Origin of the sequence: Tychonema sp. LEGE 07196 (genome assembly GCF_963890365.1) — a bacterium.
In the GTDB taxonomy this organism is placed as follows: Bacteria; Cyanobacteriota; Cyanobacteriia; order Cyanobacteriales; family Microcoleaceae; genus Microcoleus.
Genome location: NZ_CAWPRX010000055.1, coordinates 1 through 57,671 on the forward strand (window position 1 = coordinate 1; position 57,671 = coordinate 57,671).

Consider the following 57,671-nt stretch of genomic DNA (forward strand, 5'->3'; position numbering starts at 1 on the left):
CTCTCCCCCTCTCCCCTCTCCTCCTCTCCCCCTCCCGCCTTAACTGCGGGATTTGGCGACGATCGGAATCTCGATCGCAAACTCAGTCCCTTCTCCCACTGCAGATATGCAATCCAACCTCCCGCCGTGTTTGTCCACCACAATTTGATAACTAATTGACAGCCCCAAACCAGTCCCGTGCCCCACTGGCTTAGTTGTAAAAAACGGATCGAAGATTTTCCCTTTTACAGCTTCATCCATTCCCATACCATTATCCTTGATGCTAATTTTAGCCCAATCTTCTGCAAGACTAGAAGTAGTAATTTCAATTTGGCTGGGGTTGGCTTCCATCTCTTCTGGCGATCGGTTTTTTTCTCGATCCCGCAGCGCATCAATAGCATTATTAATGATATTCATAAATACCTGATTTAATTGTCCTGGATAACATTCTACTTTAGGCAAATGTCCATAATTTTTAACAATTTTAATAGCTTTACAATCCGGCTTTTCCTTAGTTGAGTTCTGCAAAATCAACAAAGTGCTGTCAATTCCTTCGTGAATATTAACAGGTTTCTTTTCAGCTTCGTCAACCCGCGCAAAATTGCGTAAAGTCAGCACAATTTCGCGAATGCGTTCGGAGCCAACTTTCATTGACGAAAGAGTTTTTAACAAATCTTCCCGCAGAAAGTTCAGGTCAATCTCTTCAATAAAATCCTCAATCTCCGCATCAGTTTCTGGATACCTACTCTGGTACATTTCGAGTAATTTTAAAATGTCGCCAGTGTAGTCATTGACATAGGTAATATTGCCATAGATAAAGTTGACTGGATTGTTGATTTCGTGGGCTATACCAGCTACCAAAATCCCCAAAGCCGACATTTTTTCAGCTTCGATCAATTTGAGCTGCATTGCTTGCTGATTTTCCAGAGCTTTTTCTAGTTGAGACATTCTTGCTTTTAATTTATTTTCTGAATCGAGAAATTCTTGAGTTACTGTTTTTAGCAAAAAATCTTTTTCTTGATTCTGGAGTTCTAGTAGGCTGCGTTTGGTTTCCGAAATTTCTAACTTTTGTCGCAGGCTTAAATTTTCATCTTCAAGATTTTTAATTGCATTTTCCCAGTCTGTTGGTTCCATTTGCTATTACTTTAAACCTAAAAATAATCTCACAAAAGTTAGATTGTGAATTTGAGTTGCACCCTTAACTTACTTATGATTTAGTCGCAGCTCGCTCCGGCATTTTTGTTGATGAAATTAATAACTCCTTTATTTTGCTCCATCTAAAAATCTTATCTAATATTCATTGAAAATGTCAAGAGATTAACAACAAAGCAAGTTAAAACCGATCGCAGTTTTTCATCCCCGCACTCGCCATCGTTCCCGTTGCGATCGACAAGTCGATCGCACAGCACTCCGCAACGGTTGCTTGGATTCGAGATCGCCCATTTGTCGGAGGGCCAGGGCGCGAAAAATCGCCAGATGAGTGACAAGATTTGTACAAAAGCCGCCCCGGGCGATCGCCCACAAGCAATCTCAACTACCCAGCAAAGCGCCCTATCTCCCAGAAGGCAATCACACTATACCATTGCTGAAAAATATTCACTCCCCTGTGGCGATCGCACTCACACACCCGCACCATTTTGTGCTAAGAAATACTACTTGTGACAACATCGAAACAGCATTCTATATTTGGAGAGTAATTGATGTCAGGTAGCGAAGTTCGTGCAGACTTTTGGATGAGCGAGTACATTACCCCCTGGGATATTTACGTTCACGGCATCATCAGCGTCCTCGCTTACAAGAAAACTGCCTATCAAGAAATGTACGTAGTTCAGACCGGTACCTACGGCAAAGGCTTAGTTTTGGACGGAAAATGGCAATCTTGTACCGGCGACGAGTTTCTCTACCACGAACCCCTCGTGCACCCAGCCATGATTGCTCACGGTTCGCCCAAAAAAGTGCTCGTGCTCGGCGGCGGAGAAGGAGCTACAATTAGAGAAGTGCTGCGCTGGAAAACAGTTGAAAAAGTCGTGATGATCGACATTGACGGCGAAGTAGTAGAAGCCTGCCGCGAACACCTGCCAGAAATGCACCAAAATGCCTTTGACGACCCGCGCTGCGAAGTAGTAATCGGCGATGCTTTAGATTATTTAGACAAAACAGACAAAGATTGGGATATAGTCATTTCCGACTTATCCGATCCCATTGAAGAAGGCCCATCTTTTCAGTTATTTACCAAGGAGTATTTTGAGAAAGTCCGCAAAATACTGTCGCCTGACGGATATTTTGTAGTGCAAGCAGGCCCCGTTTCTCCAGCAGAAATGAAAATGCACGCCCGCATTGTCAACACCCTAAAATCGGTATTTCCCAACGTTCAATCCTGCACCAGCTTTATTTCTACCTACGGAGCTCCTTGGGGTTTTGCCATAGCTTCAAGCCAGGAAATAAACACGCGGCCAGAACCCGAAGTTACCGACAAAATACTCGCCGAAAAAACAACCGGCGGGTTGCGGATGTTGGACGGTATTACACTGTTGGGGTTGATGCAAGTTCCGGGTCACTTGCGGCGGGTAATCGCCGAGGAAACCGAAGTTTACACTATGGCAGCACCGCCTAAGTTTTTCGGGAAAGGTTCTGTCAGTCAGTGAAGCTAAATTGAAAGAGAAAAGTCGTTTGGAGTAACTGAGATGAGCAATTTAATTCGCATAGTCGCTGCCATTTTTCTTCCCCCGTTGGGCGTATTTTTGACGGTCGGCATCGGTACTGATTTTTGGATAAACCTCGTGCTCACGTTTTTTGGCTTTATTCCTGGCATTGTCCACGCCATTTGGGTAATTTCCAAGCACGATCGAGGTTAAGCTATTTTTGTAAGGTGCGTCGCTGCCAAATTTTCGAGTTTATTTGGAGATGCTTGATAGCGACGCACCCTACAATATTTACAAGGTTAAGCTATTTTTGTAAGGTGCGTCGCTGCCAAATTTTCGAGTTTATTTGGAGATGCTTGATAGATCCGCACCCTACGATATTTACAAGGTTTTATTGATTATTGCACCTCAATTTCTTGACAAACCAGTTCAGCAATTTTTTGCGCGGCACCGGATTCTCCTCGAACTGCACGCAAACGATCGCCCATTCGTGCTAATTTATCGGGATGGCTCAAATAGTCGATCGCCAAATCCGCCACAGCATCCGCTTCCAGCCGCCCAATTAACTCCGGTACAATCTCCTCCCCAGCCCAAATATTCGGCCAAGCATAAAGTTTTCCCTTCCCCAACTGCAAGATTGCCCAATTAATCGCCGTCGCAAAAACAGAACCGACTAACGGCAAATTTGCCAGCAATCCCGGCAAACCATCCCAAGCCTTCATCGCATCCAACTGCTGCGTCGGAATCAACACAATCATCGGTACAGCCAACGAACCCAATTCCGCAGTATTCGCCCCCACAGTAGTCAAACACAAACTGCATTCTGATAGTAAATCATAAGCTGGAGTCTCAGTCCAAAGTTCTATTTTTAAGTTATTTGCTGTCTGCAAAAACGGCGATTCTGTTAAATGCAGTTGGGCGCTGCAGTTGTCAAATAAATGTAGGCAAGGATTTTGTTTTGGGTCGGCAAAACCTGCTATAGTTTGCACATCTATGGTAGGCGCAACCGGAATTACAAAGCGTGTTTGAGGCCGGATGCGGTGGATGGATTGGGCGATCGCCAAACATAAAGGTACACCTAAAGCTAATTTCGCCGCCTTAGAACCCGGTAACAATCCAATTAATTCCATTCCCCGTAGGGGCGGTGGATGGTGCGGGCCCGCCCCGCCAGATTTCCGATTCCCCACTTCGGCAATCAAATCTCCCACAACTGCAAATTTACGAGCATATTTTTGGGGAACTTTAGCAAAAACTTCCGGTTTCATCGCCCCAAACTTATCAATCCAGCGATACCACCGCGCGTCCCATTCCGCATAAGTAACAGTGCGATATTTTAGCCTTTTGCCAATAACAACCGTAAAAAATTGGTCGCCGCCTAAAAATAAAACAACTCCGGTTTCGTGCCAGTCCCAATTTTGGGCAGTTTTGCCCGATAATAGGAATGAAAAAAAATGCTCCGGTGCTTGCACTCTGTCAACTTCTGCATAGGAAGACGCGATTTCTGCTTCTTTCCCCGTGGCGTGCGGACAGGGGGACAGCACTACCGAAATTCGGGCTTCTGTGCCCCTGTTTGCCAATTGCTGGCGCAATGCTTGCACGGCGGGACGCACCCAAGTTGCTAATTCTCCGGGGCCGTTGGAGAGGATTAAAATATCGACTGTCATAGGATTTAAGATTTAAAAGGATGCAAAGGAGATTTTATGACAGATTTAATTGATGCCGTCAAGATGGGTGATGTTGCGGCTGTAGAATGTGCGATCGAACAACGCGCAGATATCAATGCCAAAGATGGCGAAGGCGCGACGGCTTTGACCGCTGCGGCTGAGGCTGGCAATGCTGAAATTGTCAAAAAAATCCTCGCAGCAAGCGCGGATGCTAACAGTCAGGATAATGACGGGTGGACGCCGTTAATGAGCGCCGCTGCTGCGGGACATACCGAGATTGTACAGCTTTTGCTGGATGCGGGGGCGGATGTGAATGCTAAAACTAATTTTGGTTTGACGGCTTTGATGAGTGCGGCGGGTAGCGGGCGCGCTGATGTTGTGCAGGTTTTGCTGGAGGCGGGTGCTGATATCAAAGCTAAGGATAATAATACTTGGACTGCTTTAATTTGGGCATCTTCGGAACACCATCAAGATGTCGTTGAGGTTTTGAAGCTGGCGCGCGATCGGCATTAGAACTTTTGCAAAAATACAGTTCACCCCACCCCAACCTTTCCCGAACTCGCGGGGAGGGGGCAAGATTATTTCTTGTTTCCCCCCGCGGGAGGGGGGACTTGCGGGGGGTGAATTTGACTTTTCCAAGATATAGATTAAAGACTTAGAAGCCGGGTTAATTGGAGAAACCCGGTTTCTAGATGATACAATTAATTAATAAATTGGCCATTTTTCTATCATGGTACTATTCGATCGAGAAATGCGTTTCCCAACGGGCTCCGAGCTTCCTTCTTCGGATAATACTCCTGTGGATAACGAAAATCAAAACTCGCTCGACCGTTTGAAGTTTGCCAAACGATAAACAGCGAGTACGAACAACAAATTGGCAAACCTTTTTGGATGCCGGAAGTGGGTTGAGGAATTGGTCGAGGTCGATATAGGGAGGAAGGCAGTTAGAAGTTTTGTATTGGTTTGATGAAAGAGGTAGCAGGTATTTGACGGCTGAAGAATTGGTAGTTAGATATCGCGATCGCTTTGGCGAGTTGCCGGAATAGCAAAGTGCGATCGGGCTTAATTATTGAGAAACCCGGATGCTTTGAGCGATCGGGTTCCTCGTTGGTATTAATTGCTTTCTAACCTAGCAGGAAAGGACTAGGCCCAAATTCGGTTCTAGGAAATGTCTGTTGTTTCAAATTTAATCCAGCACCTCCCTCAAGAATTGCAATTCTATCTCCTGCTTTTGAGATAACTAAATCTCCACCCGCTGAAGATATTTGATAGTCGCTGAGTGTGCCTGATAGCTGAAGTGCATCCCCCTGACTGGAGTTGAAGCCGCGAATCCGAGCCTCCCCCGGGCCTGTGTACAATTCTTGAGTCGTGTTGCTGAAGCCGCTACCAGGAGAACCCGAATTATTGTCATAAGCCAAAATAAAAGTATCAGCACCTTCGCTACCAATCAAGGTATCAAATTCGTTGCTACCGTCGCTCGAATAACTGCCATCAAAATCAACTCCAATAATTGTGGTTTTTCCCTTACCAAAAGCAGTCACAACATCATTCCCCGAAGTCCCGACAAAAGTTGCCGACCGATTAGTTTCAAATTGCCCAACTTTTGTATACTGGTCGAGACCTGAAGCAAAAGTTCCTGCTTTAACCGCCTCAGCAACATCGGGATTGCTTGCTAAATATCCAGCTTCCCAAAAGTTATCTAATACAGAAACTTTATTAAAAATCAAGAGATCGCGCCCCCGATTTACCAGAAACGGCATATTTGCACCGCCCTCGACTATAGCTACCGGTGCAACAGCCCTAATCGGCCCCACGCTAATCCTAAAATCTCCATTAGGAGTATTGTTAAACTGATAGTAGCCTCGCTCTCCCGCTAGGTCGATATTATCGGCTTGCGGGTTAAAGTTTTTAATCGTAGCGTAGTTGCTATTGAGTAACCCGCCGTAAAAACGCCCCCCATTCACATCGGCAAAATCCCCAACACCGAGCACGAAAGTATCAGTACCTTGACCGCCAATTAGGGTGTCATTTACAGGGGGAGAGGGAAGCTGGGAAGGTTTTTCATAAACTCGATCGCCCGCTGCATTCAAAGATACTTGAATGCCAATGATTTCAACTTGTCCTACACCAAATCCCGTCACAATGTCAGCTTCTTTAGTACCGACAAATGTAGCCGATCGCGTTTGCTCAAATTGTCCAAATTTTCGGTAGTGTTCTCCGCCTGTTTTAAAAACTCCCTCCTTGACTGCTGCTGCTATATCGGGGTTTTTTAGTAAGTATTCTGGTTCAAAAAAGGTGTTCGCGTAAAGGTCTTGTTTTGCTCCGAATTGGACAAAATGATCTAATCCTGATTTGAAAGTGCCGTTCTGTACAAACGGCACAAGTACGGGGTATCGTTTTAAATAAATCGCTTCGTCGTAGTCAGGCGATACTTGGGTGCGACCTTCTTCGTAACCAAACTGAATAAAGTGGTCTAAACCAGAGGCAAAAGGCGCGTTTGGATTGTTTGCGGTACGGACAAGGGGAGCAATATCTGGATTTTGAGCTAGATAGGTTTCTTCATCAAAGTAACGCGATACTGCGGTGAACCCGCCGGCTTGACCGAATTTTTCAAAGTGTTCTTTCCCAGATTTGATGATTCCTGCATCAATGGCTGATTTCAGCCACGGATACTGTGAAAGGTAGTATTGTTCGTCAAAAATTGCGTAGTTAGCCATGTTTTTATTCGGCGGATTTAAATAACTGTTGATGCAATTTATAAATCATCTGGAATTGAGACAATCACCCGATAGGGTGATTTTTTTCAGTGTCTAATATCATTTAAGCTCAATTAGCGATCGCACTCCCCAGCAGCAATCAGCCAAATCCCCAATAGCTTGGAGATTTCTAGCCAAGTAAAGGTAGATTAGCTCTAGATTCTGGTAATAGATTCAACTTGAGATTTCCGCCGCCTTCAATAACAGCGATCGTGTCAAATCTACTAATTTCCGAACTTCCATCTGGACGGGAGACGAACAAGCCATTCGTTTGGATAGCTAAATCTCGATTGTTGTTGATGGGAACTATCAAGAAGTTATCTAAGGAAGGTTGGATATCGCCTGTTGCTAACTGAATGCTATCCTGACCTTGGGTAAAGTTCCGAATTGTAGCAAAACCAGGCCCGATATATAACTTTGTTGGGGAACTGTATCCCTTACCACCAGTACCTTGGATAACGTCTCCGAGTACGAACTTATCGCGGCCGCTACCCCCAGTGAGAGTATCAAATTCATTACTGCCGTCACTTTCATAATTTCGACCGGGAATGGAAAAACCTAAACCTACTTCAACTCCAATTAATTCGGTATTTCCCACCCCAGCACCGGCAATCATGTCATTCCCGGAACTTCCGATAAAAGTCGCAGAGCGGCTTGGATCGCTTTTGCCGAAATTGAAGTAGTGTTCCCGACCAGTTTTCAACGCTCCCGATTCGACAAAAGGCCGAACATCGGGGTTTTTTCCTAAGTATTCTGTTTCAAAAAAAGAAGTCCCAAACTGACCGTCTTTGATGCCGAATTGAATGAAATGCTGGTAGCCGTTTTTAAAAGTTCCATTCTGAATAAACGGCTGCAACTGTCGGTTATTTGCGATATAAAACGCTTCGTCATACTCAGGCGATACGCGAGTGCGACCTTCTTCGTAACCGTATTGGATAAAGTGGTCTAGCCCGGTCGCAAAAGGAGCGTTTGGGTTGTTGGGGGTGCGGACTAAGGCGGCGATGTCTGGGTTGCCAGCTAGGTAGGTAGCTTCGTCAAAATACCGCGATACTTTAGTTAAGCCGCCGGCTAGACCGTATTTTTCAAAGTGTTCTTGTCCAGATTTGACAACTCCTGTGTCGATCGCTGGTTTGACCCAAGGATACTGCGAAAGGTAGTATTTTTCGTCAAAAATTGCGTAGTTAGCCATGTTTTTATTCTGCGGCTTTAATTGGCTGTTTGTGCAATTTATCAATCATCTGGAATTGAGACAATCACCCGATCGGGTGATTTTTTTCAGTGTCTAATATCATTTAAGCTCAATTAGCGATCGCACTCCCCAGCAACAATCGGGCAAATCCCCAATAGCTTCGAGATTTCTACCCAAGTAGAAGTAGAGAACCATTAAGTTGTGGTAATACATTCAACTTGAGATTTTCGCCGCTTTCAATAACAGCGATCGTGTCAAAGCGACTGGTTGTATTGTTCGTCAAAGATATCGTAATTCATTTTTGCTTTTTTAAGTAAGAATGTAAAGTGCGATCGATCTGACAGAAGAGCACCGTTCGTGTGGAAACTCTTAAAAACCACCGGGTTTATGAACGAAAGATATAGGTTGTGATGCGGTTTTTGCGGTCAGAAACCCGGTTTTTGCCACAGGTGCAATATATCAGATCGAACTGTTTTACGGCACAATTGCCCAAAAAATCAAAAGTCATCAGTCATCAGTCACTAGCTAGTGACTGATGACTGATGACTGATGACTAATCACTAATCACTACTAAGACTGCCCGCAGGGGGAACTGCCCCTACTGACTAATGACTAATGACTAATGACTACTGACCAATGACTAATGACTAATGACTATCCGATCGAGAAAGTACCGTTACCGTTAGATTGTTGGAAAGTCAAACTCAAAGTTGCACCTCCTTCAATCACGCCGAGCACATCTCCAAAACGCTGGATTGACAAATTGTTGCCAACGGGATTCAGGCTGTAGCCGTCGCTCAAAGAATTGCCTGCCAGTTGGATCAAATCGTTTTCTATGTCGAAGTTCCGAATTGTAGCTTGACCGTTACCCGTATACAGCGGTGTCGCGGAGGGATTCTGGGCTGCTGCTGGAACTCCGAGGACGAATGTATCAATGCCCGGACTGCCGGTCAGCACATCGAATTCATTGGTGCCAAAGCTTTCATACTGCCGGTTCCCGTTGCGATCGATGCCTACTTCTACTCCGATAAGTTCCGCATTTCCCCCACCCGCACCAGTGATGACATCGTTGCTGCGGCTGCCGACAAAAGTTGCAGAGCGGCTGGGCTCGTTTTTCCCGAAATTGAAGAAGTGTTCGCGACCAGTTCTCAAATTTCCAGAGTTGACAAATGGCACAATATCAGGATTTTTCTTTAAGTATTCCGGTTCAAAAAATGAAGTTCCAAAACGACCTTCTTTGGCTCCGAATTTAATGAAATGGTCGTACCCAGATTTGAAAGTTCCGTTCTGAATAAACGGTTGCAGTTCTGAGTTGTTTGCTAAATAAAAGCTTTCGTTGTATTCAGGGGATACGGAGGCCCGGCGCTGTCCTTCATCGTAGCCGAACTGAATAAAGTGATCGAGACCTGTTGCAAAAGGTGCGTTGGGATTGACAGTTTTGACAAATGGTTGAAGGTCTGGGTTGGCGGCGAGGTAAGTATCTTCGTCAAAATACCGCGATATTTTAGTTAAGCCGCCGGCTTGACCGTATTTTTCAAAGTGTTCTTTGCCGGATTTGATGATTCCTGCATCAATGGCGGGTTTGACCCAAGGATATTGAGCTAGGTAGTATTGTTCGTCGAAAATTGCGTAGTTAGCCATGTTTTCCCCCTAGGGTTTTGATGAGCCTGACAATCAAAAGCAATTAATTTGGCCGGCGATCGATCGCGGATCGGGAACTTATATAATACTGAATTTCTGAAACTGTTTTAAGTTCCCGACCAATATATAAATTTTCTCATGCGGCACTCATCAGAACGGAAAATTGCAGATTCGGAACTGATTTTTTTCTGCAGTTGATTAATTGCTCGATCGCCAGTTTAATTAGTTCTACAAACTTTGGAACCTTGGTCAGGAGCGTTTTTATCAAAGATTGGTCGATCGTTTATTTTGTTATCGTATTTTATGAATACATATATAGATTCTTTTGTCAAGTAAAGATTTACAAATAAAATTTGGAGTGTTTGCTCAAGGAATTTGTCAAATAATGTAACGAAAAATCGTAATAAATTTGTCGAATTGTGTCATATGCAGGCTCAAATCGCCCAATGGCAAGCGTTTTCTGGTAAAAATGCTTATGGGATAAAAAAATTCCCGATTGCCGAAAACAGCATCTTAAAGGAGCCTAACCGGATGTTCACTCACGTCAAGCCCACCATTCGCCACGTCGTGCCGGAAAACTTGCAGGGGCGATCGCTCATGAAGGTGGTCTATGTCGTACTAGAACCGCAGTATCAAAGCGCCCTGTCCGCAGCGGTTCGAGCGATAAATAACAAAAATCCGAATCTGGCAATAGAAATCAGCGGCTACCTGATCGAAGAACTCCGCAGCCCGGAAAATTACGAGGCCTTCAAGCGGGACGTGGCCGATGCCAACGTATTTATTGCTTCTCTAATTTTTATCGAAGATTTGGCCGAAAAAGTGGTAGCGGCTGTAGAACCGCTGCGCGACAGCTTGGATGTCGCCGTTGTCTTCCCGTCGATGCCGGGGGTGATGCGCCTGAATAAAATGGGCAGTTTCTCGATGGCGCAGTTGGGACAAAGCAAAAGCGCGATCGGCGAATTCATGAAAAAACGGAAGGAAAAATCCGGGAGTTCCTTCCAAGACGGAATGCTGAAACTGCTGCAAACTTTGCCGAAAGTGCTGAAATATTTGCCGATCGACAAAGCCCAAGATGCCCGCAACTTCATGCTGAGTTTCCAGTATTGGCTGGGCGGTTCCCAAGAAAACTTGGAAAACTTCCTGCTGATGCTGTCCCATAAATATGTCTTCAAAGGCCAGGAACAGCTAAGTTTTCAAGAACCAGTTGTCTACCCGGATATGGGGATTTGGCATCCCTTGGCACCAGGAATGTTTGAGGATGTCAAAGGATATCTGAACTGGTACAATGCCCGCACAGATATTTCCGCAGACCTCAAAGACCCCCTGGCACTCTGCATCGGTTTAGTGTTGCAGCGCACTCACTTAGTTACCGGAGATGACGCGCACTACGTCGCAATCGTGCAGGAATTTGAGGCAATGGGGGCGCGGGTTTTGCCGATTTTTGCCGGTGGTTTGGACTTCTCGAAACCGGTGGAAACCTTTTTCTTGGAAGTTGGGGCCAAAGGTGTGGCACCGCTGCCGATCGTGGATGCGGTAGTTTCTCTGACTGGTTTTGCGTTGGTTGGCGGCCCGGCGAAACAAGATCACCCAAAGGCGATCGATACTTTGAAAAAGCTCAATTGCCCTTACATGGTGGCTTTGCCGCTGGTTTTCCAAACGACCCAAGAGTGGGAAAATAGCGATTTAGGTTTGCACCCGATTCAAGTTGCTTTGCAGGTTGCGATTCCTGAGTTGGATGGTGCGATCGAACCGATTATTTTGTCGGGAAGAGATGGCGCAACTGGCAAGGCGATCGCCCTGCAAGACCGAATCGAAGCAATTTCCCAGCGCGCCATGAAATGGGCAATGCTGCGCCGCAAACCTAAATTAGACAAGAAAGTTGCCATCACAGTTTTCAGTTTCCCTCCCGATAAAGGCAACGTTGGAACAGCCGCTTACCTCGACGTTTTCGGCTCGATTTACGAAGTATTGAAAGCCCTAAAAGGTAACGGTTACGACTTGCCAGAACTGCCGGAATCTGCCGAAAAGCTGATGCAAGAAGTCATCCACGACGCCACAGCCCAATACCAAAGTCCTGAGTTAAATATTGCTCACCGGATGTCCGTAGCTGAGTATGAAGAATTCACTCCTTACTCGGAACGCTTGCAAGAAAACTGGGGCCCGCCTCCCGGACATTTGAACAGCGACGGACAAAATTTGCTGATTTACGGCAAACATTTCGGCAACGTATTTATCGGAGTGCAACCTACTTTTGGATACGAAGGCGATCCGATGCGGTTGTTATTCTCTCGTTCCGCCAGCCCGCACCACGGTTTTGCTGCTTACTACACTTATTTGGAGCGCATTTGGGGTGCGGATGCGGTGCTGCACTTCGGCACTCACGGTTCCCTAGAATTTATGCCCGGTAAGCAGATGGGAATGTCGATCGATTGTTATCCTGACAGTTTGATTGGCAAAATTCCTAATCTCTATTATTACGCCGCCAACAATCCCAGCGAGGCAACTATTGCCAAGCGCCGCAGTTATGCTGAAACAATTTCTTACTTGACTCCTCCGGCGGAAAATGCTGGTTTGTACAAAGGTTTGCAGGAACTCAGCGAGTTGATTGCTTCCTATCAAACTTTGAAGGATACGGGCCGGGGCGTGCCGATTGTGGATGCGATCGTCGAAAAATGCCGTTTGGTCAATTTAGACAAAGATATTGACCTACCCCCCCAACCCCCCCTTACTAAGGGGGGGCTAACCACATCTTCCGAACCCCCCCTTACTAAGGGGGGGTCAGGGGGGGTAGCGGCCCAAATGACTGCCCAGGAACGGGACAATTTAGTTGGCTTGGTTTACCGCAAGTTGATGGAGATTGAATCGCGGTTGTTACCTTGCGGTTTGCATATTATCGGTAAGCCGCCAACTGCCGAAGAGGCGATCGCAACTTTAGTAAATATCGCCAATTTAGACCGCGAAGAAGACAACTTGATCGGCTTACCGCGAATTATCGCCAACAGTCTGGGACGCGATATCGAAGAAGTTTACACCAACAGCGACAAAGGCATTTTAGTTGATGTCGAATTGCTGCAAAACATCACCTTAGCCTGTCGGGATGCAGTCAGCGCTTTGGTGAAGGAACAAACCGACGCTGAAGGCCGAGTTTCCCTAGTTTCCAAGTTGAATTTCTTCAACATGGGCAAGAAAACACCTTGGATTGATGCCTTGCACGCAGCCGGTTACAAAAAAGTCGATCCAGAACCGATTAAACCGCTGTTTGAGTATCTGGAATTCTGCTTGCAGCAAGTTTGTGCCGACAACGAATTAGGCGCTTTGTTGCGCGCGTTAGAAGGCGAATACATTATCCCCGGGCCCGGCGGCGATCCGATTCGCAACCCGGATGTTTTGCCGACTGGCAAGAATATGCACGCTTTAGATCCGCAGTCAATCCCGACGACGGGTGCGGTGAAGTCTGCTAAGGTTGTCGTTGACCGACTATTAGAAAGACAGCGCACCGATAACGGCGGAAACTATCCCGAAACCATCGCCGTTGTGCTCTGGGGAACCGACAACATCAAGACTTACGGCGAATCCCTCGCCCAAGTAATGTGGATGGTGGGAGTGAAGCCAGTACCCGATGCTTTGGGCCGGGTAAACAAACTCGAATTGCTTTCTTTAGAAGAGTTGGGACGACCTCGGATCGACGTAGTAATTAACTGTTCCGGCGTATTCCGCGACTTGTTCATCAACCAAATGAATTTGTTAGATAAAGCTGTGAAAATGGCAGCGGAAGCCGACGAACCTTTAGAAATGAACTTCGTCCGCAAACACGCCTTGAAGCAAGCGGAAGAAATGGGAATCAACCTGCGGCAAGCAGCAACCCGCGTGTTTTCCAATGCTTCAGGTTCCTACTCATCTAACGTCAACTTGGCGGTAGAAAACAGCACTTGGGAAAGCGAAGCCGAGTTGCAGGAAATGTATTTAACCCGCAAATCCTTCGCCTTTTCTTCCGACAACCCAGGAACAATGGAACAAGACAGGCAGATTTTTGAGTCATCCTTAAAAACTGCTGATGTCACCTTCCAAAACTTAGATTCTGCGGAGATTTCGCTAACTGACGTGTCGCACTATTTCGACTCGGATCCGACTAAATTGATCGGCAGTTTGCGCGCCGACGGAAAGCAACCAACATCCTTTGTTGCTGATACGACGACAGCCAACGCGCAGGTGCGGACGCTATCAGAAACCGTGCGTTTAGATTCGCGGACTAAGCTGCTGAATCCGAAGTGGTACGAGGGGATGTTGTCGCACGGTTATGAGGGCGTGCGGGAGATTTCTAAGCGTCTGGTGAATACGACTGGATGGAGTGCGACTGCGGGCGCTGTGGATAATTGGGTGTATGAGGATGTGAACGGTACGTTTATCCAAGATGAGGAGATGCAGAAGCGTTTGCTTAACTTAAATCCTCATTCTTTCCGCAAGATTGTCAGCACTTTGCTTGAGGTGAATGGCCGGGGTTATTGGGAGACTTCGGAGAGTAATTTGGACAGGTTGCGTGAACTTTATCAGGAGGTGGAAGACCGGATTGAAGGGGTAGAGTAGGATAGTTTGGGGCAGGCTTTTGGGCCTGCCCATCTTCCCAATTATAAAAGACACACTATGATAGCGCTAATCTAACGATCCTAAAAGTCTCATTAAGTAAAGCTTGTTGGTCTCAGACAATTAAAGAGCAGAACTTGGGTTATAATATAGGTAGGTATCTTGCCTAACTCGTAATTCTCAATTATGGCGTTAACTACATATGGCTAGAAAAAAAGCAGATAATGATAATAACGGTTACAAACAATTAGAGCTAGATTTAGTTTATGATCTTGAAAAATTAAACTTGGTTGAAGTAGTACAATCTACAGATAAAACAGATGCCGAATCTTACATTAAGTCTGTAGATGAATATATAAATGATACTAATACATCAGTTGTCTCGAATGAAACCGATCAAAATAAAATTTTAGAATCTGCTAATACAACAGAAACTGCTTTCAATAAATTGTCTGATGAAATTTTGGAATTAATTATACCTGAAACTTATGAGGAAACCCTACAACAAGAAGTCAATCAACAAAAAATAGCACAAAATTTAGCTCTAATGGCACGGTTTATTACGCCTGTAATTGAATTTGAAGAAAAGATTATTCAAGTAGTTAGTCAAATTAAACTATCTGGTTATCTATTATTTTTATACGGGATTTCAGGAGTAGGAAAATCAACTTTCATAAGTTCATTGGAATGGAGGAAACATATTCGTATCAAAGAAATAGTGTCTATTGATGCTAGTGATTTAACTAATGACCCAACTTTGAAGTTGCAAAATTTACTCAGTCGTCTCAAGCAGGAATCTAGTAAGTTTTTGAAGGAAAATGATAATAGAGACAAGTTGTGCATTGTTATTGATTATTTAGAAAACTTACGGGGTGAAGATAATGAGCAAGTAATAGCTTTCTTTAGAGATTTAAATGGATTACTACGTAAATACCCTATTCTGATTATTTGGCCAGTAACAGATAGGCAAGATTTAACAACTATGCAAAATTTCGCCAAAACTTTTTCTAGTACAATGTTTTATCAAAAAATACCTACTATAGAGTTTACTGGACCACCAATAGGAGAATATCCAACTATCGCTAAAAACACAATTTCATTTTTTAATGAAGGAAGAAGTTGTTACGAATTTCAATTAAATGATGAGGATTTTGATGACCTTATTAAGAATAAATATGAACAGAAACCAAAAGATAGGCTTATTATCAGAGACTATTTAAGAGAGATAAGAGATATTTCGCAAGATAGAACAAAATTTATACAAAAGTTGATGCAGGCTGTCCCTAAACCGACAGAAGTTTGGTTTATATTTTCTTACCCTGAAGCAGAAAGTGTTGTAGCTCAGTTTGCTAAACAGTCTGATAACATTAACGAAATGTGGAATGCAACTCATAGTGCGCTTAACACTTATATTAAGGAAAATAATCAGAGAAAAGCTGATTGGCCCCCTAGCCGTCTTAGCCTGGCACTTAGTGGCGTATTAACAACAAAAATTATGTACTTGCCAACAAATGCTTTAGTGAGTTGCATCGCTGCTTATTCTAAAGAGGCAAAAATTCCTATTTCTAGAGAAGATTTTATTCAAAACTACGGTGTTAACCAATTTTGGTTTACGAAACAGAATGCTCAACGGACTTTATCTACTACTCCTTTATATTTGCAGTTATCAGAACGTCATATCACTGCTGGGAAACGTAAAAGTGGTACTGTAGAAAAGGGTTTAGCAAATGCTAAAAAACCTTTTGAAAAAATAAATCAAGATATAGTTGACAACAAAATCACTGATCGTCTGTTAAATGAAAGCCTATATTTAGCTCTAAAAGAACTATCATCAAATCAAGGATTAAATTTATTATTTAGTTGTGAGAAACTACATCCACACCTACCGAATATTAGACCTGATATATTAGTAAATGTTAAAAATGAGAAATATATAGCCTTAGAGTTTTGTTATACTAAAAATAAGACTCCTGGTAATTTAGCTGGCTACGTTTTAAACAAGTTGAATACCTACATGAAGCAACTACAACAAACTTTTGGCTTTGAGAGTAATTTTAGATGAATTTTTCGACTACAGAGAAATGTGGCTTAGATAACATATGACAGCGATCGCCCTTATTTCCTAAAGTACGATCGCCCTTATGCTATTGTTGAACATCACGTAAAGAACAGTCAATAAATATGCGATCGCCCCTCCGCTATTGAAAGAGGAAGAAGGAGTACAGCCATGATGACTTACAAAGGTTACAGTGCTAGCATTGAAGTAGATTTAGAAGCGGAAATTCTTTTCGGGCGAGTCCTCGATATTAATGACGTAGTGACTTTTAAGGCACAAACTATTGAAGAAGCTCGCCAAAAATTCCAAAACTCTATCGATGATTATCTAGACTTTTGCAAAGAATTAGGACAGGAACCTGATAAACCATTTTCAGGTAAACTTCCCTTCCGCACTACTCCCGAACATCACCGGAAAATCTTTATGGCGGCAAAGAAGGCTGGCAAAAGTATTAATAACTGGATGGATGAGGTTTTAATTAGAGCAGCAGAGCAAGCAATTAACACTTAATGGGCTTAGGATAATGAAGTATGAAATCATCATATACTGGAGTGAGGAAGACCAGAGTTTTATTGCCGAAGTACCTGAATTGCCGGGATGTGCGGCTGATGGGCAAACTTATCAAGAAGCATTGCAAAATCTAGAGATTATTATGCAGGAGTGGATAGAAACGGCTAACGCGCTGGGTCGTCCTATTCCTCAACCGAAAGGTCGCTTGATGTTTGCATAGTTGAAATAGACTCACAGCCGATCGCCCTTATCTTCCCAAAGTGCGATCGCCCTTTTCTTCCTCAAGTGCGATCGCCCGTCTTTATTAAGCCTCAAACGGGTTAATCAGTGTGAGTTCCGCAATCCACCGAAAATCCCCTACATTTCTTGTCACCAAAGTTCTGCCATATACCAAAGCTGTTGCCGCAATAATAGCATCCCCAAGTGTCATTCTCCTCATCTGTCGCAACAGCACTGCGCGATCGAGTACAGCGTTAGAAATTGGTAAAACCTCCACCACACCAAAGAATTCTTCAAAGTACAATCTATTTTCTTCAGTCAGCCGATGATAACCCAAGACTTCAATATAACTTATTGCTGATACAACTATCTCATGTTCGCCAATAAACTGCCTAATCTGCGTGTTTTCTGGCTGGGAAGCGTAGATAATAATATTACTGTCTAGCAGCATTCATTATTCATCCCTACCTGGAAGTGGACGGTCTTGACGCAAATCTTGCTGCCATTCCACTGGATCGCTAATATCAGCAAAGACATTATTTGCTGCAATTTTTTCCAATATTTCAACTATTCTCTGACGGCGAAACTCCGCACTTAAAGTCGATGGCTCTTCTTGTAAAGTAACGTAAACTCTGACAGGGCGATCGCCTTGTCTTGGAACCTCATTAGCCCATTCTAAAAGGTTTCCCTTCAATATAGCCTCAAATATTCGTTGCATAGCTAATATCAACTATTATTGATTTTTACTATTATAGCCCTTGGATTACTGGCTCGCCCTTTTCTTCCCTATCTTACTCATCCCATTCTGTTCTAAGTTGCCACTGTAATTCCAAAGCATCCACACGATACGGCAAAAAACCTCGCCATCTCTTTAAATTTTTCCTGGGCAATCTTTCACTGCTACCCTGAGTCTGGGTTGTTACCCGATCGCGCATCAATGCTGACAATACTTCTAAAAGTTGCTGTTGCTCGTCAGGAGTAAGATTTTGAGCCTGACTCAGTACCTCGCTATAAGTAGACATAGGCTTTATGTTGAGATTTTTGGGCTGATTGTCATTATAGCAATTTAGGAACTAGGGAAATGCGATCGCCCTTATGTTCCCCAAGTGCGATCGGGTTATGCTATATCATAAGTAGATACGTTTTGTATATACACTATGCAGTTTGAATATGACTATCTCGCGCAAACGACTTGAAGAATTAGAAAATATTCCAGAATCTGCGATCGATACCTGTGATATTCCTGAATTAGATGCGAATTTTTGGGCAAAAGCAAAACTCGTAACACCACTGACAAAACAAGCTATTTCTTTAAGAGTTGATAGCGATGTATTAGATTGGTTTAAAAGCCAAGGAAAAGGTTATCAATCTCTAATGAGTGCCGTGGTGCGCTCTTATGTTGAACATCATGTAAAAAGCAGTGAATAAATAAATGTGCGATCGCCCTGATTTTCCCAAAGTGCGATCGCCCTTTGCTTTCCAACACCAAACTAATTAACACCCTATCTAAGCGGTTTTCTAAACCGATATCCATCAGGTTCTACAACCACAAATGCCCCTTTTAGTTCTACTTCAGAGTAATTTTCTATAACTCCTGCTAGTTCCTTATGAACTTCATTCACCATTTTAGGTAACACTCGAAGGTAAATCACACCTGTTCCGATCGCCCTCACAAAAACAAGATTTCCGTAATCTCTGTCTCGCGTAACCAGGATGCGATTTTCTGCTTGCGCTACTCTCAGTATTTCTTCATCACTTGCTTGCGATAGACCCATTTGAGCGACAACAATTACATCATGTCCTGCATCAATCAAAAACTTTGTGGTAACAGCATACACATCTTGGTCTATTAGAAACCTCATAATTTAAGCTAATGCCAAATGCACATCTTCCGCCGCCACCAGTGCGATCGCATAACGCAAACACGCCCGAATATCATCCATTTCCAAATCGGGATAATAGTCTCGGATAATTTCTCCAAAAGAAAGCCCTTCATTTAGTAATTCGAGAACGCTCTGTACAGTAATGCGCGTACCCACTATGCAAGGCTTACCGAAGTGAATTTGAGGGTTGACGGAGATTCTGTCCATTTTGACCACGCAGCTCTATGTCTCTTCTATTTTAAGTCATCAGGTAGGCGATCGCCACCTGTATTTTTTCACCAGCGGCATTATTTACCAATCAGCCGATCGTACTCTGCGTGAGTACCAATCCAAAACCACAAAATACCTGTTTTAATTTCAATACCCAACGCCCGATAAGCTTGTCCCGCTCTTACACACCCATTTGTGACAAATTAAGAAAAAGTGCAAATTGTCAAGGGGGTACACCAAAAAGTGTAAAATAGGCTGAAACATCTATCTGGCAGGCAGTTGAGCCATAGTTGAACCAGTTATGATTCGCAAAAAACGAATCAACCGAGATCATGCAAAGAAAAAAAATAGTCCCCAAGTAGAAAATGAAGCGGTAGCGAATCACCTGGAAGATTTATTAATTCCGGCAATGGCTGCCCAAAAAACTTTTTATCGCCAACTAAATCTAAGAGATAGGATTCTGACACTACCATTAATGATGGCAGCAATATTAAGTCTCTTATGGCGAAATGTAGCAGGAGTAACAGAATTAACCAGATTATTAAATAGAGAGGGATTTCTATGGTGTGAGGCACAAGAGATTAGTCAACAAGCATTATCGCAAAGATTTTTAACTTTTCCAGCAATTTTATTTGAAAAAGTCTTTAAAGAATTACTGCCTCATTTTCGCCAAAAATGGTTAACAAGAAAATCAAGACCACTACCAGATAGCGTACAATTTGCCTTAAAAAACTTTGATAATATCTGGATAGCTGACGGGTCAACATTAGAAGCATTATTTAAGAAGTTACAAAGTTTATCAGATGTGCCAATTGGTCAATTAGCGGGAAAAATGGGAGTAATTATAGACCTAGTAACTCATCTTCCCGAAGAAATTTGGTTTTGGACAAATCCTAAACAAGCAGACACTCATTGGGAAGAAAATTTACTGAAGATAGTCAAGCCAAAAACCTTGATGTTATTGGATAGAGGGTTCTATCACTTCGCTTTTTGGTCAAAACTCATAGACCATAAAATTGGATTTATCACTCGAATAAAGAAAGGTGCATCCTATCAAGTCGAACGGGTATTAACCACTACTTATGATGTCAAAGATCGGATAATTAAAATAGGTGCAGGGACAAAAAAAACACCAGCTTTAACTATAAGATTAGTACAGGTTCGCTCCAAGACTTCCTGGCGTTCTTATCTGACAAGTGTCCGATAACCCGAAATATTGCCCCCCTATGTAGTACCAGATTTATATCAAAGACGCTGGCGAATTGAAGAGGCATTTTATACAGTAAAAAGATTATTAAATCTGAGTTATTTATGGACAGGTTCATTAAACGAAATCAAGCTCCAAATCTGGGCTACTTGGCTATTTTATGCGGTTTTAGTAGATTTAGGAGATGCGGTTGCAGATGAATTAGGAGTACCAATTGAACGGATTTCATTAGAAATGATTTATCGGGGGATGTATCATTTTTCGGTGGCCTATCAAAAAGGAATAGCTTCAGACCTAGTTAAGTATTTTGCCGCGCCTGAAGAATCAAGATTTAGGGATTGTTAAGCTAAGCATGAAAACCTCATGTCAGGCTAATTATTTCTCCTTCCCCTGGAACTCAAAGAAGTCCCGAACATTTTTTTTTCAATAATAAAGGAACGAATGGAGTCATATTTTAATTGGTAAACAGGTAAAAAGGTGAGTATAATTACTCATTAACAATAGTGTTTTTAGCTTAACTTGTGAGTAATGAGCTCCGGTTCAAGAGCATCCCGACAGACTCCACTCGGTCGAAGAGAGTGACATTCATGCCAATCATGTGGAAGCGTTTAACGCCTCACTCAGACGACGAAATTCAGCGTTTCGACCCAGGACGAATACTTATAGTAAAACACGAGAAGACTTGCAAAGGACGTTGGATGTTTTTTGGGTTGTGCATAATTTTATTCGGGTTCATTTCACGACAAAAGTGGTTCCGGCTGTGAAATTAGGGATCTTAAAAACTGGTTTGTCCTGGCAACAAGTTTTTACGATCCGTTATGCCTTGTAATCCACGTCTGGCAAGAATCCTAGGAAATCCCATTCGGGGAAACCAGTGCCCACCAATCGTATTACCGGAATTTCAAAAGTTATTACCTTGAACGAATCCAAGCCCAATGGCAGAGCCATTTTCCCAAGTTGGTTAGTTATAATCGCTTCATTGAATGGGTCCCGGATACACTCGTCTCCCTATGCGCGTATCTGGGCTCTTGCAAGGAGTGCTTGCACAGGAATTAGCTTCATGGATTCCACTTGTCTGAAAGTCACACGTAACCGCAGGATCAGTCAGCACAAAGTGTTTAAAGATATCGCTGCTCGATGGAAAACCGAGCGTCGATTGGTTCTTTGGTTTAAAGTTACATCTAGTCATCAACGATCGAGGCGAGTTACTTAACTTTCAAGTTACGCCTGGTAATGTAGACGACCGAAAACCTGTGCCTGACTTGTTGCAACATCTGTTTGGCAAAGTGTTTGCTTACCCTGGGTTACATCTCCCAAAAAATGTTTGAGGAATTGATGGCAAGCCTCGGTGTGCAAGTCATTACTAAACTCAAACGCAATCTGAAACAACGTTTGATGTCGCTTGTCCGATCGTCTGCTGTTACGAAAACGTGCTGTCGCCCGTGACCGTTATTTAGCAGTTAAAGAATATTTCTCAGATTGAGCATTCCCGACATCGTTCCCCCGTTAACTGCTTTGTCAATATTCTCGATCGGGTTGATTGCTTATTGCCATCAACCCAAAAAGCCAGGAATCGCCATGGATAACAACTTGCTCTGTTCTGCTTAACCCGAACTCACGTTGATTATTAAGAACGAGGGTAATATGACAAGCAAAAGTTTTCAGGAATTGCGGGTTTATAGATTATCAGAACGATTAGCAGATGAGATCTGGAAAATTGTTAACAGTTGGGATATTTTTGCCAAAGATACGATCGGCAAACAAATTATCCGTTCAGCAGATAGCGTCGGTGCTAACATAGCAGAAGGACTAGGACGAGGCAGCTATCAAGACAATCGACGCTTTGTAAAAATAGCCAGAGCCTCTCTGAACGAAACCCAGCACTGGTTGAGACGAGCTTACACTCGAAACCTTTTAACTGTTCAACAGATAAATGAGCTTACAGCCCTCATTAACGACTTAGCCCCTCAATTAAACTCCTACCTACAATCTATTGGGCCATGCCCTAAAAATCACGACTAATAACCAATAACTAATAACGAATGACCAATAACCAATAACTAATAACGAACGACCAATGACTAATGACTAATGACTAATGACTAATGACTACTGACTCAGGAGGCAATATGCGATCGCGAACGATGAGAGAAGGTTCTGTCGGATTCTTAATTTTAGTAGGAATCGGCTTATTTGGAGGCTTAGTCCTCTGGCTGCGGGGCGTGCAGCTAGGCAACCGCAGCTACAAATTCGCCGTAGAATTTGCCAGCGCCCAGGGAATGCAAATAGGCACGCCCGTCAGGTATCGCGGGGTTGCAGTCGGTAAAATTACCGCCCTCAAAGCCAGTTCCAACGGCGTAGACGTCACACTGGAAATTGCCCCCGGCACTTTAGTCATTCCCCGCGATGTGCTAATCGAAGCGAATAAATCGGGTTTAATTGGCGAATCGTCGATCGACATTACCCCCAACTCAATTTTGCCAGACTCATTACTTAGCGCCAATCCCATTAGTGCTGACTGTCCCCCTGCAATAATCTGCAAAAATTCCCGCTTAAAAGGTCAAGCAGGAGTCAGTCTAGACGAACTAATTCGCTCCACAGTCCGCCTAGCTAATTTATACACCGACCCCGCCCTATTCGACAGTATTAAATCAATTGCACGGGATACAGCCAACACAGCTCAAGGTGCTGCTAAACTAACTCAAGATTTATCGGCTCTCACTCAAACTGCCAAAGCAGAAATAAAAAGCTTGAATCAATCCGTCAGGGGAGATGTTGGCACCTTAAGTAAATCAGTAACCAACGAACTAGGAACTTTAAATCAATCGTTAAAAGGAGAAGCCAACAGTTTAACTAAATCCTTACAAATCGAAATAGGCAGTTTGAATCAATCCTTAAAAGGAGAAGCTAGCAGTTTAAATCAATCGGTTAAGGGAGAAATATCAGGAGTCGCCGCAGATGTTTCTAAAGTAGCAGCTACAGCCGACACTTCCACAAAAGCCGTATCTGCAGCTGCGATCGATTCTGCCAATTCAGTAACTCAAGCCGCCAATCAAATTACATTAACAGCCAACCAACTCAACGCTTTAGTAGTAACCAACCGCGCGAGTTTAGTCTCGACTTTAAACAACATCAATCAAAGCAGTCAAGAATTGCGGGTAGCTGTCAGCAGTTTGAGCCCGACAATTAACCGCATCAACCAAGGACAATTGCTGAACAATTTAGAAATTCTCTCAGCCAATGCCGCCCAAGCTTCTGTTAATTTGCGAAATTTGTCCAGCCAGATCGACAATCCCGCCACTTTGCTATTATTGCAGCAAACTCTAGATTCCGCACGAGCTACATTTCAAAACCTGCAGAAAATTACTTCCGACGTGGATGAATTGACAGGAAACCCTGAGCTCCGCAACAACATTCGCCAATTGTTCAAAGGATTGGGAAGCTTGTTGGGTTCGACAGAACAACTGCGACAGCAAGTTAAAATCGCTCAAACATTAGCGCCCATTTCCGAGAAAGAAAATGCGATGACCACTGTGGAAAGTCAATCAGTATATCCGGGATTTCCCAGCTTGCACAAACAGCCCAAATTGCCTATTACACCTCCTAAAGTTGCAATAACATCAGAGCAAAATTCTACTGAAAATACTCAGTAAAAAATGTTCTTATTGAATAACAGCGATTATGGGAAATTGGCTGTTTTGTTTATTTTAAAAAGTATGAAATGTATAAACTACAGTTGCCAATCTAGCAGTGTAGAAGTTTCATTTTTCAATTGGGAGCATCTCAGTTTTGCAAAAAACATTTTTTTATTGTAGTGCGAGCTTAAAAGATCGGGTATTATAGCACTCGCGAGTTCTTAAGCTCGCACTATAAATGCAAAACTGAGATATTTCCTTTCAATTAGTAACGCGAATACTCCAATTTGAAAAATTTCCTGCAATTTTTCCCAACAAAAAAAATAAATTAAAAAACCCAAAATATAATCCAAATATTATCGAAACTTGTCGTAAAAAAACCAAAACCAAGTACACTATAAACTTGGGGAAAATTACCATAAGACTTAAAATTACCAGACGATATTGTGGAAAATATCGACCAGCCACTTTTAGCCACCGCCCTCAGAGAATCCTGGGAATTTGTAGGATTCATTTTAGCTTCAATGCTGATAGCTGCCAATTTTGGAATTTACGCCAAAGTCAACGACAAAACAATAGTAAAAGCACCGGATTGGGTGTACGTACCCTCAGTATTGCCAGCCTAATCGGGAGAAATTCGCCGCAGTTCTACTCCCAATGCAGAGGGAGAAGCACCCGCATTAGTGATGGAATTGTTGTCGGATTATGAGGAGTTTGAGTATTCCGTGAAACCGATATATTCTTACGGAAAATGGCCGTTTTACTAAGGAATGTTGCAAATGCTAGTTGGGAGCATCTCAGTTTTACTTTATAGTGCTGTCCCCGATCGCGTTTTCATACATAAAAGCGAGCATCCCCGATCGCGTTTTCATACATAACTAAACGAGCGGGGAGGCTCGCAGTCTAAAAAAATGCTTGTTACAAAAGTGAGATATTCCCATTGGTAAGAGGCAAAAGGTTTACAATAGAACTACAATTCATAGGAAGCACGACCATGAGAACAGTCGCTCCCACCCTCAAGTCATCTGAAATTATCTACCCCAGTGCGGATGGAAAACCCGTGGCAGAAACTTACGACCACCTTTATGCAATTCTAACCACTTTAGAAGTCATCAAGCAATACCTCGCCGGACAGCACGCTACCGTTTTGGCCAACCAGTTTTTATATTACGCTGAAGGTTTCCCAAAATTGCGTACTGCACCGGATGTCATGGTAATCTACGATGTAGAACCCGGAGGCAGAGATAATTATAAAATCTGGTTAGAAGGGCAAGTTCCGAAGGTAGTTTTTGAAATTACTTCACCGAGTACGCAGTCGGAAGATAAAGTTACGAAAAAAGACTTGTACGAAAGTTTAGAAATTCAAGAATATTGGTTGTTTGACCCCAAAGGGCAATGGATACCGGAAAAATTGCGGGGATATCGATTGCGGGAAGATAGCTATCAATTAATTACTGACAGTCGCAGTGAAGTGCTGCAGTTGCGTTTTGAAATAGAGGGAAAACTGATCGGTTTTTATCGGGAAGATAATGGAGAAAAATTACTGATTCCTGATGAATTAGCCTCGGCATTAGAAGCGGAACGCCAGCGCGCCGAAGCTGAACGCCAGCGCGCCGAAGCTGAAAGTCAGCGCGCCGAAGCTGAAAGTCAGCGCGCCGAAGCTGAAAGTCAGCGCGCCGAAGCGGAAAGTCAACGCGCTGCTGAACTCGAATCTTTGCTAGGGCGTTATCGAGATCGGTTTGGCGAATTGCCTGAGAGTAACGGCTAAAAAGTAAGCGGGCGATCGCGCTTCACGAATCTCGATCGCCCGCGTGCTATTGTTAGCTAAATATTGTTGACAAATCTTAGGTTTTGTGTTGTCTGCTGGAATTGCTCTCAAATTTCTAATGGTGAGGGGCGATCGCGAATTCAATCGAAAAGTCGATCCCACAGAATAGAGAGTTAGTTGGTGAATAGACCTTGAATAATCGCTAAAATTAAGATGGCTGTGATTTCCCGATCGCTCTTGAGTTCTCTAATTTTTGGGTTAAAGGGCGATCGTTAGCAAACTTTAATCAAAAATTTATCGCGTCCAGAAAATCACTTCTACCACAAGGAAAAACCAATGACTAAAACATTATCGAAACCTGTCGAAACTAAAACCAAAACCAAGTACATTATAACTTGGGAAAAATTACCAGAAGACTTCAAATTACCAGATGACCCTGTGGAAAATATCGACCAGCCACTTTTAGCCGCCGCCCTCAGAGAATCCTTGGAACTTGCAGGATTCATTTTAGCTTCAATGCTGATAGCTTCCAACTTTGGACTGTGCGCTAAAGTCAACGACAAAACAATAGTAAAAGCACCGGATTGGGTGTATGTGCCCTCGGTATTGCCCGCCGAATCTGGAGAAATTCGCCGCAGTTATACTCCCAATGCTGAGGGAGAAGTACCGGCAGTAGTGATGGAATTTTTATCAGATCCTGATGGCAGCGAATATTCCACAAAACCGACATATCCTTACGGAAAATGGCGGTTTTACGAGCGAATTTTGCAAGTGCCAGTTTATGTAATTTTTGAGCCTAAGCTGGGAATTTTGGAAGTTTACAGACTCTCAGAGTCGGGAGAATATGAACTGCAACAACCGGATGCTAATCAGCGATTTTGGATAGAATCAATGAATTTATTTTTGGGGGTTTGGGAAGGAGAAAAATCTCAGAGGAGGGGTTATTGGTTGCGCTGGTGGGATGAGAATGGGAATTTGTTGTTGTGGGGTGTCGAACGGGTTCAGCAGGAACAACAGCGGGCCGAACAGGAACAACAGCGGGCCGAACAGGAACAACAGCGGGCCGATCGACTTGCAGAGTATTTAAGAAGTCAGGGTATCAATCCCGATGAAATTTGAAGGTGCGGACAAACCGTGCGATCGAATTAATGGTAACTAGAATAGGTGATTGGATTGAAAAACTTGACAAATATTGGATTTTGTGTATGTTCTAAAAACTTCAAATTTTAAATGGGAGGGGCGATCGTTTTGCGATCGAACTTGGGCAATCTAGAGATAGGTGCTTTGTGCGAGTGCCTGGAAAACAGCCGCGCTAAGGGTTAGCAATGGAAAGTATACAGACAAAATCGAGCGATCGTCGGGTGGTCAATAAGAGCGATCGAACTAAGCAGATTTTTGCGTTAGTATCGATGGTTGGGTTTGCTGGTTCTGCGATTTTTGGGATTGTGAGTCTGTTCAGCAGCGGTTTGAGCAGTCAGCACCGACAAAAACCGGTGGCTGCTGCTGCTGTTTCTCAGGAATCTTTGCTGGCGGCGCAGGAACGGGGATATGAGACAGTTTTGCGGCGGGAACCTCAAAATCAGACGGCTCTGGAGGGGTTGGCCAAGGTGCGGTTGGAGATGAATAATAAGGTGGGGGCGATCGAGCCTTTGGAAAAGTTGGTCAAGCTAAATCCTGACAGAGCTGATTATAAGGTATTGTTGGGACAGGCGAAGGGGAAAAAGTAGCGGAAAGGGCGATCGGTAACTCATTATTACAGTAGATGGATAACTTTTAAATTAAATGGTTCTTGAGAATTCAAATGACTGACTTAGTTTCAGAAAAGGATTGAATATGGGTATAGTACGCATGGGACCGCCAATCGAAATTATATACAAACTTAAAGAAGTTTACGGTCTAGATAATTTTATTGAAACAGGAACATATCAAGGTCATACAGCATACTGGGCCAGCCAAGTATTTGAACAAGTTTTTACAATAGAGTATTCTCAAGACATTTATCAAAAAGTTACCGAAAAATATGGTCATATCACAAACATAGATTTTCTGTACGGTGATACCCGAAATCTGCTGGAAAAAACAGTTTCGAGACTGAAAAAACCCAGCTTATTCTGGCTTGATGCTCATTGGAGTGGAGGGTTAACTTACGGAGAAAGCGATGAGTGTCCGTTAATCGCAGAAATCGAAATTATCAACCGTTCCCACTGCGAACACTTTATTTTTATTGATGATGCCCGATTGTTTTTATCTCCTCCACCGCCACCCCATTTGCCTCAACAATGGCCGGATATTAACACAGTATCAAATTTATTAAATGCAGCAAAAAACCGCCGACACATTGTAATTGTTGATGATGTTATTATTGCTGTTCCGGCGCGAGCAAAAGAACTAATTGTTCAGTATTGCCAAGATTCAATCGCAAATTTAGGCAATACAGGAAGCGGTAAACAGGAAGAAAATCATCAAATCACTGAGGCGTATACTAATAATATTAATAACGGAGAGTCTATCAATAATTATGAATTAAAAATAATAGAAAACTTTATTTTTCCTGGCAATGTAGTTTTCGATATTGGCGCAAATATAGGTAGCTGGACAAATCAAGTATTAAACCGATATCCCGACGTTCAAATCCATTTGTTTGAGCCAGCACCGCCAATCTATCAAACACTTCTACAAAACCTGGCTGAACCGATTAAAAGCGGTCAACTCGTGTTCAACAACTTGGCAGTAGCACACCAACAGGAAATCAGGGAATTTTATTATTACGAAAAATCTTCAGGTTGGAGTACATTACACCGCCGATTTGAAATCGAAAAACAATATAACATTGATTCGCCTCAGCCTTTTCAGGTTTTAACAGCTACCCTTGATGATTATGTCCAAACTAGGGGCATAAAGCGAATTAATTTCTTAAAAATTGATACAGAAGGCGGCGAACTACAAGTTCTTTACGGAGCAACTCACCTGTTGCAAAAAGGCAAAGTAGATTATATTCAGTTTGAGTATGGTGGAACATTTATCGATGCTAACATCACATTAAAACAAGTATTCGAGCATTTACAAAAGTTTAGTTACACAATATTTAAAATACTGCCCAATGCTTTACAACCCTTACTACAGTTTTTACCAGAATATGAGAATTACGAATATAGCAACTATTTAGCGGTGAACGAGAGATTCACAGCTTTGATTTTTAGTGAAGCACAAAATATGCTCGATTTGCAGCAGCTTTGCGTAAAACATTCTGTTGTGCCACGCGGCGTTATTCACATTGGAGCCCACGAAGGCAAGGAAATTGCAAGATACCAATCAATGGGAGTACAAAGAATACTGTTAATTGAAGCTAACCCTGTTGTATTTGAACGTTTAAAAACAAACATAGCGGGTTTTCTTAACGTGCACGCAGTGAATTGTGCAATTAGCAATATCAACGGCACAAGCACATTATATGTAACTTCTCTGGATCAAAGCAGTTCGATATTGCCATTGAAGGAGCATCAAAAGATTTATCCGCAAATCAAGGAAGTTGAGCGTGTAGTTGTGGAGTCGAGAAATCTGGATACGCTTTTAGAAGAACTTCAAGTTAATCCCGCCGATTTTAATATTTTAAACATTGATATTCAAGGTGCAGAGCTTTTGGCTTTCCAAGGAGCAACCAATGTTCTCAAACACATAGAAGCAATTAATACGGAAGTTAATTATGAAGAACTCTATGAAGGCTGTGCTTTAATTGACGAAATCGATGAGTTTCTGGAGATATGCGGTTTCGATCGCGTAGCAACTACAACACCGTTCCATCCATCTTGGGGCGATGCGTTTTATGTGAAAAAGCCCGCAGTCACAATGTCCACGCTGGGTAGAAACGGACGGTTTGCCAATCAAATATTTCAGTATGCTTTCTTGAAAATTTATGCGAAAGAACATAACTTGAAAGTAGAAATGCCAGCTTGGATCGGTCAATATCTCTTTGGTTGCAATGATTCGCCCATTTCTCAAGAGTTGCCGGTAGTTACTGAACCCACGAATAAATTGTCAGCAGCTCGCATCCCTAATGCGAAAGAAATATTTAAAAATGTAAACTTTTGGGGTTACTTTCAATATCACACAAAGTATTACAAACTGCACCAAGAGTATTTCTGCTCCCTGTTCAAACCTGTACGGGAAATAGAAACGAAAATGAAGGAAGCCATCGCTCGTCTGCGATCGCGCGGCAAAACAATCGTCGGTTTGCATTTGCGGCGCGGAGACTACGGCTACGAAGATTTTTTTATAGCACCGAGCGAATGGTACAGAGAATGGCTACAAGGTTTGTGGGAAACCCTCGACGAACCAATACTATTTATTGCCAGCGATGAACCGGAAAAAGTTTTAAGTGATTTTGAGGAGTATAATCCCGTCACGACCAAAGATTTCGGTTTGGAGTTACCGGAAGCGGAGTTTTACCCGGATTTTTACATATTGAGCCAGTGCGATATTGTAGCAATTTCAAATAGCTCATTCTCCTTTGCAGCTTGTATGCTTAACGAAATAGGCAAATTTTTCTTTCGTCCGCACTTGTCGTCCGAAAAATTAATTCCATTTGACCCCTGGAATAGTGAACCAATTTTGCAAAATTATATGCCTATTCATTTTTTCACAATAGTCCTAAATGGTGAACCTTTCATCCGCTACCATATAGAGATTTTGCAGCAACTACCTTTTAAATGGCATTGGCATATTATTGAGGGAGTAGCGGAGCAAAAACACGATAGTGCTTGGATGCTTAGCTTGGGCGGAAAAATTACTGATGAACTTCACGATCGGGGTCGCAGCAAGGATGGTACATCAGACTATATAGATGAAATAGCACGGCTATATCCAAAAAATATTACTGTTTATCGCAAGCCAGAAGGTGTTTTTTGGGATGGAAAGCGTGAAATGGTAAATGCACCGCTGGAAAATATTAAAGAGGAATGCTTGCTGTGGCAGGTGGATGCAGATGAACTGTGGACTGTTGAGCAAATTTGTAAAGCCAGACAAATGTTCGTTGAAAATCCAGAAAAAACAGCAGCTTTTTATTGGTGCTGGTATTTTGTTGGAGAAAATCAGGTGATTAGCACTCGCAACTGTTATGCTCAGAACCCTGCACAGGAATGGTTGCGAACTTGGAGGTTTAAACCGGGATGTGTTTGGATCGCTCACGAACCTCCAAGATTAGCTGAACCTTTATCAGATGGCGAATGGAGGGATGTTGCAGAAGTCAACCCTTTTTTACATGAAGACACAGAAAAAAAGGGGTTGGTTTTCCAGCATTTTGCTTATGTGACGCTAGAACAGCTAGCATTTAAAGAACAATATTATGGTTATAAAAATGCAGTTGCACAATGGCAGAAGCTGCAAGTAGAAACTAAGTTTCCTGTGCGTTTGGGCAATTACTTGTCATGGGTGCAAGATGGAACAATGGTTGATAGGGCTGAGTCTTTTGGTGTAGAACCGATCGCACGACGCGACCAAGATCGTAATCTATGGAGATTTGTTCAGCCTGACGAGTTGCCAAGACAAACAGCAATGCAAAAATTAACCCCCAGGATTATTGTGGATGGCGTGTTTTTCCAGCTTTACAATACGGGAATTGCGCGGGTGTGGCGATCGCTCTTAGAAGAGTGGGTGACGCAGGATTTTGCCAAACATATTATTGTCCTCGATCGCTCTGGAACTGCACCAAAAATTCCTGGCATTGCCTATTGCCCTGTTCCTGCTTACGACTATGAGAAGACGGATAGCGAGCGCGAAATGCTACAGCAAGTTTGCGACGAACAGGAAGCTGACTTATTTATCTCAACTTACTACACAACGCCTCTATCAACACCTTCCGTCTTTATCGCCTATGACATGACTCCTGAAGTCTTTGAGACAAATCTTGATGAACCCATGTGGCGCGAGAAACATTATGGCATCCGCCACGCATCTGCATACATTACTATTTCCCGCAATACAGCATCAGACTTATTAAAGTTTTTTCCTGATATTTCCTCAGATTTAGTAACAGTCGCTCATTGTGGAGTTTCCCCAAAACTATCGCCAGCTAGCCCAGAGGAGATAGAGCATTTTAGGATTAAATACAATCTCTCAAAGCCATACTTTATGATGGTGGGTGCGGCGGGTGGTCATAAAAATGCACCCTTATTTTTGCAAGCTTTCGCGCAACTGCCCAATCAACCAGAATTTGATATTGTCTGCACAGCTCACAGCGCTTTAACAAAGGATGAATTTGAACCCTACACTTCTGGGAGTACAGTGCATAAGCTTCCCCTTAGCGATGAAGAGTTAAAAGCAGCTTTTTCGGGTGCTATTGCGCTAGTTTATCCGTCCCAGTATGAAGGCTTTGGGTTGCCGATTTTAGAGGCAATGGCTTGTGGCTGTCCAGTTATTACTTGTCCCAATGCTTCTATACCTGAAGTGGCTGGAGAGGCAGCTTTATATGTTAAGGATGATGATGTTGAAGCAATGGCGATCGCACTTGTCCAAATCCAAAACTCGGAAGTACGCGAAGCTTTGATAGATGCTGGAATTGAGCAAGCGAAAAAGTTTTCTTGGTCAAAAATGAGCAAAGAAGTTAGTGATGCTTTATTACTTGCCCTTCCCCTCTCTCCTCAAGAAATTTCTGAGATAAGCTGTGGGAAATTCGAGGCTAAATCAATGGATTCTTCTCGCGACTTTAGAGATAAATATATCGACTATATTTATCATAATTGTCCTGGTCTGGATGCAAATTCTCTAGCTCGTATAGCGACAATCCTTGAAAGCACCTGCTGGGAAGAACCTACCTCCAGCACCGACTTAAACAACGTTGCAGTATTAGCTTTGATCTTAGCAGAACAGTCTGAAGACTTATTAGATCGCCAACTTTACCTCAATATGGCTTTAGAAGCCTTAAACCAAGGAATAGAGCAAGATAGCTCTCCTCTCTGTATAGCTCATCTAGCTCTCATCTTGACGATGACTGGAGAAATGTCGCAAGCTATAGAACTTGGTTTTCCTGCTTTTCTCAACACCATCCCCAATGTTTACAGTACCATAGAGAAACTTCCCCCTGCACTCGTTTACTTGCCTTCACCGCGCAACAGTTTGCTTAATACTTTGGCTGAGCAATTGACACATCTACTTCAAGCAAGAGATGCTTCTACTCAGGCATTTCTCCTGTTCAGCGAAGTGCTATGTCGAACTCACATTGTATTTTATTCAGCAGGTGGACTCCGACTACTAAATCTAGCAGAGAAGGTTCTGCCAGATTCGAGTTCCATCAAGTTTAAACTAGGAGTCTCGTGCATGGCTAACAATTTAAGGGAAGGACTTTTATACCTGCACCAAGCCAAGCAGCTAGCGCCACATTCGCCACAAATTTTTCAAGCTCTCTACCTCGCTTATCGAGATATACAGGATGGAAATTCATCTAGCTACTGGCTAAATGAGGCTCGTACATTTCACAAGAAAGATCCTACCGATCCTGATTGGAAATGGGCAAAGTTAGCAGCAAATTCTTCTGTCACTTACCTACCTGTTGAAAAAGATTTATTATTAGCCGTTGATGCAAGTTTTCGGAGTATTGTAACAGGTGTCCTACTGGCAGAGGGAGATTGGTTTGAACATGAAATGGAATTTTGGCGAAACTCTGTTAAAGTGGGCATGACCGTGATAGATGTTGGCGCAAATGTCGGCGTTTATACCTTTACTGCTGCGCGACGGGTGGGGGCTACAGGTCGTGTACTAGCAGTGGAACCTTTTACAGGTTGTTTGCGCTGCTTAGAAGAAACCTGTAAAATCAACGAGTTCGATTCGGTAACAATATGTGCTGGAGCTGCTAGCGATCGCATTGGTACAGCACGATTGCAGCTTTACGCAGCTACCGAGTTGAACGAAATTGTTACTGGTGATGCGGCACAATCAATGCAAATTGGTTCCTTTGAAGAAGTTCCGTGTTTTACTTTGGACAGTTTAGTTGAGCAGGAAAACGTCAACCGAGTTGATTATCTTAAAATAGATGCAGAAGGACACGAAATGTCAGTTTTAATAGGTGGGGAAAAAATATTATCTAAATTTTCTCCTATCATCCTCTATGAAAATATCGCTACGAGCAAAGGCAGTAATTTACCTGTTGCTGATTATCTTAAAAGCAAAGGGTATAAACTCTTTCGCTATCAACCTTACGCCCAGCAACTAATTCCTATAAACTCATCTGATGAGTTGGATGGAAACCTAAATATTATCGCTGTTCCTGAGAGCAAAATAGATTTCATTTCTCAATCTTAAAAGTACATTTCAATTAATAAACCAAAGGAAAACTTAGGCTATGTCAGCATTTCTACCCAGTTTAAAGAGAAGCGGTCATTTAGATCGGATTCACATGACAGTTTGTAACGTTGGCTCCCGCAAACTTACCAGTGAAGATGAGTATGGCCAAAAAGGCTGGGAAATATTTGCACCAAATCTGACTATTTATGGATTTGATGCTGATGCTGATGCTTGTGAGGCGAGCAATACTGCTCTGGAAGCTCAACAAATAAATTGGACAGAAAAACATATTCCTCTAGCGCTAGCAAATTCTGTAGGCGAATCTACACTTTATGTAACTAAGCATCCCATGTGCAGCTCTTTGTACCCACCTAATGAACCTTATCTAGAGCGCTTTTCAGGCTTGTCAGAATTAGTCAACTTAGATTTTTATATGGGAATAGAAACAACTACATTAGATGAGTTCTGCCAAAGTGAAGGGATTGAGGAAATAGACTTTTTACAAATTGACGTTCAGGGCGCAGAATTACAAGTATTACAAGGTGCTTCTCAAATCTTGGGACAGTCTATTCTTGCTGTGCAGGCTGAAGTCGAGTTTTCACACCTCTATAAAAATCAGCCTTTATTTGCTGATGTTGATATTTATCTCAGGGAACAAGGATTTACTTTGTTCGATTTAGATCGAGCTTATCGTTTGCGGAGCAGATCTCCAATTCGTTCAACAGTTCGCGCTGGACAGTTATTATACGGAGATGCTTTTTACTTGCGGGATCTGATAGAAGACGGCTTGGAAAACAATCTAAAAACACCAGATAAAATTCTCAAATTAGCTTGCATTGCTGATATTCTCAATTTCCCTGACTATACTCTGGAATTATTAGAGTATTTAACTTTACACTATGGCAACAACCCTGACTATAATTTTGCCAAAAATATCGTTGAGAGTTTGGCTCAATTTCCAGAGCTTGTCAACAAAGGAATAACTTCTCTGCCTGCTGTTTCCCGATTTTTGGATTACATTGATGGTTATGATATCGAGTCTCTCATCCCCGGTAAATAACCCAACCTAACCACGAACAATTTCCTATTGATTGGACTTTATGTTCACCAGAAAAATCATCTCTGTCAGTATGTATTGCTTCCAGAGAAAAATTGAACAATCTGCTGTTATACCAATTTAATATGAAGCTGCATAGAATAGGGCTTCAAGAATAAACTTGTAAGATGACAACGAACTAATTTGCTCAGGAGTGATTTTTTCAATAACTTGTTTCAAGCGCTCTCGTAATTGATCGAGTGTTGTAAAAACCTCTCCAACAAGTTGCTGTTTGATATATTCCCAAACCCTTTCAATTGGATTAAGTTCTGGACTATGTGAGGGTTGACAGACAGGAATTAAATTTTCGGGCACTGAGAGAGTTCATTAGTGATATGAGCACCCGCTCTATCTATGTGAATGAGGGCAATATCTTTACCCAATTGTAGAGAAAGAGCGTCAATAAATTGCTGAAAATCTTCTCCGTTAAGATGAGCATATTCTTGGCAAAAATGCCAGCAATCTCATTGGTTCGACTACCCCATACAACCAAAAATTTTCACGTTTCCACAGTATGGGAGCAACTGGTTTTACCCCCCGAGCTGTAATTACTTTTCCCGTCAATGTTTTCAATCCCAACCGGGTTTCATCTTGGCATAAATATCGTAGCCTTTTACCCTTGCCAAAATAATTTTGAAACGTTAATACTGCTGGAACGATGTTTTTTTTAAAAGTTCCACTGCTGCTACGTCCTGTAAAGCACTTTGGGGACGTGGTACTTTCAGTTTTCCATGAAGGCGATAATGCACCCATGCATAAACTGTTGCATAAGTAAGGAATAGATTATACTCGCTTTTGAGCCATTCCACAATTTCCCCGTAGCTTTTGAAGGGGACTCCTGTTGCCAAACGTTCTTTTAGTCCTGCTAATGCATCACCTGTCAAGTGTGGTTCTTGTCCAGGGGCTTTTTTCACCAACAATAATTCCGACAATCCACAAGTCGCTACTTTTGTAACCAGCGGGTTATCGTAGATTTATCTCTCCCCAAACGATTCGCTAATTCTTGATGCTCCTGTACTTGCCCTGTTTTTAACCACCATAATACTTGTATTCGTTCTTTCTGACTGGCAGTACGAGTATTTTTTAGTTGTTTTTCTAAAAATTCTACACTTTCTTCAATTGTGATTTTTAAACTACGAGCCATAAAACGCACCATCAACGCTATCTCTATATTATATGCAGCTTCACATAAAATTGGTATTACTTCAATATCTTCCCTTGAAGCAACAGCGCCATTGAAATTTGAGCGTGGATTGTACAGCGTTGATTTTGAGTTTCGCTACTCGGATTTGTACGATAATTACTCTACAAAAGCTCCTTACTACTCCTGATAGTTTTCAACATATTTGTGCCACATTTGCTCGTAAGCTTTTTCCATCTCTCGCGTAAATTGCTTACCATTCCACAGCGGAGCAGTTTGTCGTGACTGTCGCAGTTTCCAAGATATTTGTTGGCGCAAAACAGGGTCTTTTCCTAAACGAATTCCCCATTCTACATACTGTTCATCAGTCCAAGCAATCCCTTCGGAAATACCTGCATTCATCATCATAGTGTAGCTGTTACGAGCAGCAAACTGCTGCCCTACTCGTGTTACTATAGGAACGCCCATCCACAGCGTTTCCAATGTTGTTGTAGCTCCGTTATAAGGATATGTATCTAGTACCACATCTGCAATGCCCAAATTAGCTCGGTGTTCTACCTCCGATCCTGTCAATCCTAAAAATCGCAGGCGATCCGCTCCCACTCCCTCTGATTCCGCAATTTCGACAAAAAACTTTTTGAGTGATTCTTGATCCGCCAAACCTTTAATTAAAAAGTAACTATTCGGTACTTCCTTAAGAATTTTCAGTTGTAACCGTGCGGTATCGGGGTGATACTTATATCCCCTCTGAGCGCTCAGATAAATCACAGCATCACTGCCGATATCCAAGTGATCGCGTCGCAAGGTTGGTACCCCAACCTCAAAACCATCGACTGCTATGTAAGTTTGAGGCAAACGCCAGATTTTTTCCGTATAGTAGTCTTGAGCTGATTCTGGTAAAACGTAAGGATCGGCAATATAGTAATCAATACTTGGGAGGCTCGACGCATCCCAACCCAGCCAAGTCACCTGAACAGGTGCTGGTTTAATTGCCATAATTTCACAAGAATTACTCAGCGTTACACTATCTAGATCTACTAAGATATCTATTTCATCTTCGTAAATTTTTTCAGCAACTTCATAACTATCTAATCCTAATTTATAAGCTTTGTCAACTTTGCTAATGTACCAATCTTCTACCTTGTCGCGACTCATTTCCGAGCTGAGCAGGTAAGCATTTACTTCAAAGCGAGATGGATCGCGGTACTCAAACACCCACCGCGCCAACCACCCCACAGAATGGCTGCGTAAGCAATGAGACAGATATCCAATCTTCAAACGTTTACTAGGAGGATCGATCTTGAGAAGGGGCGATCGCCTCTGGCGACATTTCTCCACTTTCTCCTTTGCATAATTTTCAACATTTAACTGAGCAAGCTGAGCTAATTGACAGCGAATTTGTATGTTTTCCTGTGGGATATCCTGAAAGTATGGGAAAAAAAACACAGACACAAATAAACCAAGATTAGCACCCTGAGTTAGGGATGTCGGTTGCTCCTCCATCAAAGCCGCTAACAGGGACTTCTGCGCTTCCAACGCTAAACAAAATTCCTCCCAATAACCACCAGCTCCCATCAAACCGCGCATGATCAGGAAATTAGCGTAAACTTTATTTGCTAAGTCTTCCAAAACGGAATAGTACAACTTAGCAGTTTCTATTCCTTTGGTATGCTCACCAATATCTTGATAAAAAGAAGACAAAGCACCCAGTAATTCTGGATTTTTAGGAGCTATACGCAAGCCCAGCTCACCGAAGCGTGCTGCTAATGCAAATTGCTTTGCTAAGTAAGAAATCTTATAAACAAAAGGTATTAAAATACTTAAAAAAGTTAGGGGCTCTTTGACGTGGGCTGTACTAGCTTCCGTCAAGTCAAAGGATGACGGATAAAAAGGAGCCCGGTCTAAAACATTCTTCAATACTTGCATCAATAGCTCAAAGTCTACCCCGTTTGCTTGTTCTGACTTAAGCAGCTCAATGACGCCAATATCTACCAATTCCTCCCCACTATATGTCTCAAGCATGGTAGACAGCCCGATCAAATGCAATAGATTATTGATATCTGTAGGATTAATTTCCCTTATATGCTGTCGAATTGCCCAAGCCACTGCATAGTCACCCAGATCCCGCTGTCTATTCGCCTCTGTTTGCAGAACCTGTGTTAGCTCCTCACTCCACTGCTCTATTTCTTCAGATTCTCCCTCCGCCACTGCCAACAGCCAAGTAGTCTGAGCTTCAATTTCTTGTCCCTGCAACAGCAACATCAACCCTAAGTGCCAGTAGTGCGACTTGACATTTGGTTCGTCTTCAATTGCTTGTTCATAAAGCTTTGCAGCCTGAATGTAATTTCCTTGAACCAGAAATTGAGCGGTTTTTTCCGGCCAATCAGATTCTACAGCCGATAAATCACTAGAAACCATAGACTAAGCTGTTCAAAACAGTTTTTATAAAATAGATAAGAGCAGGTAGTACACAGAGTCCTACCCGCTCCCGTTAAGAAACAATTATTGTGAGGATTGGGAATTACTTCTGAACTATGGTCATACCTGTTCCGCAGGTGACTTCTGTCGTACCATAATTAGCGGGTGCAGGATTACCAGTATTGGTAGTCTCACAAATTATGCTTTGCGTGGTTTTGGCGTCGCCAGCATCGACTAAACCTACCCCACCGGCATATCCTTTAAGAGCGGAAGTATTAGTGGGACCTGCCAGGGAATCAGCGGAGGATGCGGTAGTTACTACACTGTAGTTATAGTTAGTGGTTTGAGTTTTGAGGCCGAGACCCAAAGCGGCAACGTTACTCCCAAACTTAGTATTCTCTGCGTAGTATGCTTGCTGACCCTTATTCATTGAACTGACATACTGTTTGCCTTCAGACTGCTTGGCTTTATTGGCTTGGTTGAGGAAGGCTGGCAAAGCAATAGCAGACAAAATACCGATAATGATGATAACAACCAGCAGTTCAATCAGGGTGAAACCTTGATCCTGTCTTCTTTTGTTGATGTGTTGCAGGAACTTGGCTTTAAATTCAGTCTTCATAAGTCTTTTCTCCTTGAGGGGGTGGGATGCTCGTTTCTAACTCTTATATGTAACTTACCCAGTTGTCGGCGCTTTAATATCACCCCAGAGCAATTTTTTTTCAACTCCCGGTGTTAACGCTCCAAAAGCACGTATAGAAAGACTTCCAGCCTAATCAACAGTTCCTTGACTTGCTCAAAGGCTGTTTGTTCGCTAACAGTCTCTAGGTTAACAGCCATCTGGGAGCGGATTTGGAGCCACTGCTGGACTAGCGACACCGCAGACTGCGGCCCCTCCCACAGAGGTAGCAAGCAAGCGGCAATTGTACTGTCGATCGCCACCGGCGCTAGAGTTGGCACAATAATATAACGGCTGATCTCAAACGCCGTCTGACTGTCAATGCAATTACTCAAGTCTTCCCTAATCTGAGAAGTCCTCAGTTGCGGGTGCAGGTGTACCCGTGATTCCCGCCATTGAGCTTCCGTCCATTCCGCCACGGGCACAAAATCATGAGCCTGATGGGGATTGCCGCACCAGAAATCAAACAAACGGTGCAGGGGATGTAACAAGTCAAATAAATGCAGCCGCTCTTCCAGAGAAGCTTCTGGCAGACTCATCGCCAAAAACGGAGGCAAATCACCTGCATCTTTGAACAAATCCATCAAATCCCACCTGCGCCAAGCCACCATATTGATAAACTCTAGATCGGCGGATCTCAACATGGCAAACACTTCAGGAATGGTAGAACCTTTATCACCCACCAATAAATAGTTAGACATAATCCATGACTCATTCTGCGCGCGATCTGAGTTCCAGGTGAATGCCTTAAGCCCTACTTCATCTTCTAATGCTTCCATTGTTTCGCGGACTATTTCTATCTCCAATTCTCCCGGAGATCCATCCATTAATCCCATTGCTTTGAAAACAGCTTGAGCGCGAAATACTCCGGCTCTACCATTTGAACTGTGAAGGTTGGTGCGGATGATGCCATCGGGAGCCAGAACAGACTTCATCGCCTGCAATCCAGCAACAGCATCGGGCAAGAGATACAGAACTTCGTCAGCATTTATATAGTCAAACTGTAACCCTAAAGTTGGTAAATTTTCTATTTTCAAAGCATAAAACTCTGCATTAGCAACCCCATGATATTGCAAACGTTGCTCGGCTAGTTTCACAGATTCTTCTGATAAATCAATGCCTACTATTTTCGCTCCCGGATTGGCTATAGCTAAAACCAAAGATTTATAACCGGTGCCGCATCCTGCATCAAGGATAACTTTACCTTCTGTATTGATGACTTTTCTATTTCTGAAGTAGTAAGCAGTGACAAGATTGTGAAGGTAGAGCAATTCGCTGTTGTCTTTTGGAGATTCTTCCAGCGGGATTCTGGGATAAGGAGTATTGTCAAATTGCTGGCGAATGTTTTCTATTAACTCTAAATTTTGGCGATCCATGTTCAATTGCGCTCAACGCTGGCAAATTATCCTAGTATCTCAAAAAATAGCCGATCGCCCGCCAAGCCGCAACACATACTTGCCATAATAATCTCAATCCCTGATTATACAACCAACCAGCACATCAATGAACACCAACATCAGCCCGATCCTCAAAGTATTCACCCTCTCCGCCGCCCTTTCCCTAGCCATCAAGTACGCAGGGCCTAGCTTATCCATCCCCTCTACCGACCTCAACGCCATCATCGCCGTCTTTTCCCCCAGTCTGATGCTAGCAGCTATCCTCGGCTGGCGATCGCGCCAACAGCCAAGATAGGGGATGGAGGGCGATCGCGCCCAAAGACGAGTTAAATTAAGCTAGGTGCGATCGAACACTCAAACCAAAACCCATTCATGCCCAGCAATATAGATGAGACAGACAATCACATGGATCTAGCCACCTTAAATCTCAAACCCTTAAATTTGCTGATTTTTCCTGATTGGAACCAAGCCGAAGAATCAGTTTATTTAGAGTTAGAACAAATTATTAGGAGTCTGGTAAGTCATCCCGATCGCGATTTTTTAACTATTTTAATATATGTCAGTGAATCCTTAGAAAAGTCAGAGTTAGATGCCAATCTGATTTTATCAGCTATTGTGATGAATCTTTTCATGGAAGAAGATTTAGATACTAGCTGCGAACCGGAAATTATTTTATTGGAAAATCTCAATCGAAGCCAGTGGCTAGATATTTTGCCACATATTCAATATCGAATTAAGTTGAGTGCGGAAAATCACCAAGCAGTAGCAGACTCTGGAATCGCACCAATTCCAGTAGTGGAACAAGAACAACTTAGCGATATAACAGTTGATTCCCAAGCATTAGCGTTGAGAGAATTCGGCAACCAACTCTACCGCCAAGGAAGATACGAAGCAGCCATTAAGCACTATCAAAGGTTTTTAGTATCCCAGATAGGAGATATAGAACTGTATGGTAACTTAAGCGAGTGTTTAAGAAACCTCAACAGAATCGAAGAAGCGATCGCGATTCTTGAACAAAGCATCCGCAATTACCCGACAGCCGGACAACTGCATTTTCAACTCATCAAAGTTTGCCAGCAAAACGGACGCACTCAAGAAGCTATATCAAGTGCAGAAAAAGCAACGCAAATACTGCCTAATGAATATGTTTTTCAACTGTTTAAACACTTAACATTGCCGATTATTTATAACACATCAGATGAAATACAATTTTACAAAAAAAGATTTGTTCAAGAATTAAAAAAATTAATTCAGCAAACATCCCTAAAAACTCCACAAGACAAAATTAATGCTTTCCGGGGTTTTAGTAGTTTCACTAATTTTTACCTAGCATATCAGGCTCACAATGTTGTGGAATCGCAATCAAAGTATGCTAATTTAGTCCATCAAGTTATGGCCGCCAACTATCCGCAGTGGGTGCAACCGCAATCGATTCCTCCAGTGTTGGAAAATGGCAAAATTAGAGTCGGTTATATTTCTAGTTACTTGCATTCTTACAGTGGAACTTTATGGTTGACTGGCTGGTTGCGTTATGCCGACACAAAACACTTTGAAATTTACTGTTACTATACGGGTAACGATCCCGATCCAATTACAGAACAATTTCGTCAATATAGCACAGAATTTCGGCACATTCCCTACAACCTAGAAGCCGTATGCCAACAAATTATTGATGACAAATTGCATATTCTTGTCTTCCCAGAAATTGGCATGGATGCACCAACTATCCAAATAGCAGCTTTGCGCCTTGCCCCCGTGCAATGTTCGGCGTGGGGACATCCTGTCACCTCTGGTTTGCCGACGATTGATTACTTTATTTCCAGCGAATTGATGGAACCCGAAGATGGGCAATTGAATTACTCAGAAACTTTAATTAAGTTGCCTAATATTGGTGTTGCCTACCCAAAACCCATTGTTGGTAAATTAACTCAGACTCGCTCAGATTTTGACCTCCGAGAAGATGCAGTAATTTATTTGTGCTGCCAAGCCCCTTTCAAATACTTACCGCAATATGATTTCATATTAGCAGAAATTGCGAGTCGCGTTCCGCAAGCTCAGTTTATTTTTCCGCGCGGTGAATTGCTGCGGGAACGGCTAAAACGTGCTTTTGCTGCTATCAATCTTGACAGTGAAGATTACTGTCTGTTCCGAACTATTCCAACTCGACAAGATTACATAGCAATTAACTTTCTTGCCGATGTTTTCTTAGATACTTTCACTTGGTCGGGGGGGAATACATCTTTGGAGGCGATCGCCTGCAATTTACCCATAGTAACTTGTCCGGGAGAATTTATGCGGGGACTTCACACCTATAGCTTTCTCAAAATGCTGGGAGTGACAGACACAATCGCTAAAAATGAAGCAGAATATATTGAAATTGCTGTCAAGTTGGGTAGAGATTCAAAATGGCGGCTAGATATTGCACAACGCATGAGTCAGCGACAAGGTAATCTATTTGACGATAGAGTTTGCGTGACTGCGTTAGAGTCTTTTTATCAAAGAGTTGTTCGAGAAAGACTTGAAGGTTATAGTAATTCTATAGAACCCATTTGACATCTTTGAGTTTTTGGGTTGGGTGACGAGAAATATAGAGATAAACTGGTTTCTGAGATTTACGCTCATGGCGAGAAACCGGGTATTCTTGGAGTTTTTGGTTGGGTGACGAGAGATATAGAGAGAAACCCGGTTTCTGAGATTTACGCAGAATAGATATCAAATAAGTTTTATAGCTTAGGGCAACCAAAACCAAACTAGAAGCCATAACCATGATTCAAGCCCTAGCAGAATTGGTAATATTCGATAAATTCATTGACTGGTATCCTGACAACTCAGAACACCGCTACGAATTGCACAATGGAGAGATTTTTGAGACCCCAAAACCAACAGATAAACATTCTAAACTGACAGGTTTTCTCGTAGCATATCTAAACTTTGAAATCAGACTGCTACAATTGCCCTACTTCATTCCCAAAGAATCTGTCATCAAACCCATTAGGGAGTCATCGGGACATGAACCAGATATTATTGTACTTAACGAACAAACCATTGAAAAATAGCCTTTGTGGCAAAAAGTATCAATTTTTACAATGGGTTCATCAGTTCCCCTGATTGTAGAAGTAACCAGCACTAACTGGGTGGATGATTACTCCCTAAAGCTTGAGGCTTACGAGTCAATTGGCATCCAAGAATATTGGATTGTAGACTATCTAGGATTGGGCGGCAGACGGTTCATCGGCAACCCCAAACAACCTACTTTTTCAATTTACCAACTAATTGATAGCGAATATCAAGTCAAACAATTCAGAGGGGCTGAGATTATTGAGTCCCCAACTTTCCCAGAATTGCATCTGACAGCGCAGCAGGTGTTCGCCAAAGGTAATTGAGGAAATTGCTTTCTTTGCTGTCCGAATAGAGTATCTTAGTGAAGGTAGGAGTCAACTTAAGCTGTGAATGTAGTGCCAGACTGGTGTCTGACGATTATGCCTAGATCCCCTAGCGCCCCGGATAGTCGGGGGGAACAAGAAATTGCTCAAATTTCCCCTTCTTAAGGGGGATGCGAGGGGACTCAAAATGCGGCTGTAAACGAGAGATACGAAGAGTTATATTCTTATAATTCCCAATACTCTACTCCTCAATCTCAAATCTCAAATCTCAAAGCTAAAATCTAATGAAGCTAGGACAGTGGATGGGCTTATTAGCCCTCATCGCATCTTGTTACATCCTCTGGCAAATCAGACAAGCCCTGCTGCTGCTTTTTGCCGCTATCGTCTTAGCCACAGCCTTAAACAGACTAGCACGCTACTTGCAAAAATTCCGACTCAAAAGGTCGATCGCCGTACTTTTATCAATTAGCTTTTTAGTCCTGGTTTTGGTAAGCTTGTTCCTGATAATTGTACCGCCCTTTGCCCTACAATTCCAACAACTGACCCAAAAAGCACCTGAAGGAATCGCTAAACTAAACGACTGGGTAGATCAAATCGAAGCTCGCTTCTCGGGACAATTCGATCAAAGGCTGCCGAATCTTGATGTTAACGATATTATGCGACAACTGCAACCCTTGTTCAACCAACTCGTTGGCGGTGCAGGAGCTTTTGTTGGCAACACATTAGGGGTTATCCTCAGCTTTTTGCTGGTCTTAGTTTTGACCTTGATGACCTTAGCAGATCCCCTCTCTTACCGCAAAGCATTTATACAACTATTTCCCTCTTTTTACCGCCGGCGAATCGATGGTATTTTAGATGAATGCGAAATAGCTCTCGGTCGATGGGTCATCGGCGCTCTGATTAGCATGAGCGTGATTGCTTTGTTGAGCTTAATTGGTTTGTCAATTTTGCAAGTTCCCCTACCGTTAGCTCACGCTGTAGTAGCAGGATTTCTTAACTTGATTCCCAATATTGGCCCCACGATGAGCGTCATTCCGCCAATGACGATCGCACTTTTAGACTCTCCCTTACAATCTGGTTTAGTTTTAATTCTTTACTTTCTAATTCAACAGTTTGAAAGCAACCTCCTCACTCCCTACGTTATGGCACAGCAAGTATCATTGCTGCCAGCAGTAACATTAATTTCTCAAGTATTTTTCGCCACCTTTTTTGGATTTTTAGGACTATTACTTGCTCTCCCCCTCACCGTTGTAGCTCAAGTTTGGATTAGGGAAGTATTAATTAAAGACATTCTCAACCAATGGAACGCGAATCCTCAAACCTTAGCAGCAATCGATTCGGCTATTCACGAAGAATATGAGTCTCTAGGAGTAAAAAATCACAGACAAGAAAGCCTTCCAGAACAAAAAACAGACGTCGCAGACCAAGCAGAAAATGACGATACTGTCAATCGATAATTCAGGTGGGTAGTGAGGAATTCAATCCTTCTTGATTCTCAGAATGAAAACTGAATTCCTGACTACAAACTTAGCAACTCGATCGCCATCAATAATTCAGGTTTGATTGTTCGGACTTCAGTTTTTCTTGACTGGGAGTATCTGGGTTTTGCATTTAATAGTGCTGTCCCCGCGAGTTCGCGGTGCAAGACTCGCACAATAAAAAATGCTTTTTTCAAGGCACGAGATGAGATGCTCCCTTCTTGATTCGAGATTGAGGACTTAAGTCCTGACTACAAACTTAGCAACTCGATGGCCATCAATAAAACAATACGGTTTACTTAAATCAACGGTATCGATCGATAAAACTAAAAACTAAAAACTAAAACTAAAATTATGAGATCGATCGACGAAATCAACGATAAAATCAGCCAAGGCAAAGCCACAGTCTGGACGATCGAAGAACTCAAAAACCGAGTCCAAGAAACCAGCATTAGCCAAGCCGCCAAAGAAGTCGATGTGATTACCGCAGGCACCTTCGAGCCGATGGAATCCTCCGGTGCCATCATCAACCTCGGCCATACCGATCCCCCGATCAAAATCCGCCAGTGCTGGCTAGACGGCGTTTTAGCCTACTCCGGCTTTGGGGCTGTAGACCTGTACTTGGGAGCCACCCAAGTAGCCGAAGACGGCGAAGAATCCCGCGAACGGGGCGGCGGACACGTCATCGAAGACTTAATCGCCGGGAAACCCGTGCAGTTGCGAGCCTTGGGGCAAGTCACAGACTGCTACCCCCGCGCCTCCTTTGAAACCACAATTACCCGCGATACCATCAACCAGTTTTATTTATTCAATCCCCGGAACGCCTATCAAAACTTTATTGTGGGAGTCAACGGGGGCGATCGTCCGCTGTTCACCTACCTCGGCCCCCTGCAACCAAACCTCGGCAACGCCGTGTATTCGAGCCTGGGAGCCATGTCACCCCTGCTAAACGACCCCCACCTCCAACTCATCGGCATCGGCACCCGCATCTGGCTGGGAGGCGCTCAGGGCTACATCACCTGGGAAGGAACCCAGCACTTCCCGCTGCAAAAACGCCAGCCCAACGGCACCCCCATCGGCCCGGCCGCCACCCTCGCACTCATCGGCGACGCCAAACAGATGAACTCCAAATGGGTGCGCGGCTGCTACTTCAAAAACTACGGCCCGTCGCTGATGCTGGGAGTCGGCATCCCCTTTCCAGTCTTAAACGAAACAGTGGTAGCCAACTGTGCAGTCTCCGACAAAAAAATAGTAGCGCCGGTGGTAGATTTCTCTATCCCCCGGCGCGTTCGTCCCACATTCGGTTTAGTCAGCTACGCTCAATTAAAAACTGGTCGAATTCTCATCGAGGGCAAACCGGTGCGGGCGGCCCCCTTGGCGAGTATGTTTCTCTCCCGGCAAGTAGCATTAGAATTGAAGCAGCAAATTGAAGCAGGTCAATTTACCCTCACGGCCCCAGTTGCTCCCCTACCCACCGACAGAGTATTTCTCCCGCAAGATTTGTGGGGGGCCCAAGTCAGGCTGGAATAAACGATTTTAGATTGGCGATTGGGCGATTTTAGATTAACCAGACGCACTAACCGAAAACCTCCAATCTCAAATCTTGCCCTAGGCCTCGGGCTTAGGCTTCTTAACCGGCTTAGGAAGAGGTTCCTTGGGAACAGCAGGTGCTGCTGCTGCGGACTTGATGGTAGGACGCCCTACAGGAGTACCGTCACCGCTGGGCCTAGGAGTAAACGGACGCTTGTTTCCTCCTCCTTTGTAGCCGCCGGGCTTGCTGCCGGGGGGGAATTTCCGCTTTTTAATCGGCAGGGCGCCAATATTGTTCGCCTGCTCGATCGTCAGACTCTCAGCTTTCAATTTGACGTGGAAATCCCAAAAAAATCCGATCGCCTTTGTTCCTACATCCCCCTTGAGTTTCAGCTTAAAAAACTTCATCTTGTCGTCATTCTTGCGGGGAGCTTGCTTGATTTTGACGATGACATACTTTTCTTCCTCTTGCGATTGTTGATAAATCACCTCGCCTCGAATCGAAAAATAGCCATCTTCAACATCAGGTTCCGAGGGCGATACAGATGCCGTCGATGCTTCGCTGCTAGCCTCAATCTCCCCTGCTTCCAGATTTTCCTCATCCGAAGACACTTCGGGAGATTTCTTGAGCGTTTCCGGCTCCCAAACTCCCATAATCTGGGCGTGCAAGTTGCCGTCTTCTTGCCTGGTGCGGGGATAGACCACCCAGAGGTGTTCTTGTTCCAGATCCAGGTGATTTTTGACTAAACTCATGACTCTACCCAGCAAAACTGCATCGATGGCAGTTCCGTCAGCAGCAATCAGCATACCTCTGGTGAATTGCTCTTCGGATTGGGTGTAGCGGCCCCGCACCAAACCAACAGCTCGGTACTGTCTGGGTTCGCTGGGGGGTGGAATCGGATGTTGGCGCATGACGGAGGGTAAGTCATCCTCGGCCTGACTTTCGTTAGCTGCTGGCGCGTCTGTTGGCGCGGGCGGTGCGACGGCGACTGCTGGAGTATCGCTGGCCGATTCCGAAGGCGCTGCTAGCGCAGAGGGTGCAGGAGCATTGCTGGGCGGTTCTTTTGGCTTTGTTTTGTCCTTGGCGGGGGCAGAACTGTAGCGCGGTCGCTGCAGCGTATCCTTTGACGCTGGTGCGTCTGTTGGCGCTGGTGCGTCTGTTGACGCTGGTGCGTCTGTTGGCGCTGGTGCGTCTGTTGTCGCGGGCGCGTCTGTTGTCGCGGGCGCTAGATTTTCCTCAACAGGTGCAGCCGGTGATGGCGGGGAAGACACGGGACTTTCGTCTGGTGTCTCGGGCGCGGAGGCTGTAACTGCGGGCTGATTCACGGCGGACTCGCTCGGCTCGGCCTTGCGAGCAGAAGTAGATTTGGACGATTTGGAAGACCGGTTGGGAGAGGGGTTCATAAAAAACTCCTTGCAGCGGAGACACATCCCTTAAGGGAAATTAGGAATAAACTGAAGAAACTGATTTCACAACTACTAGCACCAAACTTAGGACTTGCGCCGGAAAGTTTGGTTTTGACTCATCAATGCCAGTTTTAAACTTCGCTACGAGCGATCGATCGCTCCGGGATGGGCGGGCTGCTCTAATCCTTGTGGGCAAAGAGTTTGAGAGTTGCAAACCCCACTCGTCGGGTCGATCGGGCGAAAACTGGCACTGGTGGCTAATAGCATTTAGGATATTCAGATACTTCGAGCCCGGACAATCTAGGATATATCCCGATCGATCGCGTGCTGAATACCTGAGCATCAAACCAGGCAATATTTCGCAATGCTTTGAGGAAAAGCCTCAAGGCGCCGTTCCAATCTCTTTGGAGCAGCTTGCTTATTTTACTTACTCCAATTACCTGGCGGGTCGATCCGCCATCTTTTCGGTAATTTTTAGCTCGACCAAACTAAATTGGACGAAAGTCGCAGTTTTTGGGGCTGCGGGTCTTTGTGTCCCAAATTGTTTGACGAGCGTGGAGTTGCGGGTCTGTTACCATATTAGCTGCAAGCAAAAGACTGGTTTGTGAATTGGCACTTTGAAGTTAAGAACTTTTATGGTTACACGGATTCGGTTAAATCGCAGACGCCCCTAGGCGATGGGTTAATTCTTAGAAAATAGTAGATTTTAAGTTGGGATAGTTGAATTATGGAAAAAGCAAACAAGCGTCGCGGGTTGATTAGTGTGGTGGTGGTGCTTTCGCTCATCGCTTTTTTGGGATTTTCTCTGGTTCCAATTTTGGACAGTATTCTCAAGAGCAGTCAAACAACCGCTACATCGACTCCAACGCCGACTCAGACTGCGCCCTCTGGCGAGAAGCAAGCGCAGTTGCTGCAAGATCAGGTGAGGGGGTACGAATTGGTTTTGCAGCGCGAACCTGACAATGTAACGGCGCTGCGGGGGTTGTTGCAGGTACGGCTGGAGTTGATCGGACAGGGAGTGGGGGACATTAAGGATGCGATCCCACCTTTGGAAAAGTTGGCTAAACTGAATCCCGAAACTACTGAATACGGGATTTTGCTGGCTCAGGCCAAGGAACGCACGGGCGATCGCGAAGGGGCGGCTCAGGCTTACAGGTCAATTTTAGCGTCTAAGCCTGGGGAAATTAAGGCTTTGCAGGGGTTGGTGAATTTGCTGTTGGTGCAGCAAAGGCCCGAAGCTGCGATCGGACTGCTGCAAGATACGCTCAAGGCCGCTCCGGCACAAAATCAGGCGAAACCGGGAAGTATTGATGTCACTTCGGTGCAGTTGATTTTGGGACAGGTTTATGCTGTGCAGAAGCGCTACGATGAGGCGATCGCGATTTATGACGAATCCGCCAAAGCGAATCCGAAAGATTTTCGCCCGACTTTAGCCAAGGCGATCGTGTTTAAGGAACAAGGCAAAACTGACGAGGCAAAAACGCTGTTTGATAAAGCTAGTGAGTTAGCTCCTCCTAACTACAAAGACCAAATTAATCAGTTAGCTAGCGGCACTCCTTCGCCTTCTCCTGCGGCCGAGAAAGCGAGTCCTGAACCGGAGGCTTCTCCTAGTCCTGAAGGTGCGCTACCGACACCTTAAGGAGAGTTTTGGATGAAAGAATTTTGAGTTTTAAGTGAAATAGTTTTAAGTGAAAAACTTAATACTTAAAACTCAAAATTTATTGTTTGATTCCAAATTTAAATTAGAGCGTATCCGTCAAATAATGGTTACAACGTTTGTAGAGAGGACTGAAGTCTTCAGATTTTTGTAAGGACTTCAGTTTTCTCTACAAACCTATTTAATTGCCTTCGTGACCGCAGACATGATATTATGAATTAAGCAAGACTTCGGAGGGAATTATGACCCAAAGCGTTGACCGCGTTGTTCTACCTCCTGCTTTTCCAGACCACACTCAATTACCAGAGTCGGATGGTACTTTTGTGAAAAATTTTCAGGAGCATCCGCAAAGTTTAATTTTAACTGATTCGATCGGCCCGATTTTGCAGGAGCGGCATCCTGACGGACAATATGCGATCGGTCAAGACTGCGGCATTTACTGGCGAGAAACCGAGCCGCCGGAAAAAGGTGCAGAAGCTCCTGATTGGTTTTATGTTCCGAATGTACCTCCTAATATTGACGGTCAAATTCGCCGTTCCTACGTGCTGTGGCGGGAACACATAGCACCGTTAATTGCGTTGGAATTTGCGAGCGGCAACGGGGATGAAGAGCGCGATCGCACTCCTTTATCGCGCACTGATGAAGGGGTAATAACAAAACCTGGCAAGTTTTGGGCCTACGAGCGGGTGATGCGAATTCCCTATTACGGCATCTATGAAATTAACAGCGGCAGATTAGAAGTTTATCGGTTAATTGACGGGTATTATCAACTGTTAGAACTTAACGATCGCGGTCATTTTCCTATTGCACCTTTAGGCGTAGAATTGGGACTTTGGCAAGGCAATTATCAAAATCAAACCATGCTGTGGCTGCGCTGGTGGGACGAGGAAGGTAATTTGCTGTTGATTGGCGATGAAAGAGCCGAATTGGAGAGATTGCGGGGGGAACAACAGCGGGAAAGAGCCGAACAAGAAAGGTTGCGAGCCGAACAAGAAAGATTGCGAGCCGAACAAGAAAGATTGCGAGCTGACAGTGCAGAGCAGGCACAACAAGCTGAAGCTCAAGCAAGAAGGGCTGCAATTCCCCGGTTGTTGGGAATGGGTTTGAGTGCCCCACAGGTGGCGGAGGCGTTGGGTTTATCGGTGGAGGAAGTCAGGGAGGATGGTGGAGAGTGAGATAGTGGGAAGGAATTGGGAAAAAGGGCGATCGGGCTTAATAGACTTCATCATGAGAACCCATTTTGAGTAATAAAATAGCTTCCTCCTCATCTTCTGGATCGGTCACAAACTCAAATAAAATCCGATAATCATAATCTATTGAACAGGACCAGATACCCGATAAATCTCCTGTCAGTTTGTGAGTTCGCAAGCTGGGGTTAAAGCAGTCTTCAGACAAAAGTTCAAGCGTAGCTTCAATTAAAAGGCGAAGCTGAGAATTTTTACGAACTAACTTTTTGAAAGTACGAATAGATTTGGGAGTCCAACCAATTTTCATCAATCATCCAACTCCGCCATAAAATCGGCTACCGACCCAAATTTAACATTGCCCTCTGCATATTCTTGACGAACTTCTGCTACTTCCTTGAGTAATTCATTTCGTCGCTGTTGTCGCAGGCGATTCTGAAGAATATCTAGAAGCATGGCTTGATCTTCTAATGATAAAACTTCTACAGCTTCAAGAGCTTGCTGGAATTGAGATGTCTGTGTCGTTTTACTCATGTTTTTTTTTGCTACTTATAATCACGTTGGAAGAAGCAATAGCGAGTGCCACATCCTCGCGTGTTGCTCCCAGCGCTAGCATTGTCCTTACCATCAAATCAAGAGAAACCGACGGATCGCCTGATTCAATTTTAGCTACCCGTGACTGACTAGACTTGATTTTCTTAGCTAAACTTTCTTGAGAAAGGTTTTGAGTGATGCGAAGCTGCTTCAAGGGTTTAATTAGAGACAGCTTCATCTCAATAAAAGCAATTTCTTCGGCTGAAAGTTCTAGAAAGTCTGCGGCATCTCCCACCCGCCAACCTGCTGCTTCTAAACATTGACGTTTAATGGCATCCATTGTAAATATTACCTCTTTTAATTATAGGAATTGCACAGACCAACGATTGTGAATGATGAATTGTCTCTCAAGTTGTAAGGTGGGCAATGCCTACCCAGCCCTGTCAAGGTGGTGAAGAAGGCTATCAAACCCTTGAAAATTCGTTGATTCTAATCGTTCGACAGTCATGCTTTTTAACCGCAATCGACAATAAATCTTGTTTGCGATCGAGATCCAAGAGCTAGGATGACGTAAGTACGTCGAGATCGCCTTGACAGGGCTGGCATCGCCCACCCTACAAATCAATACTTCCTCTCCTGCGGCTCAAACATCGTAATCGCCACCGGCATATAAGCCAAATCAATCCCAGCAGGTGAGTAATAGGCCAGCGTATGCTTCAAGAAATTGTCGTCATCCCGCTCAGGAAAATCTTCCCGCGAATGAGCTCCCCGACTTTCCTGCCGGTTCAAAGCAGAAGTTAAAATCATTTTCCCGACAACTATTAAACTCCGCAATTCCAAAGCTTCCACAATTTCCGTATTCCACAACTTGCCTTTATCGTCTAAGTAAACTTCCTCATATTCTCGCTCTAAATCCTCCAGTTTTTGTAAACCTTCCTGCATCAATTCGGCGCTGCGAAATACCCCGCAATACTCACTCATCGTATCTTGATACTGCTGCCGGATTTGATTAATTCGATATTTTCCGGGACAATCTAAAAGTGCTTGAATTTGCTCTTTGGTTTCTTGGATATAACGCTGTTCGTCTACTGTAGGTAACTTGCGATTTTGTACGAATTGTGCTATGGTTGCGCCAGTAACTTTGCCGTAAACGACGCATTCCAACAGCGAATTGCTGCCCAAACGGTTAGCGCCGTGAACAGAGACACAAGCTGCTTCGCCGGCTGCAAAGAAACCGTCTACCAAACTGTCAGCACTGCTGCGAACTTGCCCGTCGATATTAGTTGGAATTCCGCCCATTGAATAGTGAGCTGTCGGGCGGACGGGCATCGGTTGGTTGACAGAATCAATTCCTAATAAGCGGTGGGCTTCTTCCCAAGCAAAAGGTATTTTGCTCATGATTTTTTCGCGTCCCATGTGCCGCAAATCGAGGTAAATAAAGGGGCCGCCTGCACTACCGTCGAGATTAATTCCTCGGCCTGCGCGAATTTCTAGGGAAATCGATCGCGATGTAATGTCCCTAGGCGCTAATTCCATCCGCGACGGGGCGTAATTGGCCATAAATCGATCGCCCTCGGAATTAATCAGATAAGCACCTTCGCCCCGCACGGCCTCGGAAATCAACACTCCCACCGGATACAAACCCGTCGGGTGAAACTGCACAAATTCCATATCTTCCAGCGGCAATCCAGCCATCGCCGCCATCGCCAAACCGTCACCAGTCGAGGCGTAATCGTTCGAGGTGGTGTTGTAAACCCGACCGTAACCCCCCGTCGCAAACATCACCGCCTTAGCGCGCACGACGGCAATTTCGCCGTCTATCAGATTGAACATAACCACGCCCTTGGCTTGGCCTGCTTCCAAAATCAGGCGGGTGACATACCACTCTTGATAGATGTGAACTCCGCAGCGGCGCAGATTGTTGACTAATTCGTGGAGGATGGCGTGACCGGTTTTGTCGGCGGCATAGCAGGTGCGGCGGTGGGAATGTCCGCCGAAAGCGCGCTGGGCAATTCTGCCGTCTTCTAGGCGGGAGAAGAGGACTCCCATGTGCTCTAAATCTATGACTACACCGGGGGCTTCGCGGGTGAGGATTTCTACTGCATCTTGGTCTGCCAAATAGTCGGAACCCTTTACTGTGTCGAAGGCGTGGGCTTTCCAACTGTCTTCGGGATCGACATTTTGCAGGCTGGAGGCCATGCCGCCTTGGGCTGCGACGGAGTGCGATCGAATCGGGTGAGTTTTGGCAACAACTGCTACCTTTAAACTGGGCTGAGTCCGGGCAATTTCTACAGCGGCGCGGCAACCTGCTAAACCGCCGCCTACAATGATTACGTCGTGTTCCAGCATTGTTTGAGTAATTTTGAGTGTTCTCCTCAACTTATCGTGACGCAAAAAAAAACTTCCTATCAAAAGATCGGGAAGTTTTTTAACTTTTGATTGGAATGGAAGATCAAAAGTTAAAATTTCAAATTAAACTAGCCGATGGTTTCTATAGGCTGCTGATTGGATTGATTTCCGGTTGCAGAAGGTTGATCTTCGGTGGCGGGATCTACCGAAAGCACTTGAATGTTATTTAGGAGAGTTGTCACGAAAGCAAACAGCAAGAAAGGCAGAGACAGCACTAAAATCAAGCCGACGGTAGCCAAGGCGTAGATTTGACGGGCGCTGCTCCAGAGGGCGAGTGCGGACGCTAGACTCAGGAAGATGACTATCAGCCAAACAATGATTTGACCGTAAATGTCGCCAAAGGTGAGGGTACATTTAAGGCGATAGTTTTGGATGTTACTCATTTGATGCCTCGGAAGATTGCTATTACGACTTGTCTAAAAATACTTTGACAGCCTGTCAATACTGACTGTAAATTTCTAATTTTAGAGCGCACAAGTAGGTTTTGCGGGAGTTTTAAACATTTTTATAGAAGTTTGCAACAACACTTTATGAATTTTTGTTTCCGATCGAGAATTTTTGTCGCAACAAGACTTAGGCATTTCTCAGAAAGATGGGCCAAACAGGGCAGTGGGGCATGGGGCATGGGGAATTGGGCCGAAGGGCTCTAGCGTTGCGGAGGGATGGGGCATTGGGAATTGGGCTCTAGCGTTGCGGAGGGATGGGGCCGAAGGGCTCTAGCGTTGCGGAGGGATGGGGCCGAAGGGCTCTAGCGTTGCGGAGGGATGGGGCCGAAGGGCTCTAGCGTTGCGGAGGGATTGGGCTCTAGCGAAGCGGAGGGGTGGGGCCGAAGGGCTCTAGCGTTGCGGAGGGATTGGGCTCTAGCGTTGCGGAGGGATGGGGCATGGGGTATACCTCATAACGCTTGAGAACCGCTATCTGTAGATCCGCGCTGCGCCTGAAATGCGGGTAGATTTGCAAAGGTCTTGTCTAGGGGAAGTATGCTTTTTGGCTGAGTCCCGATTTCGTAAAGTAATGTTAAGCTGCATGGGGATGCAATCAACCTCTATAGCCTCGCACCTGTGTTTTAGCCCATGTCTTCCGATCGCACATTGCTGATTTCGCGCTGTTTCCTGGCCACTTTGGGAACGCAGATGTTTTTGCACCACGAGCACCGGATGCCCCGAGATAGTCCGGTGCTGGTGGTGAGCAATCACCGCAGTTTCTTAGATCCTGTGCTGCTGACGGCGGCTTTGGGTCGATCGATCCGCTTTGCTTGTCATCACTACATGGGTCAAGTTCCGGTGATTCGGGAAGTTGTCACGACTTTTGGGGCTTTTCCTTTGGAAGCACCGGAGCAGCGACAGCAGCATTTTTTTTCTCAAGCGACAGCTTTGCTGCAAACTGGGGAGATGGTGGGGGTGTTTCCCGAGGGTGCAGAACCGATGGTGAAAGTTACTCAACCGAGTGCTGTGGGGAAGTTTCAGCGGGGATTTGCTCATTTGGCTTTGCGGGCTCCGCTGCGCGATTTGGCGGTGTTGCCGGTGGCGATTGGTTCGATGGAGGAAAAGTCGGTGCGCTCTGCTGTACCGCTCAAGTTGTTGAGTTTGTTCGATCCTTCCGAACCGCTGTTCGATCGCGCCGGGTGGCATCCTGTGATAGTTTATCAGCGAGTTAATGTTTTAATCGGCCGCCCTTACTGGATTACTGCCAATAGACAGCAGCAATATCGAGGCAAAAAAGCCAAAGCTGTTGTTGCTGAACTCACAGAGCACTGTCAGGGGGAAATTGCACAATTGCTCCAACGAGGGTGTTTGTAACGAAGGAAGAAGGAAGAGGGAAGTTCGGCAACGAGCAATGTACGGGATGTAACGGATGTAACGGATGTAACGGATGTAACGGATGTAACGGATGTAAGTCCGTCGGAAGAAGGAAGAGGGAAGAAGGAAGAGGGAAGAGGGAAGTTCGGCAACGGATTATTTAACGGATGTAACGGATGTAACGGATGTAAGTCCGTCGGAAGAGGGAAGAAGGAAGAAGGAAGAAGAAAGAGGGAAGAGGGAAGAGGGAAGAAGGAATAAATTTGTGATTTTTGCTCGCATTTTCCTTGTGCCGCCGTCCTCGGCTGATTCTTAGTCGCTTCCTGGTTTAAGATTCTTGATTCGTCTGATGTCTTAATTGATGATTGTTCTTGCTCTCTGATTATCCCCGTATTTTTGACAGCAATCCCCGACTGATAGAGTTCATATAATTTAATTTCTGATTTTAATCATGCCAAATGCTAGTAACCAGGTTCGTTTTCTAACCCCCAAACCGCCGAAATCCGATCGCCCTTTATTTATATTTCTGCCCGGTATGGATGGTAGCGGATTGCTGCTGCGGCCGCAAATTTCTAAATTAGCCAATTATTTTGACATTCGCTGCTTAACTTTACCTGCTGATGATATGGCTAGTTGGGAGGTACTTGTCAGCGAAACAATTGCCTTAATCGAAGCCGAAAAGCAAACCGGAAAGCAGCAGCGCCCGGTTTATCTGTGCGGCGAGTCCTTTGGGGGCTGTTTAGCGATGAAAATTGTTTTAGAAGCTCCTCAATTGTGCGATCGGCTAATTTTAGTGAATCCTGCTTCTTCATTCCGACAGCAGCCTTGGGTGCAGTGGGGTTCGCATCTAACTCAGTGGTTGCCGGCGAATCTTTATCCGCTGTCGGTAATCGGTTTGTTGCCGATGTTAGCATCTTTAGGAAAGATTGGGCGCGACGATCGGCGGGCTTTGCTAGAAGCGATGCAAGCGGTACCGCAACACACGTCTGTGTGGAGATTGGCGTTAGTGCGATCGTTTGATGTGGATCAAAATCAGTTGCGCGGCATCCAACAGCAGACGTTAGTAATTGCTAGCGGTGCCGATCGGCTGCTACCTTCAATAGCAGAAGCGAAGCTTTTAGTCAAAGTAATTCCCAATGCTGAAATGGTGATGCTGGCTAACAGCGGTCATGCTTGTTTGTTAGAAACAGATGTTGACCTTTACGGGATTATGCAAGAGCGCAATTTTTTGACTGAATCCATTAGTCAGCAGTCATTAGTTAGGAGTCATTAGTTAGGAGTCATTAGTCAATAGTCCTCAGTCAGTAGTCAGTAGTCATTAGTCAACATTCAACAGTCATTAGTTGCT

General features: G+C 44.1%; 52 protein-coding genes and 2 pseudogenes. 31 read left to right on the forward strand and 23 right to left on the reverse strand.

The genetic code is table 11. The features are described from left to right. Window positions 1-39: 39 nt before the first annotated feature. Window positions 40-1,113, reverse strand: coding sequence for a sensor histidine kinase (locus tag AACV78_RS07000; RefSeq protein WP_194012482.1), 1,074 nt, complete (start codon window positions 1,111-1,113; stop codon window positions 40-42). A gap of 346 nt (window positions 1,114-1,459) precedes the next feature. Here AACV78_RS07000 and AACV78_RS07005 point away from each other — a divergent pair, with 346 nt between their 5' ends. From AACV78_RS07005 to AACV78_RS07015, 3 genes are read left to right on the forward strand one after another with little or no spacing between them, the layout of a single operon-like run. Beyond that, window positions 1,460-1,690, forward strand: coding sequence for a hypothetical protein (locus tag AACV78_RS07005; protein WP_194012483.1), 231 nt, complete (start codon window positions 1,460-1,462; stop codon window positions 1,688-1,690). Next, the gene (locus AACV78_RS07010) at window positions 1,680-2,624 is read left to right on the forward strand and encodes a fused MFS/spermidine synthase (RefSeq protein WP_194012484.1); all 945 of its coding nucleotides are present in this window, start codon (window positions 1,680-1,682) and stop codon (window positions 2,622-2,624) included. Before AACV78_RS07005 ends, AACV78_RS07010 begins: the two co-directional genes overlap by 11 nt. 39 nt (window positions 2,625-2,663) lie before the next feature. Next, the gene (locus AACV78_RS07015) at window positions 2,664-2,834 is read left to right on the forward strand and encodes a YqaE/Pmp3 family membrane protein (protein ID WP_194012485.1); all 171 of its coding nucleotides are present in this window, start codon (window positions 2,664-2,666) and stop codon (window positions 2,832-2,834) included. Between the two features lie 185 nt (window positions 2,835-3,019). Here AACV78_RS07015 and AACV78_RS07020 read toward each other — a convergent pair whose 3' ends face one another. Continuing rightward, on the reverse strand, window positions 3,020-4,285 hold the full coding sequence (locus AACV78_RS07020) for a glycosyltransferase family protein (protein WP_194012486.1): 1,266 nt from the start codon (window positions 4,283-4,285) through the stop codon (window positions 3,020-3,022). 36 nt (window positions 4,286-4,321) lie between these two features. Here AACV78_RS07020 and AACV78_RS07025 point away from each other — a divergent pair, with 36 nt between their 5' ends. Further along, window positions 4,322-4,798 (forward strand): ankyrin repeat domain-containing protein, encoded by a 477-nt coding sequence (locus tag AACV78_RS07025; protein WP_194012487.1) that lies wholly within the window; start codon window positions 4,322-4,324, stop codon window positions 4,796-4,798. Window positions 4,799-5,409: 611 nt separating this feature from the next. Here the strand turns inward: AACV78_RS07025 and AACV78_RS07030 are convergent. The 3 genes from AACV78_RS07030 to AACV78_RS07040 all read right to left on the reverse strand — a co-directional run bounded on the left by AACV78_RS07030 (window position 5,410) and on the right by AACV78_RS07040 (window position 9,871). Continuing rightward, a complete protein-coding gene (locus AACV78_RS07030) occupies window positions 5,410-7,002 on the reverse strand; it encodes a hypothetical protein (RefSeq protein WP_194012488.1) in 1,593 nt (530 codons plus the stop codon). Window positions 7,003-7,171: 169 nt separating this feature from the next. After that, window positions 7,172-8,230 carry a calcium-binding protein gene (locus tag AACV78_RS07035; protein ID WP_194012489.1) on the reverse strand — a complete coding sequence of 353 codons (1,059 nt, stop codon included), beginning with the start codon at window positions 8,228-8,230 and terminating at the stop codon, window positions 7,172-7,174. Between the two features lie 654 nt (window positions 8,231-8,884). Next, on the reverse strand, window positions 8,885-9,871 hold the full coding sequence (locus tag AACV78_RS07040; RefSeq protein ID WP_194012490.1) for a calcium-binding protein: 987 nt from the start codon (window positions 9,869-9,871) through the stop codon (window positions 8,885-8,887). Between the two features lie 531 nt (window positions 9,872-10,402). Here AACV78_RS07040 and AACV78_RS07045 point away from each other — a divergent pair. The 4 genes from AACV78_RS07045 (at window position 10,403) to AACV78_RS07060 (ending at window position 17,238) form a co-directional block, all read left to right on the forward strand. Further along, a complete protein-coding gene (locus tag AACV78_RS07045) occupies window positions 10,403-14,455 on the forward strand; it encodes a magnesium chelatase subunit H (RefSeq protein ID WP_194074278.1) in 4,053 nt (1,350 codons plus the stop codon). A gap of 199 nt (window positions 14,456-14,654) precedes the next feature. Then, a complete protein-coding gene (locus AACV78_RS07050; RefSeq protein WP_228042101.1) occupies window positions 14,655-16,514 on the forward strand; it encodes an ATP-binding protein in 1,860 nt (619 codons plus the stop codon). A 165-nt stretch (window positions 16,515-16,679) separates the two neighbouring features. Continuing rightward, window positions 16,680-17,018 carry a type II toxin-antitoxin system HicB family antitoxin gene (locus tag AACV78_RS07055; protein ID WP_194012742.1) on the forward strand — a complete coding sequence of 113 codons (339 nt, stop codon included), beginning with the start codon at window positions 16,680-16,682 and terminating at the stop codon, window positions 17,016-17,018. Between the two features lie 13 nt (window positions 17,019-17,031). Beyond that, window positions 17,032-17,238, forward strand: coding sequence for a type II toxin-antitoxin system HicB family antitoxin (locus AACV78_RS07060; protein WP_194012743.1), 207 nt, complete (start codon window positions 17,032-17,034; stop codon window positions 17,236-17,238). Between the two features lie 84 nt (window positions 17,239-17,322). Here the strand turns inward: AACV78_RS07060 and AACV78_RS07065 are convergent, their stop codons facing one another. The 3 genes from AACV78_RS07065 to AACV78_RS07075 form a co-directional block, all read right to left on the reverse strand. After that, window positions 17,323-17,688 carry a type II toxin-antitoxin system VapC family toxin gene (locus AACV78_RS07065; RefSeq protein WP_194012744.1) on the reverse strand — a complete coding sequence of 122 codons (366 nt, stop codon included), beginning with the start codon at window positions 17,686-17,688 and terminating at the stop codon, window positions 17,323-17,325. A gap of 3 nt (window positions 17,689-17,691) precedes the next feature. Beyond that, window positions 17,692-17,955, reverse strand: a complete 264-nt coding sequence (locus AACV78_RS07070) for a hypothetical protein (RefSeq protein ID WP_194012745.1) — start codon at window positions 17,953-17,955, stop codon at window positions 17,692-17,694. A gap of 73 nt (window positions 17,956-18,028) precedes the next feature. Then, window positions 18,029-18,259, reverse strand: coding sequence for a hypothetical protein (locus AACV78_RS07075; RefSeq protein WP_194012746.1), 231 nt, complete (start codon window positions 18,257-18,259; stop codon window positions 18,029-18,031). Window positions 18,260-18,407: 148 nt separating this feature from the next. On the opposite strand from AACV78_RS07075, the gene AACV78_RS07080 reads away from it, so the two are divergent. Continuing rightward, window positions 18,408-18,665: a BrnA antitoxin family protein gene (locus AACV78_RS07080; RefSeq protein WP_194012747.1), complete on the forward strand. Its 258-nt coding sequence runs from the start codon at window positions 18,408-18,410 to the stop codon at window positions 18,663-18,665. 74 nt (window positions 18,666-18,739) lie between these two features. On the opposite strand, the gene AACV78_RS07085 is transcribed toward AACV78_RS07080, so the two are convergent. After that, window positions 18,740-19,099, reverse strand: coding sequence for a DUF5615 family PIN-like protein (locus tag AACV78_RS07085; protein WP_194012748.1), 360 nt, complete (start codon window positions 19,097-19,099; stop codon window positions 18,740-18,742). A gap of 3 nt (window positions 19,100-19,102) precedes the next feature. Continuing rightward, window positions 19,103-19,327, reverse strand: coding sequence for a DUF433 domain-containing protein (locus AACV78_RS07090; RefSeq protein ID WP_194012749.1), 225 nt, complete (start codon window positions 19,325-19,327; stop codon window positions 19,103-19,105). A 304-nt stretch (window positions 19,328-19,631) separates the two neighbouring features. Here AACV78_RS07090 and AACV78_RS07095 point away from each other — a divergent pair. The 12 genes and pseudogenes from AACV78_RS07095 (at window position 19,632) to AACV78_RS07135 (ending at window position 35,274) form a co-directional block, all read left to right on the forward strand. Then, window positions 19,632-20,995, forward strand: a pseudogene (locus AACV78_RS07095) (IS4 family transposase). A gap of 416 nt (window positions 20,996-21,411) precedes the next feature. Further along, window positions 21,412-21,750 (forward strand): transposase, encoded by a 339-nt coding sequence (locus AACV78_RS28655; protein ID WP_368666959.1) that lies wholly within the window; start codon window positions 21,412-21,414, stop codon window positions 21,748-21,750. Beyond that, a complete protein-coding gene (locus AACV78_RS28660) occupies window positions 21,662-21,865 on the forward strand; it encodes a transposase (RefSeq protein WP_368666961.1) in 204 nt (67 codons plus the stop codon). Before AACV78_RS28655 ends, AACV78_RS28660 begins: the two co-directional genes overlap by 89 nt. Further along, window positions 21,828-21,983 (forward strand): transposase, encoded by a 156-nt coding sequence (locus AACV78_RS28665; RefSeq protein WP_368666962.1) that lies wholly within the window; start codon window positions 21,828-21,830, stop codon window positions 21,981-21,983. Before AACV78_RS28660 ends, AACV78_RS28665 begins: the two co-directional genes overlap by 38 nt. 198 nt (window positions 21,984-22,181) lie before the next feature. After that, on the forward strand, window positions 22,182-22,559 hold the full coding sequence (locus AACV78_RS07100) for a four helix bundle protein (RefSeq protein ID WP_194010662.1): 378 nt from the start codon (window positions 22,182-22,184) through the stop codon (window positions 22,557-22,559). 83 nt (window positions 22,560-22,642) lie between these two features. Continuing rightward, a complete protein-coding gene (locus AACV78_RS07105; RefSeq protein ID WP_228042102.1) occupies window positions 22,643-24,190 on the forward strand; it encodes an MlaD family protein in 1,548 nt (515 codons plus the stop codon). 428 nt (window positions 24,191-24,618) lie between these two features. Next, entirely contained in the window at window positions 24,619-24,798 is a 180-nt protein-coding gene (locus tag AACV78_RS07110; protein WP_194010663.1) for a hypothetical protein, read from the forward strand. Between the two features lie 368 nt (window positions 24,799-25,166). Further along, on the forward strand, window positions 25,167-25,940 hold the full coding sequence (locus AACV78_RS07115) for a Uma2 family endonuclease (RefSeq protein WP_194010664.1): 774 nt from the start codon (window positions 25,167-25,169) through the stop codon (window positions 25,938-25,940). Window positions 25,941-26,276: 336 nt separating this feature from the next. Continuing rightward, on the forward strand, window positions 26,277-27,059 hold the full coding sequence (locus tag AACV78_RS07120) for a Uma2 family endonuclease (RefSeq protein ID WP_194010665.1): 783 nt from the start codon (window positions 26,277-26,279) through the stop codon (window positions 27,057-27,059). A 206-nt stretch (window positions 27,060-27,265) separates the two neighbouring features. Then, window positions 27,266-27,667 (forward strand): tetratricopeptide repeat protein, encoded by a 402-nt coding sequence (locus AACV78_RS07125; RefSeq protein ID WP_194010666.1) that lies wholly within the window; start codon window positions 27,266-27,268, stop codon window positions 27,665-27,667. A gap of 121 nt (window positions 27,668-27,788) precedes the next feature. Beyond that, complete coding sequence (locus AACV78_RS07130; protein ID WP_194010667.1) at window positions 27,789-34,232, forward strand: FkbM family methyltransferase; 6,444 nt, start codon at window positions 27,789-27,791, stop codon at window positions 34,230-34,232. A gap of 40 nt (window positions 34,233-34,272) precedes the next feature. Further along, window positions 34,273-35,274, forward strand: a complete 1,002-nt coding sequence (locus tag AACV78_RS07135) for an FkbM family methyltransferase (protein ID WP_194010668.1) — start codon at window positions 34,273-34,275, stop codon at window positions 35,272-35,274. Between the two features lie 117 nt (window positions 35,275-35,391). Here AACV78_RS07135 and AACV78_RS07140 read toward each other — a convergent pair whose 3' ends face one another. From AACV78_RS07140 to AACV78_RS07165, 6 genes are all read right to left on the reverse strand, one after another. Continuing rightward, entirely contained in the window at window positions 35,392-35,625 is a 234-nt protein-coding gene (locus AACV78_RS07140; protein ID WP_194010669.1) for a transposase, read from the reverse strand. Between the two features lie 326 nt (window positions 35,626-35,951). Further along, entirely contained in the window at window positions 35,952-36,224 is a 273-nt protein-coding gene (locus AACV78_RS07145) for a COG3415 family protein (protein ID WP_194010670.1), read from the reverse strand. Window positions 36,225-36,253: 29 nt separating this feature from the next. Beyond that, window positions 36,254-36,466 carry a hypothetical protein gene (locus AACV78_RS07150; RefSeq protein ID WP_194010671.1) on the reverse strand — a complete coding sequence of 71 codons (213 nt, stop codon included), beginning with the start codon at window positions 36,464-36,466 and terminating at the stop codon, window positions 36,254-36,256. A gap of 165 nt (window positions 36,467-36,631) precedes the next feature. Further along, window positions 36,632-38,869, reverse strand: a complete 2,238-nt coding sequence (locus AACV78_RS07155) for an O-linked N-acetylglucosamine transferase, SPINDLY family protein (RefSeq protein ID WP_194010672.1) — start codon at window positions 38,867-38,869, stop codon at window positions 36,632-36,634. Between the two features lie 103 nt (window positions 38,870-38,972). Beyond that, complete coding sequence (locus tag AACV78_RS07160) at window positions 38,973-39,488, reverse strand: type IV pilin-like G/H family protein (RefSeq protein WP_194010673.1); 516 nt, start codon at window positions 39,486-39,488, stop codon at window positions 38,973-38,975. Between the two features lie 113 nt (window positions 39,489-39,601). Continuing rightward, entirely contained in the window at window positions 39,602-40,921 is a 1,320-nt protein-coding gene (locus AACV78_RS07165) for a class I SAM-dependent methyltransferase (protein WP_194010674.1), read from the reverse strand. A gap of 127 nt (window positions 40,922-41,048) precedes the next feature. On the opposite strand from AACV78_RS07165, the gene AACV78_RS07170 reads away from it, so the two are divergent. The 5 genes and pseudogenes from AACV78_RS07170 (at window position 41,049) to AACV78_RS07190 (ending at window position 47,333) form a co-directional block, all read left to right on the forward strand. Then, a complete protein-coding gene (locus tag AACV78_RS07170) occupies window positions 41,049-41,237 on the forward strand; it encodes a hypothetical protein (RefSeq protein WP_194010675.1) in 189 nt (62 codons plus the stop codon). Window positions 41,238-41,314: 77 nt separating this feature from the next. Then, complete coding sequence (locus tag AACV78_RS07175) at window positions 41,315-43,495, forward strand: O-linked N-acetylglucosamine transferase, SPINDLY family protein (RefSeq protein WP_228042103.1); 2,181 nt, start codon at window positions 41,315-41,317, stop codon at window positions 43,493-43,495. Between the two features lie 212 nt (window positions 43,496-43,707). Continuing rightward, window positions 43,708-44,325, forward strand: a pseudogene (locus tag AACV78_RS07180) (Uma2 family endonuclease). A 284-nt stretch (window positions 44,326-44,609) separates the two neighbouring features. Further along, window positions 44,610-45,782, forward strand: a complete 1,173-nt coding sequence (locus tag AACV78_RS07185) for an AI-2E family transporter (RefSeq protein ID WP_194010676.1) — start codon at window positions 44,610-44,612, stop codon at window positions 45,780-45,782. A gap of 375 nt (window positions 45,783-46,157) precedes the next feature. Then, entirely contained in the window at window positions 46,158-47,333 is a 1,176-nt protein-coding gene (locus AACV78_RS07190) for a homocysteine biosynthesis protein (protein WP_194010677.1), read from the forward strand. A gap of 78 nt (window positions 47,334-47,411) precedes the next feature. Here AACV78_RS07190 and AACV78_RS07195 read toward each other — a convergent pair whose 3' ends face one another. After that, window positions 47,412-48,659 (reverse strand): hypothetical protein, encoded by a 1,248-nt coding sequence (locus AACV78_RS07195; protein ID WP_445329578.1) that lies wholly within the window; start codon window positions 48,657-48,659, stop codon window positions 47,412-47,414. 222 nt (window positions 48,660-48,881) lie between these two features. Beyond that, window positions 48,882-49,007 carry a hypothetical protein gene (locus tag AACV78_RS07200; RefSeq protein WP_255512970.1) on the reverse strand — a complete coding sequence of 42 codons (126 nt, stop codon included), beginning with the start codon at window positions 49,005-49,007 and terminating at the stop codon, window positions 48,882-48,884. Window positions 49,008-49,467: 460 nt separating this feature from the next. Between AACV78_RS07200 and AACV78_RS07205 the strand changes: the two genes are divergently transcribed. Continuing rightward, the gene (locus AACV78_RS07205; protein ID WP_194010679.1) at window positions 49,468-50,379 is read left to right on the forward strand and encodes a tetratricopeptide repeat protein; all 912 of its coding nucleotides are present in this window, start codon (window positions 49,468-49,470) and stop codon (window positions 50,377-50,379) included. A gap of 260 nt (window positions 50,380-50,639) precedes the next feature. Further along, window positions 50,640-51,572 (forward strand): Uma2 family endonuclease, encoded by a 933-nt coding sequence (locus AACV78_RS07210; RefSeq protein ID WP_194010680.1) that lies wholly within the window; start codon window positions 50,640-50,642, stop codon window positions 51,570-51,572. Window positions 51,573-51,609: 37 nt separating this feature from the next. Here AACV78_RS07210 and AACV78_RS07215 read toward each other — a convergent pair whose 3' ends face one another. The 5 genes from AACV78_RS07215 to AACV78_RS07235 all read right to left on the reverse strand — a co-directional run bounded on the left by AACV78_RS07215 (window position 51,610) and on the right by AACV78_RS07235 (window position 54,907). Next, entirely contained in the window at window positions 51,610-51,891 is a 282-nt protein-coding gene (locus AACV78_RS07215; RefSeq protein ID WP_194010681.1) for a type II toxin-antitoxin system RelE/ParE family toxin, read from the reverse strand. Then, window positions 51,891-52,115, reverse strand: coding sequence for a hypothetical protein (locus tag AACV78_RS07220; protein WP_096831014.1), 225 nt, complete (start codon window positions 52,113-52,115; stop codon window positions 51,891-51,893). Before AACV78_RS07220 ends, AACV78_RS07215 begins: the two co-directional genes overlap by 1 nt. Further along, entirely contained in the window at window positions 52,108-52,455 is a 348-nt protein-coding gene (locus tag AACV78_RS07225) for a helix-turn-helix transcriptional regulator (RefSeq protein ID WP_194010682.1), read from the reverse strand. Before AACV78_RS07225 ends, AACV78_RS07220 begins: the two co-directional genes overlap by 8 nt. A gap of 281 nt (window positions 52,456-52,736) precedes the next feature. After that, on the reverse strand, window positions 52,737-54,464 hold the full coding sequence (locus AACV78_RS07230; protein WP_194010686.1) for a succinate dehydrogenase/fumarate reductase flavoprotein subunit: 1,728 nt from the start codon (window positions 54,462-54,464) through the stop codon (window positions 52,737-52,739). A gap of 128 nt (window positions 54,465-54,592) precedes the next feature. Further along, complete coding sequence (locus tag AACV78_RS07235; RefSeq protein WP_194010683.1) at window positions 54,593-54,907, reverse strand: hypothetical protein; 315 nt, start codon at window positions 54,905-54,907, stop codon at window positions 54,593-54,595. A 690-nt stretch (window positions 54,908-55,597) separates the two neighbouring features. Between AACV78_RS07235 and AACV78_RS07240 the strand changes: the two genes are divergently transcribed. The 3 genes from AACV78_RS07240 (at window position 55,598) to AACV78_RS07250 (ending at window position 57,596) form a co-directional block, all read left to right on the forward strand. Beyond that, entirely contained in the window at window positions 55,598-56,323 is a 726-nt protein-coding gene (locus AACV78_RS07240; protein WP_194012089.1) for a lysophospholipid acyltransferase family protein, read from the forward strand. Then, window positions 56,314-56,487, forward strand: a complete 174-nt coding sequence (locus AACV78_RS07245) for a hypothetical protein (protein ID WP_194012090.1) — start codon at window positions 56,314-56,316, stop codon at window positions 56,485-56,487. Before AACV78_RS07240 ends, AACV78_RS07245 begins: the two co-directional genes overlap by 10 nt. 287 nt (window positions 56,488-56,774) lie before the next feature. Continuing rightward, complete coding sequence (locus AACV78_RS07250; protein WP_194012091.1) at window positions 56,775-57,596, forward strand: alpha/beta fold hydrolase; 822 nt, start codon at window positions 56,775-56,777, stop codon at window positions 57,594-57,596. The last annotated feature ends 75 nt before the right edge of the window (window positions 57,597-57,671 follow it).

Excerpts from the sequence above, each read along its gene's own strand:
- AACV78_RS07050 (WP_228042101.1), top strand. The coding sequence starts at position 14,655 with ATGGCTAGAAAAAAAGCAGATAATGATAATAACGGTTACAAACAATTA.
- AACV78_RS07000 (WP_194012482.1), bottom strand. The coding sequence starts at position 1,113 with ATGGAACCAACAGACTGGGAAAATGCAATTAAAAATCTTGAAGATGAA.
- AACV78_RS07060 (WP_194012743.1), top strand. The coding sequence starts at position 17,032 with ATGAAGTATGAAATCATCATATACTGGAGTGAGGAAGACCAGAGTTTT.
- AACV78_RS07210 (WP_194010680.1), top strand. The coding sequence starts at position 50,640 with ATGACCCAAAGCGTTGACCGCGTTGTTCTACCTCCTGCTTTTCCAGAC.
- AACV78_RS07115 (WP_194010664.1), top strand. The coding sequence starts at position 25,167 with ATGAGAACAGTCGCTCCCACCCTCAAGTCATCTGAAATTATCTACCCC.
- AACV78_RS07020 (WP_194012486.1), bottom strand. The coding sequence starts at position 4,285 with ATGACAGTCGATATTTTAATCCTCTCCAACGGCCCCGGAGAATTAGCA.
- AACV78_RS07065 (WP_194012744.1), bottom strand. The coding sequence starts at position 17,688 with ATGCTGCTAGACAGTAATATTATTATCTACGCTTCCCAGCCAGAAAAC.
- AACV78_RS07125 (WP_194010666.1), top strand. The coding sequence starts at position 27,266 with ATGGAAAGTATACAGACAAAATCGAGCGATCGTCGGGTGGTCAATAAG.
- AACV78_RS07220 (WP_096831014.1), bottom strand. The coding sequence starts at position 52,115 with ATGAGTAAAACGACACAGACATCTCAATTCCAGCAAGCTCTTGAAGCT.
- AACV78_RS07175 (WP_228042103.1), top strand. The coding sequence starts at position 41,315 with ATGCCCAGCAATATAGATGAGACAGACAATCACATGGATCTAGCCACC.
- AACV78_RS07225 (WP_194010682.1), bottom strand. The coding sequence starts at position 52,455 with ATGGATGCCATTAAACGTCAATGTTTAGAAGCAGCAGGTTGGCGGGTG.
- AACV78_RS07100 (WP_194010662.1), top strand. The coding sequence starts at position 22,182 with ATGACAAGCAAAAGTTTTCAGGAATTGCGGGTTTATAGATTATCAGAA.
- AACV78_RS07105 (WP_228042102.1), top strand. The coding sequence starts at position 22,643 with ATGACTACTGACTCAGGAGGCAATATGCGATCGCGAACGATGAGAGAA.
- AACV78_RS07040 (WP_194012490.1), bottom strand. The coding sequence starts at position 9,871 with ATGGCTAACTACGCAATTTTCGACGAACAATACTACCTAGCTCAATAT.
- AACV78_RS07135 (WP_194010668.1), top strand. The coding sequence starts at position 34,273 with ATGTCAGCATTTCTACCCAGTTTAAAGAGAAGCGGTCATTTAGATCGG.
- AACV78_RS07085 (WP_194012748.1), bottom strand. The coding sequence starts at position 19,099 with ATGAGGTTTCTAATAGACCAAGATGTGTATGCTGTTACCACAAAGTTT.
- AACV78_RS07130 (WP_194010667.1), top strand. The coding sequence starts at position 27,789 with ATGGGACCGCCAATCGAAATTATATACAAACTTAAAGAAGTTTACGGT.
- AACV78_RS07205 (WP_194010679.1), top strand. The coding sequence starts at position 49,468 with ATGGAAAAAGCAAACAAGCGTCGCGGGTTGATTAGTGTGGTGGTGGTG.
- AACV78_RS07160 (WP_194010673.1), bottom strand. The coding sequence starts at position 39,488 with ATGAAGACTGAATTTAAAGCCAAGTTCCTGCAACACATCAACAAAAGA.
- AACV78_RS07045 (WP_194074278.1), top strand. The coding sequence starts at position 10,403 with ATGTTCACTCACGTCAAGCCCACCATTCGCCACGTCGTGCCGGAAAAC.
- AACV78_RS07030 (WP_194012488.1), bottom strand. The coding sequence starts at position 7,002 with ATGGCTAACTACGCAATTTTTGACGAACAATACTACCTTTCACAGTAT.
- AACV78_RS07025 (WP_194012487.1), top strand. The coding sequence starts at position 4,322 with ATGACAGATTTAATTGATGCCGTCAAGATGGGTGATGTTGCGGCTGTA.
- AACV78_RS07015 (WP_194012485.1), top strand. The coding sequence starts at position 2,664 with ATGAGCAATTTAATTCGCATAGTCGCTGCCATTTTTCTTCCCCCGTTG.
- AACV78_RS07230 (WP_194010686.1), bottom strand. The coding sequence starts at position 54,464 with ATGCTGGAACACGACGTAATCATTGTAGGCGGCGGTTTAGCAGGTTGC.
- AACV78_RS07185 (WP_194010676.1), top strand. The coding sequence starts at position 44,610 with ATGAAGCTAGGACAGTGGATGGGCTTATTAGCCCTCATCGCATCTTGT.
- AACV78_RS07215 (WP_194010681.1), bottom strand. The coding sequence starts at position 51,891 with ATGAAAATTGGTTGGACTCCCAAATCTATTCGTACTTTCAAAAAGTTA.
- AACV78_RS07010 (WP_194012484.1), top strand. The coding sequence starts at position 1,680 with ATGTCAGGTAGCGAAGTTCGTGCAGACTTTTGGATGAGCGAGTACATT.
- AACV78_RS07035 (WP_194012489.1), bottom strand. The coding sequence starts at position 8,230 with ATGGCTAACTACGCAATTTTTGACGAAAAATACTACCTTTCGCAGTAT.
- AACV78_RS07055 (WP_194012742.1), top strand. The coding sequence starts at position 16,680 with ATGATGACTTACAAAGGTTACAGTGCTAGCATTGAAGTAGATTTAGAA.
- AACV78_RS07250 (WP_194012091.1), top strand. The coding sequence starts at position 56,775 with ATGCCAAATGCTAGTAACCAGGTTCGTTTTCTAACCCCCAAACCGCCG.
- AACV78_RS07235 (WP_194010683.1), bottom strand. The coding sequence starts at position 54,907 with ATGAGTAACATCCAAAACTATCGCCTTAAATGTACCCTCACCTTTGGC.
- AACV78_RS07165 (WP_194010674.1), bottom strand. The coding sequence starts at position 40,921 with ATGGATCGCCAAAATTTAGAGTTAATAGAAAACATTCGCCAGCAATTT.
- AACV78_RS07120 (WP_194010665.1), top strand. The coding sequence starts at position 26,277 with ATGACTAAAACATTATCGAAACCTGTCGAAACTAAAACCAAAACCAAG.
- AACV78_RS07080 (WP_194012747.1), top strand. The coding sequence starts at position 18,408 with ATGACTATCTCGCGCAAACGACTTGAAGAATTAGAAAATATTCCAGAA.
- AACV78_RS07090 (WP_194012749.1), bottom strand. The coding sequence starts at position 19,327 with ATGGACAGAATCTCCGTCAACCCTCAAATTCACTTCGGTAAGCCTTGC.
- AACV78_RS07150 (WP_194010671.1), bottom strand. The coding sequence starts at position 36,466 with ATGGTGCGTTTTATGGCTCGTAGTTTAAAAATCACAATTGAAGAAAGT.
- AACV78_RS07075 (WP_194012746.1), bottom strand. The coding sequence starts at position 18,259 with ATGTCTACTTATAGCGAGGTACTGAGTCAGGCTCAAAATCTTACTCCT.
- AACV78_RS07240 (WP_194012089.1), top strand. The coding sequence starts at position 55,598 with ATGTCTTCCGATCGCACATTGCTGATTTCGCGCTGTTTCCTGGCCACT.
- AACV78_RS07155 (WP_194010672.1), bottom strand. The coding sequence starts at position 38,869 with ATGGTTTCTAGTGATTTATCGGCTGTAGAATCTGATTGGCCGGAAAAA.
- AACV78_RS07070 (WP_194012745.1), bottom strand. The coding sequence starts at position 17,955 with ATGCAACGAATATTTGAGGCTATATTGAAGGGAAACCTTTTAGAATGG.
- AACV78_RS07190 (WP_194010677.1), top strand. The coding sequence starts at position 46,158 with ATGAGATCGATCGACGAAATCAACGATAAAATCAGCCAAGGCAAAGCC.
- AACV78_RS07170 (WP_194010675.1), top strand. The coding sequence starts at position 41,049 with ATGAACACCAACATCAGCCCGATCCTCAAAGTATTCACCCTCTCCGCC.
- AACV78_RS07200 (WP_255512970.1), bottom strand. The coding sequence starts at position 49,007 with ATGCTATTAGCCACCAGTGCCAGTTTTCGCCCGATCGACCCGACGAGT.